We start from the raw sequence: 55473 nt of genomic DNA on the forward strand, positions 1-55473 counted from the left end.
ACTACCTGTTCGCCCAGCGTGCCCAGCGCGAACCGGAATACGTCGCCGGGCTGGTGTTCTGCTCGACGCTGCTGTCGTTCATCTATCTGCCGGTGTTGCTGGCGATCATGAGATGAGCGCCTGGGACAGCCACGGCGACCACCAGGCGACGCTCGAACCGACGACTTTCAGAGAGGATAGGCATGCATTATCTGCTGATCTACGACATCGCGGCGGACTAACTGACGCGTCGCGTCGATTTCCGCGTGGCGCATCTGGAGCTGGCCTGGCGGGCCAGCGAGCGCGGCGAACTCCTGCTCGGCGGCACCGTGGGGGAACCCGTGGAGAGCGCCGTGCTGCTGTTTCGTTGCGATTCGCCGGCGATTCCAACCGCCTTCGCCCAGGCCGACCCCTATGTCGTGAATGGATTGGTAACGAACTGGCGGGTCGAACCGTGGAACACGATCGTCGGTGACGAGGCGGCGAATCCGCTGCACCCTGACCACAACGCCCGCTGATTTTCTCAATCTCCAGTTCAGCCTTGCGTCCGACTAGAAAAAAGCAGACACGACAAAGGAGTCGCATCTTTATCCATGGCGGAATCAGCCGCCGATTCCGCCAACCAGGATGCACCCTAACACCACCAGCAATAGAAAGAACGTCTCTGCCGCCATGAGTAGAACCGGCTTCCATCCCACTACCGCGAGTTTCTGAAAGGAAGTCTTGATACCTAGCGCAGCGATAGCCGTGACCAAACACCAACGCGACAGGGTCGAGAGCCCCTCGTTCACCGTATCGGGAATCAGCCCCACGCTGTTGATCAGCACCAGCACCACGAAGCCCACCAGAAAGCCCGGCAGCATGGGTATCTTACGTGCGCCCTCGTCCTGATTTGCACTGCGCCGAGAGGCACGAAACAGCCAACCGAACATCATGACCGCCGGGACCAACATGGCTACCCGTACCAGCTTGATCAAGGTCGAGGTGTCGCCGGTCTGCTCGGAAATGATGTAGCCGGCACCGACCACTTGGGCCACATCGTGGATAGTGCCGCCAAGGAAGATACCTGCTGGCACTTTGGCGAGTTCCAGCGCCCCTGCCAGCAGGGGATAGGTCACCATGGCCAGAGTTGAGAGGGTGGTGACGCCAACCACGGTGAGGATGGTGTTGCGTTCGCTGGTCTCGGTCTTAGGCATCACTGCGGAAAGCGCCAGCGCCGCAGAGGCGCCGCATATCGCTACCGATCCGCCAGTGAGCAACCCGAAGTCCCGGCCGAGACCCATGGCTCGAGCGAGCAGCGCACCGACGATTATGGTACCGGCCACTGCCGCTACTACAAGCAGCAGAGGCCCCAAACCGAGATCCCCTACCTGCTCCAGCGTCATGCGCGCACCAAGCAGCGCCACGCCCAACCGCAGCACGGTACGAGCGGCGAATTCGATGCCTTCGCGGCAGCGCCCCTCTTCGCTGAGAAAGTGCAACGACATGCCGAACAGCAGAGCATAGAGCAGTGTCGGGCCGCCATAATGGTCGGCAATAAAGGTGGTAGCCAGTGCAATGGTAATGCATACCAACAGTCCGCGACCCACCGGACGCAGCGTGGCGAGTCGGCGTGTCGCGCCGCCTCGAAGGGTCGGTATTCGCGAAATGAAGGATTGGGATTTCATCGGATGACTCCTGGTGAACGCACAAGCCGGTCCCGCCTGGTCCCTTCAGGGAGCAGGCAAGCGATTGCATTGAAACATCGACAAGACGGCAATCGCCGTCGAATAAGGAAAGCTGGGGCGCTAGGAGGTTCCGGTAGCCGCTGTCACACCCTCGGCCAGAACGGTGACGGTATCGATCACTGGCGCGTCGGTGTGCAGCGTATCCTGAATCACCGAGAGCTCGGTGCAGGCCAGCACCAACACCTCGGCCCCCTGGGAAAGGACGTCTTCGGCGGCTCGGGTGAAGGCATCACGTGTCTCGGGATGACGCCCCTCGCCACGTTTGACAGCACGAATCACCTCTAGTACGCGGTCTTCGTCGTCAGGGTAGACCAGCGACAATCCACGCGCCTCGACGAATCCCTCGTAGAGGCCGATCTTGCGCAGGGCCGGTGAGCATAGCAGGCCCACCCGCGCCCCCGGCATGCGCTCAGCAACCACATCGAGGGTGCGCTCGACGATATGCCAGACGGGAATCTCGACCGCATCCTGGGCGTCACGCCAATAGTAGTGAGCGGTATTGCAGGGCATCACCAGAAAAGTGCACCCGGCCCGTTCCAGGCGTCGGGCCATGGCGGCGATGACGGGTCCCGGTGACTCACCGTCGCCATCGATCAGCGCTTTGATTCGCGATGGCACTTTGGGATTGTTGTCGACCAGCATATGCACGTGATCGATATCGTCCTGGGCCGGGGTCACCTCGATGACCTTCTGCATGAACGCTACGGTAGCGTCGGGCCCCATGCCCCCGAGCACTCCGACCATCGGATGGTCGGGGGCGGTGTCAATGTGTCCGGAATGCGTCATGTCGTCTACCTGTCGATGGAATGAGGCGTGGCCTAGAATCCAAGAAGGCTGGGCAGCCACAGAGTGATTTGGGGGAAGAAGGCCAGTAGCAGCGCGATGACCACCATGGAGCCCACCAGAGGCAGCGCACGCACGGCAATGCGTTCGATGGGGACGTTGGCGATGCTCGAACTGATGAACATGTTCTCGCCCAGCGGAGGTGTCGAGAAGCCGATGCCCAGGCTTACCACCAGCACGATGCCGAAGTGCACCGGGTCCACGCCGAGTGCCACCATCACCGGCAACAGCACCGGCGTCACGATCATGATGGTGGCGAGAATCTCCATAAACATGCCGACAATCAGCAAGAAGCCGATCACCAGCACCCATACCAGCCACAGGCTATCGGTAATTTCGAGGATGCCTTGGGCGATCATGTCCGGAATATGATTTTCGACCAAAATGCGTCCGAAGGCAGTGGCAGTGAACATGATGATCAATACCCGCCCAGTCAGCCAGGTCGTGTTCTCAAAGGCCTCGTTGATGCCGCGCAGTGACGACCCCTTGTGAATGAAGACACCCACGAACAGCGCGTAGAAGATCGACACCACCGCGGCTTCCGTGGGCGTGAACAGGCCCGAGTAGATACCGCCGAGGATGACTACCGGCGCCATCAATGACCAGAAGCCATCCTTGAGCACTCTGACGACCTTCTTCATGTCGTAGCGATTGCCCTCGGTCTGGTAGCCGTTGCGCTTGGCGGTGATGTAATTGGCGACCATCAGCCCCACGCCGAGCATGATGCCCGGTATCACACCGGCCATGAACAGTGCCGAGATCGACTCATTGGCGGTGACTCCGTAGATCACTAGCGGCATGCTCGGCGGGATCACCACACCCAACCCCCCGGCGGTGGCGGTGATGGCGGCCGGGTAGCTTCGACCGTAACCGCGTTCGATCATCGCCGGGATCACCAGCATGCCCACCGCCGCGGTGGTTGCCGGCCCCGACCCCGAAATGGCGCCGAAGAACATGCAAGCCATAACCGCGGCAGCGCCCAGCCCGCCGGCGGCGGGACCGGCCAACTCCTCGGCGATGTAAATCAGACGCCGGGCGATACCGGCATCGCCCATCAGGGCCCCGGCCAGGATGAAGGACGGCAGTGCCATCAGCGGGAAAGAGTTGATCGCCGAGAAAGCCAGCTCGATCAGCGAGCTGATGTCGTCGCCACTGAGCACATAGACGGCCATGGAGGCCACACCGAGTGCCACGACAATGGGTGCGCCGAAGAACAATAGCCCGGCGAACACGGAAAACAGTACGGTTGCCGCCATGGCTTAGTCCCCCGTTTTGGTCGAGGACGGCGCATCGGAAAGATGGCTCGAGCCCTCGGTGATCTTGTTGACTTCCTGCTGCTCCACATCGCCGGGCTCGATGCCTTTGACCAGTCTTAGGTATTGCACCTGCAGGACACGAAGCGCCATCAGCACAAACGCGATGGGAAACACGAAGTAGACGTAGGCCAGCGACCAGCCCAGTGCCGGCGAGTCATAGGGAAACTCCAGCAGCAACCCGATTAGATCCAGACTCTTGTAGGCCAGTACCAGGCAGAAGCCGACCCAGATCAAGTCGACCAGCAGCAGGAGGGTGTTGGCGATGGACCTTGGCATCATCTTGATATGGGTCTGCAGGCGATTGTGCGCACCCAGGTGAGCCGCATGGGCCGCACCAAGAAAGACGAACCAGACAAACGCATAGCGCGCCAATTCCTCGATCCACGCCATGCCAATGCCGAGCGTCACCCGCAGCACCACCTGGACGAAGAGCAGTACGACGAAGAGTCCGAGCAGTAAACGACAGGCGTAGTCTTCGATGTAGTTGAGCTTGGCCAACATGGGAGGCCTCCTTCCCAAGCAGAGACAGCGGAAATTATGAATGCCTGACCGGGCGCCTCAGGTTCGCCCGGTCAGGCGATCGATCAGTGGCCGAGGGCTGACTGAAATTCGTCGAAGGCCTCCTTGCCGCCGATCTCGTCATAAAATGCCGGCCACACCTCCTCCTTGGCGATACGAATCCACTCATCCTCATCTTCTAGAGTGGATACCTCTACACCTTCGGCTTCCATGCCCGCACGGGCCTTGGAGGCTTCGGTCAGCTGGAACTGCAGGGCGTAAAGCTGCGCTTCCAGACCAGCCCGATCGATGATCGCGCGTTCTTCATCGCTCAACTGCTCATAGGTTCTGACACCCATAACAATCGGCTGAAGCGAATACTGGTAGTGCACCTCGGTGAGATAGTCCTGTACTTCATGAAACTTCATCGTGTAGTTGACGATGTAGGGGTTATCCTGGCCGTCGATCACACCCTGCTGAAGCGCAGTGAAAACCTCTGGCCAGGACATGCTGATCGGGCTGGCTCCCCAAGCCTGGTAAGTGGCCAGCATTAACTCATTCTGCGGCACACGAATCTTGAGGCCCTGGAGGTCGTCGAGCGTGGTAACCGGACGCACGGAGTTGGTAAGGTATCGAAAGTTGGAATAAAGCCAGCTGACGATATGCACACCGGCATCCTCTTCGGCGATGGCGTTCCAGCGATCCGCCAATGGCCCAGTGGTAGCCTTCACCGCGTCCGCATGACTGCGAATGGCATAGGGCATGGTCAGGGCGCCAAGACGAGGCGCGTAAGGTGTCAGGTTGCCGACCCCGACCAGGGCGAAATCGAGCTTGCCGATGCGGGTATCCTGGATCATGCTCGTCTCGGAGCCGAGCTGGCCGCCGGGAAAGAGTTCCACCTGCATTTCACCGTCGGACAGCGATTCGACAAGTTCCTCGAAACGCTGGGCCAAGGCGCCCTGATCGGAATCCATGGGATCCCCCATGCCTAACTTGAACGTCTTGGCCTCGGCTTGAGCGGCGACCACGGTGGACAGCAGAATGGCGGTGGTCAGTAGAGTCTTCTTGAACATTGTTATCACTCCAGTGGGGTGTCGATAGCGTATTGGGAAGAGGGTCAGTTGGCCCCTATCGCGTCGTTGGATGTTGCCTCGTCATCATTCAACGCCTCATCCATGGCATTGCTCATCAGGGCGACGATATCGTCGCAGTCTTCCTGTTCGAAGGTCAGCGGCAGTCGCAAGTCGCAGAGGGTTGCAAGCACGCGGTCGGCGGTAGGCAGCGGCCGTGTGGCCGGCAAGTAGCCCCAACTGTCATAGCGGCTGGTGTAGTCTTCCGGCAGCGCCTTGCCATACCATTTCAGCGGGATGCCTCGAGCCTCGCAGCCGGCGATAAACCGCGCGATGGTGTCGTGACCGAGGCACGGCAACCGAAACTGGATCGAGCTGCCGATGAAATCTTCCTGGGGTGGCCGCTCGAGTCGTTCGACCTGGGGCATTCGTGCCAGTCCGTCTTCCAGGCGCCGGTAGAGAGCGTTCCAGCGCGCCCGACGTCTGGCCATCTCGGCCAACTGCGGTCGCAGGACAGCAGCACGTAGATTGTCCATGCGCCCGCTCATGTTGGGCATCACCAGACGCGTCTCGGCGAAACTCTCTGCGTCAGGGGCCGCCAGGTGACGGTCGAAGAGCATGTAGGAGCCGGACAGAATGACCGCGCGGCGCATCACTTCGGCGTCCTGGGTAGCCAGCAGCCCGCCTTCGCCGGAGTTGATGTGCTTGTAGGTCTGCGTGCTGAAGCAGCCCACCTTGCCGAAGGTGCCGCTGGGGCGGCCCTGGTAGGCCGCACCCATGGTGTGGGCACAGTCTTCGATCAGCACGATGTCGTGGGCCTCGCAGATCGCGACGATGGCCTCCATGTCACCGATATGTCCCCGCATGTGAGAGAGCACGAAGAAGCGTGCGCCGCTCTCACCTGCCGCCCGCTCGAGATCCTCGGGGTCCACGGTGGTGTCCTCGCGAATATCGACCAGCACCGCCTCGCCGCCGGCGGCGTGGATACTGCCGGGCACCGGCGACAGGGTGAAGGCATTGCACAGCACCTTGTCGCCAGGGGCCAGGCCACAGGCACGCAGCGCTAGCTGCAACGCATAACCGCCCGAGGCGCAGGCCAGGGCGAAGTCGACGCCCAAGCTCTCGGCAAACTCCGCCTCCAACAGGGCGGTCTCGCCCTGTTCACCCTCGGCCAGGTTGTAGCGATGCAAGCGCCCGCTGCGCATCACCGCCACGGCAGCCTCGATGGCATCTTCCGAGAGTGCTTCCTGCTGAGTGAAGGACTTGGCGAAACGGCGCATGACAGCCCCCTCAGTAACGGCTCTGGCGATGGACAGGGAAGTCCCAGTCCTGCTCGGGGAAATACTTGGCCAAGCGCCAGTCACAGGCACGGGCATGTCCTTCCATGCCTTCGGTGCGCGAGATGCGCGAGCCCACGGCGCTGAAGGTGCGATTGGCCTCTTGGCTCAACTGCTGGGTAGTTAGCACCTTCATGAACTTGTGCACGTTGAGCCCTCCGGAATAGCGTCCGGCGCGCTTGGTGGGCAGGATATGGTTAGTGCCGGAACACTTGTCGCCATGGGTGACAGTGCTTCCCTCGCCCAGGAACAGCGAGCCGTAATTCGACAAATGCTCTTTCCACCATCCCAGGTCCTCACACAGCACCTGCAGGTGCTCGCAGGCATAGCGGTCGCTGACCTCGACGATTTCCTCGCGGCTGTCGCCCACGATTACCTCGCCGTAATCACGCCAGGCGGTATGGACAACATCGGCGTTGGGCATATCATCGGCCACCTTTGGCAACACCTCCATGACTTCCCGAGCCAGTGCCTCACTGGTGCTGAACAGCCAGACCGGCGAGTTGGGGCCGTGCTCGGCCTGGGACACCAGGTCCACGGCGATGGTCATGGGGTCGGCGGAGCCATCGGCGATGATCGCCGACTCGGTGGGGCCGGCGAAGACGTCGATGCCCACCTCGCCGAACAGCAGGCGCTTGGCCTCCGCCACATAGGCGTTGCCCGGCCCCACCAGGATGTCGGCCTCGCGACCGCCGAACAGACCGAAGGCCATGCTGGCCATGGCGTGCACGCCGCCCATCTCAAGAATCATGTCGGCACCAGCCACATCCATGGCATAGGCCACTACCGGATTGATGCTATCGCCTCGGGGGGGCGAGCAAGCCACCACATGCTTGACGCCAGCGGCCTTGGCCGTTGCCACACTCATCAATGCCGAGGCGGCATGGGCATAACGCCCTCCGGGCACGTAGCAACCCGCGCAACCCACCGGCAGTATCCGCTGACCCAGCAACACGCCGGGTTCGGTCTCGATCTCGAACGAGGTCAAGCTGTCACGCTGGGCGTCGGCAAAACGCTTGATCTGGCGATGGGCGAAATCAATATCGTCCTTCACGTGCTGGGGCACACTATCGATCAGGCGCCGGCGCTTCTCCTCGCCCAGCACGAAGTCGCCCGTCCAGCCGTCGAATTTCTCGGCATACTCGCGCACCGCGACTTCGCCGCGCGCGCGGATGTCCTCGATCATGTCCTGCACCGCTTGGGTGACACGCTCGTGTTCCGCGGCAACCCCGGCGGCAGCCTCAGCTTGCTTGAGATATCGGATTGTCATTGTGATCTCCACGATTCTGCGATGGTGGCGCCCGGCACCAGGCCGCCGAGCGCCACTTCGTTCATCAGGTCCGGTATTCGGGGAAGCCGAAAGCGTTGGGGTAGCCGAACAGCGCCACAGCACCACCCGTGTGAAGGAACACCACATTCTCATCCTTCTCGAAGTGGCCCTTGCGAATCAAGTCGATCAGCCCGGCCATGCCCTTCCCGGAATACACCGGGTCAAGCAGAATGCCCTCGTGTCGCGCCAACAGAGTCACTGCTTCAACCATGCCCTCGGTGGGGATGCCGTAGCCCTCTCCCACGTAGTCACAGTTGGCCACGACCTGCTGGCGGTCCACCACCCCGGACAGACCTAGCTTGGCCTCGGTCTTCTGGGCCAGGGCGAAGACGTTGGCCTCCTGCTTGTCCTTGGGCGCACGTACGCCGATGCCGAGCACCGGAATGCCAGCGTTGCAGGCGGAGAGACCGGTGACCAGGCCTGCCTGGGTGCCGGCACTGCCGGTGGCATGCACCAGATGATCGACCTGCAATCCGATGTCATTGGTCTGAACGAGCAGTTCCAGTGCCGCGTTGACGTAACCCAGCGCCCCGACTTCGTTGGAACCGCCACCGGGAATGATGTAGGGCGTCTTACCCTCGCTTTTCAGGCGGTCGGCCAGGCCTTCCATCTCAGCGGCCATGTCAGCACCGCCAGGACGTTTTTCGAGGCTGGCGCCATGGAGTTGATCGAGGAAAACGTTGCCGTTGTAGTTATAATTGGGATCGTCACTGCCGGTACGGTCTTCCAGCAGGATGTGGCATTCGAGCCCCAGCTTACAGGCTGCGGCCACTGTCTGGCGGGCGTGGTTCGATTGGGTGGCACCCTGAGTGATGATGGTATCGGCACCCTTCTCGAGGGCATCGGCCATCAGAAACTCCAACTTGCGCGTCTTGTTGCCGCCGGTCGAGAGGCCAGTGCAGTCATCCCGCTTGACCCACAGGCGCGGACCACCGAGCAGCTTGCTCAGGTTGTCCATGGGCTCCAGCGGGGTCGGCAGATGTCCGAGACGAACGCGGGGGAAACGGGATAGATGCATACGGGCCTCCAGGCGAGTCATTTTTGGCATAAGCGGGCTCTCATCACGACCAACGTCGAAAGATACGGCGGCCACGAGGCGCGCCACTGAGCGGTCTTATGGAGGTTAGAACCCTCGCCCCTGCCACGACCAATGCCAAGTTGCTCGCTAGCTGTTAAATTTTTGCATAGTCAGTACCCTGATTCGGAACTCCGCCACGAGGCAGCATGAACCACCAATGAAGATCGAGTGGATAGAAGATTTTCTCGAGCTGATCGACGCCGGCACCTTTTCCCTGGCCGCCGAACGACGCCATGTCACCCAGCCGGCCTTTTCCCGGCGGATTCGTCAGTTGGAAGAGTGGCTCGACGCCGATCTGATCGACCGTCAGTCGCCACGTCTGGCCCTGACGCCGCATGCCCGTGAGTACGAACCACTGTTGCGCGACTGGTTGGCTCGACTCTATGCTCTGCGCAGCCGTATACGCGCCGAGGCGCTTCATGGTCGTCGCGCTGTACTGACCACCCAGCACACACTGACCGTCAGTTATCTGCCCCGTCTACTACGTTACTTTCGTCAGTATGCCCCCGAAGCACGGTTGCAAGTGCGCTCCTCCAACCGTGACGACTGTATCGACGACTTCCAGCATGGACAGGCCGATCTTATGGTCTGCAGCGAACTGGAAGGTGCTCCCCTGCTGACGGACCGCAGCGATATCGAGCGATTGGAACTCGGCCAAGAGCAACTGATTCCGGTTACCGCCGCCCAGGATGGCAAACCCTTGCATCTGCCCCGTGCGGGAGTGACGCTGCCTCTCATCGGTTATGATTCCGACAGTTTCCTGGGCAGCGCCTTGGCCTCTCCCTTCATGTTCGACCTTCAGCGCCACTACGATATCGAGTTGGTTTGCGAGACCGCTTTCACGATCGGTATCAAGGAGTTGGCATTATCGGGACTGGGTGTGGGCTGGCTACCCCATGGCCTGATTGAGGAAGAACTTGAATCGGGAAAGTTGCTCTCACTGTTGGACTGGATAGGTGGGCCAATGCTTGTGGTAGCCGGCTACCGTCATGCATCGCAGGATATTGGCGCTGCCGATCGGCTTTGGTCACTGATGCTCGATTTCCCACCGACACTCTAAGCCTCGCTGAGGGGGACAGGGCGCTTCATGAAATATACCGTCACCTGACCAACACCAGGCTTTGAGTCCAGATATCGGGCAACCCAACAGACAGGGTGTGACGCCGTTGTTGGTCCCGAAAAAGCTCATGATCGCCTTCGGCGTCACCGAGTGGCTCGGCCTGCCACCACTGGCGCAGAGCGTGCTGGTATTGCAGATGAGCATGCCGGTGGCGGTCTACAACTACCTGTTCGCCCAGCGTGCCCAGCGCGAACCGGAATACGTCGCCGGGCTGGTGTTCTGCTCGACGCTGCTGTCGTTCATCTATCTGCCGGTGCTGCTGGCGATCATGGGGTGAGCCGGTGATCAGGCGCACGTAACGAGGCAATCACAATCAACGTTAGATGGTTTGGAGGAGTCGTTACCCCTAGCGTGCTTACACCTTCCAGGGCAGCGGAGGCGGCATCAGGCGTTCGCCCTCGTACTGGGGAATGCTACCGAAACGCTCGCTGCCCGCCTCCCAGTCTCGCTGGGCCTCCATGATCTCCGCCTTGCTGTGGCCGACGAAGTTCCACCAGATCAGAATCTCCTCGCCCAACGGCTCGCCGCCCACCAGGATGGCCCGCCCCCCTGCCGGCAGTTCGAGCGTGACGTCACTACGGCCCCGCCCCAGATAGGCCAGCTCATTGGTGGCGAAACGCTCGCCTTCGATTTCCAGCTCGCCTTCCAGCGACAGCAAGCCATATTCGAAATCCTCACGCAGCGGCAGTTGCAGGCTGCCCGCCGACGGGCTGCGTAGATCCAGCCCCACCAGGGGCGAAAACGCCAATGTCGGTGCCCGTTGGCCGGCGAACTCGCCGGTGAGCAGGGTCAGCTCGACGCCCTGCTCGCGCCACTGCGGCAGTTCCGGGTAGTGATCGAAGCGCGGCTCGGTGTGACGGTGAGCCTCGGGCAACGCGATCCAGAGCTGCGCGGCATGCAGCTGAGTCTCGCCGGCAACGGACTCCTCGGTATGGCTGATACCGCGCCCGGCGGTCATCAGGTTGACCTGGCCGGGGCGGATCACCTGCTCGTGGCCCAGGCTGTCGCGATGCAGCACCTCGCCTTCGATCATCCAGGTGAAGGTTTGCAGCCCGGTATGCGGGTGCGGGCCCACGCGCAACCCAGTGCTGTTGCCCTTGAAGACGGAGGGGCCGGCATGATCGAGGAAACACCAGGCGCCCACCAGCCGACGATGGCGCGAAGGCAGCACCCGATTGACCGGAATACCGCCGACGTCGGCGGTGCGCGGCGCCACATGCTGAACTTGGCGCTTGCCGTCGATGATTGGGCAGTCGATAGAAGTCAAGAGGTCGGGGTCACTGACGAACGTGCTCATACTGCCTCCACTATCGGTGAATGAGGGGCAGGCCGGTGCCTGCCCCCATAAGTGCTCTAACGCTGTGAGTCTAGCGTCTCGTTGTTCTTCACCACGTCCTGCGCCTTCATGTAGCTCTCGATAAGTAGCTGGTAGGGCGGAAACACGTCGGAATACGCGCCTGCCCACTCCTGCGCATCGTCGCGATTCCAGGTTCGCTGGAGCTCGGAAAGCACGGCGCCGGTGTCGATGGGTACGACGCCAGCCTGGACGACACGAGCCAGTGTGATCTCCTGCGCCATCTTTGAATAAGTGCCGGAGGCGTCGATAACCGCGAAGACCTTGTAGCCCTCGTGGACCGCGCTGATGGAAGGGAACGCCATACAGACACTGGTGATCGTGCCAGCGATGATCAGCGTGTTCTTGCCGGTGGCCTTGACGGCTTCGACGAAGTCCGGGTTGTCCCAAGCGTTGATCTGCCCAGTGCGGGCGACGTATTGGGCATGAGGCGCATTCTCGTGAATTTCCGGGATCAGTGGACCATTCGGTCCCTGTGGTACCGACGCGGTCGTGATCACCGGGATATTGGCAAGCGACGCCACCTTGGCCAGCGCCCCCGCATTGGCGCGCAAGCGCGTCATCTCCATGTCGCCGACCGTCTGGAACAGGCCGCTCTGATGATCGATGAGCAGCATGGCGGTATCGTCAGGATCGATGGTCGGAAGTTGTCCGTTGAAGTTGGCAGGTGCGGTCATGACTTGTTCTCCTATTGAGAAATCCAGGACGGGCCGCTGCCGCGAACTCGACCGCGGCAACGGCGGAGCGATCTATCACTGTGTTGCGCGTCACGGCAGACGATGCATAGCGATTCCCCTTGGTTAAGAAAACGAATGGATTGGTGCGTGATCACGTCCGGTGGGCCGGACTAAAAAACCCGCCACGCGGCCTATCCCACCGTTTGTGCCAAAATGGAGTTCGTGACGAGAAAACCGAGTGTCATGAAGACCACCAACAGCGCCCCGACGATGCGCGGCGGCGCAGGCAGCGGGATATCGAACCAGCGACACCCGACGCCGATTGCGAAACCCAGCAACAGGCCAATCAACGAATGAAGCATGGCATCACTCCGAGGTTTTGCCGGTCGGACCGCCGCAATGCCGCTTCGTCGTCGCTTTGCGGTGGGCGGCGAAATGGTCGGTCACGGTATAGCCCACGCTCATCGCCACGACCAGCAAGGCCCCGATGAGCACCGGCGGCGCCGGCAGTGGAATGGTAGCGAGCCGGCAGGCCACACCAATGGCGAGCGCAAGCAGTAATCCAAGCGCGATCTTCATGAAGCGCCTCCTTTGGATTCCGGCTTTTGGCGAAGCCGGGTGCTATCGCGCAACGGTGCCAGGTAATGGCGGACGTCGGGGGACGTCTCGCCGCGATGGTAAGCCCGTGCGGCGCGATGGATGTCGGCGTCGTGACGGGTGACGCGTTCGTGCTGGCGCAGATGCTCGGCCCAACTCGGCACAAAGAACCATTCGACCCAGAACGCCGGTTCGGCGGCATCCTGGTACACCCCCCAGTTGGAGGCGCCGTTCCGATACCGTTCGCCCGACAGGTCATACACTGCGCGCAGGAAATCGGCCGTGTCGGATGCGTCGATTCGGTATCGAATCGTGACCAGTACCGGCCCGCGGTCCGGGCTGGCGTCGAAAGTCTCCGCGATCGTCGGTTCGCCCCAAGCCAAAGCAGGCGTCAAATCGCGCTGCTCACCCTGCCCGAGCTTGGCCCGCCAGGTCAGGGCTACGGCAACCAGCGCCCCGGCCGCGGCGATCAGCAAGGCGGTCCCAATCGAGGTGGCGGCGGCAATCTGCCCCCAGAGAATCGACCCGGCCGACATACAGCCGAAAAAGACCATGATCAGGACAGCCATCCCCCGGGCACGTATCCAGTTGGGCAGGGCCATCTGGGCCGACACGTTGAAACAGGTCAGTGAGGTGATCCAGCCCAGCCCTCCCAGCGCCGACGCCAGTAGTGCCACGGCTATATCCGGCGCAATGGCAAACAGCGCCAGGGCCACCGCCGTGAGGATGCTGCCGAACGCGGCCAGGATGTTGCTGTCGATGCGTTCGCGGATGCTCGGTAGGACCAGCGCGCCAGCGACTGCACCACCGCCAACCGCCGCCAACAGGGCGCCGTAGACCCCGGCACCGCCGTCCGGCAGCTGGCGCGCCACCAGCGGCAGCAGCGCCCAATAGGCGCTGGCGAAGGTGAAGAATCCGAGCGCACGCACCAGCGTTGCCTTGAGCGGGCCGTTGCGGCTGACGTGACGCAGGCCGGTCAGCATTGCCCCGAATACGGGCTCGGGCGGCAGGTGGCTTGAAGCGACCGCCGGTGGCTTCCAGATCCACAGCGCGCCGATGATCACCACAAAGCTGACGGCGTTGAGAACGAACGGCGAGGCAAGGCCGACCGAGACGATGAGCACACCCGCCAGTGCCGGCCCGATGGCCCGGCTGATGTTGATCCCCAGACCATTGAGCGCGATCGCCGGCGACAGCTGCGTGGTCGGTACAAGGCTCGGGACCACCGCCTGCCAGGCTGGCGCCATGAGTGCCGCACCCGTGCCGATGGCGAAGGTAAACACCAGCAGCAGCACCGGCGTCATCCAGCCGAACGCCACCAGTGCCGCCAGCAGGCCGACAACCACGCCCAGAAAGCCGTTTACGACGATCAGAAAGTGGCGTTTGTCCACCCGGTCGGCCAGTGCCCCGGCCAGCAGCGCGAAGCACAATACCGGCAAGGTGCTAGCCGTCTGTACCAACGCCACGATAGCCGGCGACGGGTTGAGCGTCGTCATCAACCAGGCGGCTCCGGCGTTGTTGACCCAGGTGCCGATATTCGACACCAGCGTTGCGGTCCACAGCAAGGCGAAGGCCCGGTGGGCGAACGGCGCCCACGGCGAAGTCGGCGCTGGCTGTTTGGAGGCGGCGGTTTCGGTCATGCTCGATTCCTTCGGCTATTGGGGGGTTACACCGCGAAACAAGAGCAACCCAGGGCGCCCCAGAACGACGACGCATCCTGCACGGGAATCGGCCGCGTCCAGGCGATGCCCGCGTTGTGCCCGTGCAACTGGCAAGGCGTGCCGCCGTGGGCATGACCAGGGTGATGCTGGGCGGCGATTTTGGCGTAATCCCCGGTGCGCATGGCCGGCGTCGGCGCGGCATGGATTGGCCCCCAGTCCGGTGATGCAGGCGGCAACGGCGGATTGTGGTCGCTGAACGGCCCGCCCGCATGCACGACACGACCGCCAAGCATGGTGAGCACGGATGTGATCCGGCGGATGTCCTCGGCTGGCACCGACAGATAATCGTCCGATAGCACGGCCAGATCCGCGTACTGCCCCGGCTTGAGTGCGCCCTTGATATCCTGATCGCCGGAGAACCAGGCCGAACCACCGGTGTAGAGGCGCAGCGCAGTCACACGATCGAGCGTATCGGTTTCGTCGTAAAGCGACAGACCGCCGACGGTCTTGCCGGTCACCAGCCAGTACAGTGCGGTCCAGGGATCGTAGGAGGACACGCGGGTGGCGTCCGTGCCTGCGCCGACTGGCAGATCCATTGCCAGCATGCGGGCAATCGGCGGCGTGCGCTTGGCTGCCCGCGGTCCGTAACGGTCGACGAAGTATTCGCCCTGGTAGGCCATGCGGTTCTGGATGGCGATGCCGCCGCCCAGGGCCTTGATCCGCTCGATGTTGCGGTCGCTGATGGTCTCGGCGTGGTCGATAATGAAGCGGGTTTCGAACGGCTGGCGGCCGTTGACCCGCTCGAACACGCTCAGGAAGCGGTCGATGCTCTCGTCGTAGGTCGCGTGAATACGAAACGGCCACTTGTTGGCGGCGAGCAATTCGACGATCGGTTCGAGTTCGCTCTCCATGGTCGGTGCCAGATCGGGACGTGGCTCCAGGAAGTTCTCGAAATCGGCGGCCGACCAAGTCAGGTTCTCGCCACCGCCGTTCATCTTCAACAGCGGCGAACCGTCGCCCGGCTGGGTCATGGTGATCCAGCGCTTGTAGTCGGCCAGTTCCTCGCCGGGCTTCTGCGCGAACAGGTTGTAGGCGATGCGAACCGTGAGTTGGCCTGACTCGTCGAGCTGCTGCACCACTTCGTAATCGTCGGGGTAGTTCTGGCCGCCACCGCCGGCATCGATGACCGAGGTGATTCCCAGCCGGTTCAGCTCGCGCATGAAGTGTCGGGTCGAGTTGACCTGGTCTTCCCGCGGCAGCTTGGGACCCTGTGCCAGCGTCGAATACAGAATCAGGGCCGAGGGTGTGGCCAGCAGCAGGCCGGTCGGATTGCCCTGACCATCACGCTCGATCGTGCCGCCAGGCGGGTCCGGGCTGTCCTTGGTCAGGCCGATGGCATGGAGCGCCGCCTTGTTCAGCAACGCCCGAGCGTACAGATGCAGCACGAACACCGGCGTATCCGGTGCGGCCGCGTTGATTTCGTCCAGTGTCGGCATGCGGCGTTCGGCGAACTGGAATTCCGACCACCCACCGACGACGCGCACCCATTGCGGCGGCGGTGTCCTGTCGGCTTGCTCCTTAAGCAGGCGCAGCGCATCGGCCACCGACGGCACGTTTTCCCAGCGCAGCTCCATGTTGAAAGTCAGCCCGCCCCGGATGAGGTGGAGGTGGCTGTCGTTGAGACCGGGGATAACGCGGCGGCCCTCGAGATCGATCACTTCAGTATTCGCGTCGGCGAGGCGCATGATCTCGTCGGTCGTACCGGTTGCTTCTATCTTACCGTCCGTGATGGCGATCGCCTGGGCTTCCGAGTTTTCGGGATCAAGCGTGGTAATTCGACCGTTATGCAAAATCGTGTCGACCATGACCAGCTCTCCTCTGTGAAAAGAGGGTGTCCGGGACACGCCAGAAGCCAGGACGGTACGTTGTTTCTGGCAAAGACATGACCCGGACATCACGCTGCTTATCGCACCATCACCCTTTCTCAGCCGAAGTACGGCTCTGAATCAGATTGGCGTAAGCGGGTAGATGACCGCCCAGAATGCCGCCGAAACCCTCGATATCGTTGCGCCAGTCGCGATGGAGTTCGCTGGCGACACCGAACCAGGACATCAGTTGGGCGCCCGCCTGCGACATACGATCCCAGGCTGCATCGCGGGTCGTCTGATTGAAGGTGCCGGAGGCATCGGTGACCACGAACACCTCGTAACCTTCTTCCAGGGCCGAGAGGGCCGGAAAGGCCACGCAGACCTCGGTGACCACACCGGCAATCAGCAGCTGCTTCTTGCCGGTATCCTTGACTGCCTTGACGAAGTCTTCGTTGTCCCAGGCATTGATCTGGCCGGGCCGCGGGATATACGCCGCATCCGGGAAGGCCTCCTTGAGTTCGGGGACCATCGGTCCGTTCGGCCCGTCCTCGAAGCTCGTAGTCAGGATCGCCGGAATATTGAAGTACTTGGCGATATCGGCGACAGCCAGCACGTTGTTCTTGAACTCATCCGGGTTGAAGTCGCGCACCAGTGACAGCAGCCCGGCCTGATGATCGACCAGCAGCAAGGCCACGTCGTCCTTATCGAGACGCTTGTAGGTGTATGACATGATGGTCCTCCTTTCTCTAGGTGTCGGAATACCCGGCAATCCCCTGCCGGGCAGGCACGACGGCGGGACGATCCCGCTAGTCGTTCAGGGCGCCGTACTTCCCGCTCTGGAAGTCGGCGAAGGCTTGCTGAATCTCCTCTGCGCTGTTCATGACGAACGGTCCATGCCCCACCACCGACTCGTCGATGGGCTCGCCACTCAGCAGCAGGAGCTTGGCGTCGTTATTGGCCTCGACAGAAAGCTCGTTACCGCTGCGCTCGAAGCACACCAGGCCGGTGTCCCGAATAAGCTCGGTACCGTTGATTCGCAGCGTGCCGCTGAGTACCACCAGCAATGTCGTGTGGCCATCCGGCACCGGCAGAGTCACGCTGCCACCCGGCTTGAGCCGTATGTCCCAGACATTGATCGGGGTAAAGGTCCGCGCCGGCCCCCGGTGATCCCGGTAGTCGCCGGCGATCACCCGCAGTCGTCCGCCATCCTCGGGCAGAGCGACATCGGGAATATCCGCGGAAAGTAGCGTCTGGTAGGCCGCCGGCGCCGACTTGCTCTGGGCCGGCAGGTTCACCCAGAGTTGCACCATCTCCAGGGTGCCACCCTGCTCCGTGAAGGCCCGGGAATGAAACTCCTCGTGGAGGATCCCGGCGCCGGCGGTCATCCATTGCACATCGCCTTCGCCGATATATCCCCCGCTACCGGTAGAGTCGCGATGCTCCAGCTCGCCCTGATAGATCAAGGTCACCGTTTCAAAACCACGGTGCGGATGCTGGCCCACGCCACGTGGCCGCTTGGCGGCGCGGAAGTCGAACGGTCCGGCATAGTCCAGCAATAGGAAGGGACTGACGTGCTGGGCGCCCATGCGGTCGTAGGTAAAAAGCGAGCGAACCGGGAAACCGTCTCCCACCCAATGACTGAGTGGTGCGCTATAGACCCCCTGGATCGTCTTCATCTTGAGGCTCCTTGTTGCTTGGGAGGGCCCTGGGCCCTGATGAAGACAGCGTAGGCAAGGAACGATAATGACAGTAGAGGCTACAATTCATACGCATCGTTCTACTAATAGGACACTGGAATGCAGGACCTTAACGATCTCTACTATTTCGTACAGGTGGTGGAGCATGGCAGTTTCGCGTCGGCAGGCCGTGCCCTCGGCATTCCGAAATCGAAGCTGAGTCGCCGCATTGCCCAGTTGGAGGAGCGCCTGGAAACGCGCCTTATCAATCGGTCGACACGGCATCTATCGGTCACCGAACTGGGACAGGCGTATTACCGCCACTGTGTAGCGATGCTGGTCGAAGCGGAAGCCGCGGATGAATTGATCAAGCGCAATCTCGCCCAGCCTCGTGGAACGGTGCGGCTAAGCTGTCCGCCGAGCCTCCTGCACTACCTCGTCTCTCCCCTGCTGGTGCGCTTCATGGCGCAGTGTCCCGATGTAGAAATCTATGCCGAGGCCACCAGCCGGCGGGTGGATGTGATCAAGGAGGGATTCGACATGGCCATCCGTGTGCGCTTCCCACCGCTCGAGGACAGCGACCTGGCGATGAAGGTGCTGTCGAGCAGCCCGCAGCGGCTGGTCGCGGCGCCAAGTCTCTTCGAGCACCGTTCGCTACCGCGTACACCGGGAGATTTGGCAGGCCTGCCAAGCCTGGATTTCGATCAGGTCGACAAGCAACATGTCTGGCATCTCGACGGCCCTGACGGTGTCACGGCCAAAGTGCCCCTTCATCCGAGACTCGTGACTGACAATGCCGAAACGCTGCACCAAGCGGCGCTGGCAGGTCTGGGGGTGGTAAAGCTGGCGCTACTGGTGGCGGGCAAGGATCTCAGCGAAGGTAAATTGATCGATGTCATACCCGGATGGGAGCCCAGAGGTGGCATCTTGCATGCCGTGTTCCCATCGAGGCGCGGGCTATTGCCCTCGGTGCGGGCGCTGCTGGACTTTCTTGACGAGAACATCAATGCAATCGACGTTATGAATCACGTTGCATGAAAAGCCCCCTTCGGCTGGATGTCCAGCTTCAGGGGCCTTTCAACTTCGGGCTTCTGTCGATCGAGTCTATTTACTCAATGAGCAGCTAGCGGCGTTACGCTTGCGCCATAACCAGGGCAGCAGCCAGGGCAATACGATCAGCATGGCAGCCGCGATCCACAGGCCGATGGAAATACCGGACTGCCAGAGGATGCCGCTGTCACCACCACTGATCGCCAGCGCGCGACGCAGGTTCTGCTCCATCAGCCCACCGAGTACGTAGCCGAGGATGATCGGGGCCAGCGAGAAACCCAGTTTGCGCAGCAGATAACCCATCACCCCGACGATCAACATCAGGAAGATGGCGTAAAGGTTGGAGTGCAGTTGGAAAACGCCGACGAAGGCGAGTATGGCGATTGCAGGCACCAGCAGCCAGCGAGGAATCGTCAGAACCCGGGCGAACAAGCCGGCCAACGGCAGGTTAAGCAACAACAGCATCAGGTTACCGAGATATAGCGAAGCGATCAGACCACCCGCCACCGCCGTGTGCTCGGTGAACATCGTCGGGCCAGGAGTGATGTTATAGAGCATCAGGGCGCCCAGCATGACCGCCGTGGTCCCGGAACCTGGAATACCCAGCGTCAGCATCGGCACGAAGGCCCCCACCGCCGCGGCATTGTTGGCCGATTCAGGAGCCGACAGTCCACGCATGTCACCCTTGCCGAAGGTGCCTTTCTGGTCGCTCAGGCGCTTCTCGGTGGTATAGGCCACGGCCCCGGCAACCGAAGCGCCGGTACCCGGCAGCACGCCGATCACGAAGCCGATCAGCCCCGAGCGCAGTATGGCCCACTTGCAGAACAACACCTCTTTCAGACGCACCATGACCCGACCTAACGGCGCCATGGCGCCACCATCATCGCTTGTATGCGAATGCTCGAGCATGAGCAGGATTTCGCTGATGGCGAACAGGCCGATGATCAGTACGATGAAGTCGATGCCGTCGTAAAGTTCCGGTATGCCAAACGTAAAGCGCAGCACGCCGGTGCCGGAATCCACACCTATCGTGGCGACGAGCACCCCAAGCACGGCGCCTATCGCTGTCTTTAACGGATCCTTGCCCATCATCGCCGACATGGAGGCGAAGGCGAACACCATCAGCGCGAAGAACTCGGCCGGGCCAAACATGACGGCGACCCTGGCCAGCAACGGGGCGAATAGCGTAATCCCCAGGATGGCCAGCGTGGCTCCGATAAACGAACTGACCGCCGAGAGCCCCAGCGCCGGGCCGGCCAGCCCTTGTTTCGCCAACGGATTGCCATCCAGCGTCGTGAATACCGCGCCGGCATCGCCGGGCACATTGAGCAGAATGCTCGACATGCGTCCGCCATACTCCGAGCCGGTGTATATCGCGGCCAGCAGAATCAGCGACGATTCGGCCGGCAACCCCATGGTATAGGCGAGCGGCATCAGGATCGCGATGCCGTTGATCGGCCCGATGCCCGGCAGGGCGCCGAACAGGGTGCCTATCAACGCACCGAGAAAGGCCAGCCCCAGGTTGAGCGGGGTCAGCGCGACCGCGAAACCCTGGGCGAGGAAATCCCACATGATCGTCTCTCCTTTATGTCAGGGCCGTCAGCCAGTCGCTAGCCGGCAAGAGGATGCCCATCGCCTGGGTAAACAGGAGATAGCTGCCCAAGGCCACCAGTACGCCACTGATCGCCGCCTTGGCCCATGGCGCGCCGAATAGGCGCGACAGCACTAGCACGACGAGCGCAGTAGCCGGCAGATAACCCAGCGACGTGAATACCAGTGCATAGACCAGCAGCGTCAACAACACGCCAAGCAGCTTGAGAACCAGCACGCCGCGCGGCCAATCGCCATTGGTGCCAGGGCGGAATAGCAAGACTAGCGAGAACACGGCCAACAGCACGGACAAGCCCAGCGGAAAGGCCTTGGGACCCAGCGGGTCATAACTGAAGGGGACGTGCAACTGCATGGCCTGGGCGGCGACGAACGCCGCCAGACCGAGCAGGACGATGCCCAGGATTCGGTCGGCGGCGATATTCATTGAGTCAGGCCTACTTCATCGGCTAGCGCCTTGAACTCACCGACTTGCTCTTTTACATAGTCGTCGAAGGAGTCACCGAAGCGCGCCATGGGGAACAATCCACGCGCTGCGCGCAGCTCGGCGAATTTTGGAGAGTCCGCCAATTTCTTCAGCTTATCGACCCAGGCCTGGTAATCGGCGTCGCTGACCTCGGGACCCACGTAATAGCCACGCCAGATCGGCCACTGCACGTCGTAGCCCTGCTCCTTGGCGGTCGGAATATCGGCGAAAGGACCACCCACGCGTTCTTCCGAGAGCGCGGCCAATACGCGCACATCGCCATCCGCCAGGCGCGGCTTCAGCTCCGCCAAGTCACCGGTGAAGACGTCGATATGATCGCCCAATAGCGCCGCCAGCGCCGCGCCACCGCCTTCGAAAGCCACATAGCGCAGGCTTTTCGGCTTGATGCCCGCCGCCTTGGCGGTCAGTGCGGCCTTCATCCAGTCCTGGCTGCCGATCGTGCCACCAGAACCGAAGACGATCTCACCGGGCTCGCTCTTCAGATCCTGCATCAGCTCATCGAGGTTCTGCCAGGGCGCATCGGCACCCACCACGATGGCGCCATAATCCGCGCCCAGCGCACCCAGCCAGCGCACGTCGTCGACGCCATACTCACCGAACTTGCCGAGTGCCAGATTGACGGCGGCACCGGTGCTCGCCGCCACGATCAGATTGGCGTCATCGGGACGCACCCCGATCACATGGTTATAGGCGACGGCGCCAATGCCCCCGGGCATGTAGCGCACCATCATCTGCTGGTCGATCAGGCCGGTTTCCTGCAACCCTTGAGCGGCCAGACGGCACGTCAGGTCATAGCCACCCCCGGGCTTGGCCGGTGCGATACACTCGGGGGTTCCGGACTGTGCCTGCGCCCCACCGGTCATGAACATACCGCCAATGACGGCCAGCGCGGACCACCGACGAAACCCCGTATTGATATTCATGGTGAACTCCTGTTCTTGTGATTAGGTGTCACCCATTCGATGACAGACCCGATGTTAGGCCCGTTACCTTTCATCAACCTGTCATCCTGTAAACAATTAGCGAGATTCGGTCGCATGCGCTTACTGGTCGTTGAAGACGATGCATTGATCGCCCGGTCGCTGCACCAGGCGTTGACGCCGCTGGGCAATACCATCGACGTATTCTCTCGCTGCGCGCAGGCACGATCGGCGCTAGCCCATGACAGCTTCGATTTGATACTGCTTGACTTGGGCCTGCCCGATGGCGATGGGCTGTCGTTACTGGCCGACCTGCGCGGACGCGGCGACACGACTCCGGTACTGATCCTGACCGCACGCGATGGCATCGAGGATCGTGTGAAGGGGCTGGATATTGGCGCCGATGACTATCTGGCGAAGCCGTTTTCGCTGGCCGAGCTGGAAGCCCGAGTCCGCGCCCTGCTACGGCGCAGCCAGCAGCGCATCGATAACAGCCTGAACCTGGGGCCCCTGCGCTTCGAGCCCTGCTCCGGCACGGTAACGCTCGACGGCGACCCGCTCCTGCTGCCACGACGCGAATTGAGCCTGCTCGAAGGGTTGTTGATGCACGCCGGGCGTATCGCCCCGCGCGAGATGCTGGAAAGCCGCCTGTTCGGCTTCGGTAGCGTTGGCCCAAATGCGCTGGAAGTCTATATCAGCCGACTGCGAAAACGCCTGCAAGGCAGTGGCCTGCGCATTCGCACCCTGCGCGGCATGGGCTACCGCCTCGAGGAAGAACGACCGTGATCCAGGTCGATGGCACCTTGAAGACGCGGCTGGCGCTGTGGCTATTGGTGACGTTCGGCGGCCTGGGTGGGTTTCTGATGATAGAGGCCTATACCAGCGCGCAGCGCGATGCCGAGCGGGCCTTCGATAGCCAGTTGCAAGCCGCCGCGCTGACCATCGCCGAAGCCATCCAATGGCAAGGCGGCGAACCGCTTGTCGAGATACCCGCCGCCGCCTTGCAGATTCTCGCTACCCGCCATCAGGAGCGGGTGTTCTACGCCATCCTCAATGCCAATGGCACGTCGATTACCCGTAACATGCCGACGATCATCGACCCTCAATGGCGCCACAAGGCATCGCAACGACCGATATGGCGAGATGCCCGTATCGGTGACACGCCCATCAGGCTCTACGGTTACGAACTCGACACTGCGGGCTGGGAGGCCCAGGACCCTGTGCAGATTTGGGTCGGCCACACCCTCGCCGGGCGTCATGCGCTTGCCAGCGAGCTGTTCGAACGCGCCATGACGCGTTTCGCAGTCATGGTATTGCTGGCTGGGCTGTTGATGACGCTGGCAATGCGTGGTGTATTGAAACCCCTGCGCAAGCTGCGCCAATTATTGCGTCAGCGGGAAAACGACGACACTCAGCCATTGCATGCCCGGGTTCCGAAAGAGCTGCTGGAACTCACCGAGACCCTCAACTCGCTCTTCGCCAGACAGCGCGAAGGGCGTGAAAACCTGCTGCGCTTTACCGCCGATGCCAGCCACCAGATCAAGACCCCGCTGACCGGTCTGCGCAGTACCTGCGAACTGGCGTTGCAGAGTCGACGACCAGAGGAATGGCGCCAGGCGCTGGAAACCGTCAACGACAACGCGACGCGCACCAGCCGCCTGGCCGAGCAGTTGCTCAGCCTGGCCCGGCTACGCCATGCCAGCAGTGAACACGAGCGGGGCTCGTTCGATCTGGTCGCGCTGTTGCGCGACTGTGTCATGGAGTGGGCAGAGCGCGCCACATCGAGGAATCACGATCTGGGCCTCGCGCCGCTGCCCGATAAAGCGATGATGGTCAGGGGCGAGCCCTGGTCCCTGCATGAGCTGGTCGGCAATCTCGTCGATAACGCGCTGCGCTACACCCCACCCGGCACGATCATCACCCTGGGCCTGCAACCCGGGGTCGATACCGTCACGTTGATCATCGAGGATGACGGCCCCGGCGTGCCCGAGGGGTTACTGAGTCGGCTGCATCAGCCTTTCGAGCGCGCCGGCAGGCATGACGCCGAAGGCTCGGGCCTGGGCATGGCGATCGTCGACTCCATCGCCCGTCAGCATGGCGCCATCTTGTCGTTGGGGGCTCGTTCCCCGACGGGATTGTGTGTCGCCGTCCGCTTCCCTCTCGAGAACGCAACATGAACGCTTCCTATCGGTTTTGGCTACGACTCGCCTGCCTATGCCTTGGCGGCTTGCCGCTCAGTTGGACAACTGCGTCATGGGCCGACCGGGCTCAGGCACAAACGCCGTTGGTCGTCGCCGCGGCGCTCGATCACCAGGTCGTCGCCCCGCTGCTGCAAGCCTTCGAACGTGCGTACCCCGAGATCGCACTGGACTACCGGGATCTATCCACCCTGGAAGTCGATCGTTACGCCAGGCAGGCCGACCCAGCACCGGATGTGGTGATCAGTTCGGCTATGCCCTGGCAAATGGCGCGAGTCAACGAGGGTCTCGCTCAGCCGCTGAATAGTCCCGAGGCCCGGGAATGGCCCGAATGGGCGAAGTGGCGCGACGAGGTGTTCGGCTTCACCTTCGAGCCCATCGTCATGGCCTATCGATTGGATCTGGCCAAACACATGATGCCGCCCTACACCCACGCCGACCTGCATGAGTTGCTGATCACCCAGCCAGAACTCAAGGGTCGCGTGACCACCTACTCACCGCTGCGCAGCGGCGTGGGCTACACCTTGTTTCAACAGGATGCACGCTACTCACCGCGTTTCTGGGATCTAGTGGCAGCCATGGGCGCCGCCGACGTCGATTTGCAAGAGACCACGCGCGATATGCTCGAAGGGCTTAGCGAAGGGCGCTACTGGCTGGGCTACAACCTGCTGGGCTCCTATGCCATGGTCTGGGCCCAGACGCATCCGGAAGTCATGGTGCAGGTGCCCAAGGATTACGCGCTGGTGCTGATGCGCATGGCGTTCATTCACCGCGACGCCCCACATCCGCTGGCCGCCAGGCAGTTCCTCAATTTTCTGCTCGGCCGTGAAGGGCAACGAATCCTCGCGGGCAAGACACCGCTATTCAGCGTATTGCCCGAGATTACCGGCCCCTACACCGCGCAGCGGCTGCGCGATCAGGTCGGCGACCATCTCTACCCGATCCCCATCAACGCCACGCTGCTGGCATTCGTCGACCCACAGCGCCGCGATGCCTTCATGGACCGCTGGATGCGCGAGATTCAGATTCTCGATGCTGCCAAATGATCCACATGGACCAGGCCAAAGCATCACGATCTTTACCGCTCAATCTTGGAGTTTCCAGCTTGCAACCCGCCTTTTCTCCAACAACCGCCGCATCGCCGGCGTGGGTTCTTCGATCTTGTGATGGCGGCGGCTGGCGGCGTAGCTGTCGTTGAAGGCGTCGAAGTAGTCATCGAGCGTCGCGGCGGCGGTCTTATCGCCGCTCTGGCGCAGCAGTTCGGCGGCGACTTCGGCGGTACATAGGTGCGCCGCCGATGCCGGCTTACGCAGGTGGTAGCGGGTCAGCCGCGCGCTACGCAGTGGCAACACGGGCAGGCGTTCCAGGTAAGGGCTCTTGCGGAACATGCGCCGTGCCTGGCGCCAGGTGCCGTCGAGGATGATGAATACCGGTATAAACCCATCGCCCTTCGCCGCATGCACGGCATCGACCTCTACCACGCGTTCGGCGTAATCCGGCTGGTCGTCGGGAAAGACGATAAAGGGCGCATAGCGGGCATCCTCGAGCAACGCCAGCAGCCGCTCGTCCGGCGCGGTGCGATACCAGGTGAATAGCTCGGTGGTGGCGAGAATATCGCCGATCAAGCGCCCGGTATTGGTCGGCTTGTTGTGTTCCAGCGGATGGGTCAGCAGCCAGAAGTGCGCCTGGCTCTCGGCAGTGGCCTTGTACGGGCACAGGCAATTGAGCGTCGGCAGGCGACACCCCTCGCAACGCACCACGAAGCTGCCACGTGCCTTGAATGGCCGGCGCGGCGGGCGTGGCCGCCCGCTTGCCGGATCGCGTTCCCAGCCATCGGGAGCGATAACGCCAGCATCGGCGGGCATCGTCAGATCGTAGTCACTCATGGAAGCGTGCATCGTCGATAAACAGGGCCGGGCATTCTAGCATGCCCGGCCTTGCCGAATGGCCCGTCGTGGCCCCGGCTCAATGCGTCGCGGCATCGACCTGGGCATTGCCATCAGCGTCGTTCACCGGACGGCGTTTCCAGTAACCGGCGAGCAGCGAGCCGGAAACGTTGTGCCATACCGAGAATAGCGCACCAGGCAGCGCCGCCGTGGCGGTGAAGAACTGGTTGGCCAGGGCCACGGCAAGCCCGGAGTTCTGCATGCCGACCTCAATGGCGATGGTCCGGGCGATGCGCTTGTCGAAGCCCAGCAAACGACCGATGCCATAACCGCCGGCCAGGCCGATGGCGTTGTGCAGCATCACCGCCAATGCCACCAGCGGCCCGAGCGTGGCCAGGCGACCGGCATTGAGGCCCACCACGATGGCGATGATCACAACAATGGCGAACATCGCCAGTGACGCCAGGGCCGGCTCCACGCGGCGAATGTGCGCGCCGAGGAAATGGTGAATCACCACGCCCAGCGCGATCGGCGCGATGACCAGTTGGGCGATGCTCAGGAACATGCCCCACACCGGCACGTCGACGCTCTGCCCGACCAACAGCCAGGTCAGCAGTGGTGTAGCGGCCACCGAAACGAGCGTCGAGACCAGCGTCATCGATACCGACAGCGCGACATGGCCACCGGCCAGCCAGGTCATGACGTTGGAGGCGGTGCCGCCGGCCGTAGCGCCGACCAGCACCATGCCGGTGGTCAGCTCGGGTGAGAGCCCCAGCATCCAGGACACGCACAGCGCCGCCAGCGGCATGACCGAGAATTGCAGGATCAGGCCGACGGCGACCGGCAGCGGCGCGCGAATCACGCCAAGAAAGTCATGGCGCGATAGTGTCAGGCCCATGGCGAACATGATGATCGCCAGCAACAGTTGGATCTGGGAAGCCAGGCCTGTGAACCACTCGGGCTGCCAGGCGGCGCATAGTGCAAAGAGTATCGCCCAGACGGGAAACAGGCGGTTGAGGCGTTCGAAGATCGACATGGCATATCCTGGCGCGTTGCTTATATAGTTAGCCGACTATCTTGCCTCAATATTGATGAGCGGTGAAGTAAGTATTAAGGTCAGCGTCGGTTGCCCACTGGTCCGGCGTGGCGGATCGAGATGGCAAAACCTGTCCTCGTGCACTAGCCTGTCTGCGCCAATTGTAGAGGGTTGCCGACGAGATGCCTTCCTGCTCGGCCAGTTCCAGAATAGCCAGGCTCATGGGCGGCGCCATCTTCTTGAAAATGGCCTCCTTACTCTCTTAATTTATTTTCATGGGGCCTCTAATGCCAAGCAACGAAGTATTCAACCCTTCTGACAATAGCAGCATAGTCACTAACTCCGAATTTTTTTATTCCTGTGAATTTCGTGGCTGTGATTTTTCAGGCACCTCTTTTATCGACTGCTCTTTCGAAAATTGTACTTTTTTGAATTGCAACTTATCCAACATAAGGCTTCATGAAACGAAGTTTTTCGACACCACGTTTTTAGAATGCAAACTCATTGGCATAACCTGGCCCTACTCAAAGATCCCATCCACATTTTCAGCTAGCAAATGCATCTTTGATTTTAATATTTTCTCCAAGTGCAGCCTGGATTCTTTTTCACTAACGGAGTGCTCTTTTAAAGAAGCATTTTTTCAAGACAGCAGTGCTCGAAAATGTGACTTTAGTCGTTCGGAATTTTCTGATGCACGCTTTGAGAACTGCAACCTCGAGAAGACGATTTTTTACAACACCTCCAACTTATTTCTAGACCCCGATGAAAACATCGTGGCCGGCGCAAAGGTCCCCATTGACACAGCCCTTCTAATGCTAAAGAAGTATCAAATTGAGATCGCCGAATAACATGCCCGGTTGCCGTATGCGCTTAGCCAGCGTTTGCGAACGGCTTGAATGTCTTTTTCCGATGTGGCTTGAGCCCGGAGGTTCGCCAAATCCCAGGGGCATTTTATGCCGGTAACAGAGTCGATCATATCGATGCGAAGCTCTTATGACTCAGAAAACTAGTAGGTCAACGCCGGTTGCCCACTGTCGGCGAAACGCTGCTTGTTGCGATAGGGGTAGACATCGATCACCCGCCCGTCGCGAATCGCCCGTTGCAGCCCTTGCCAGTATTCGGCGTCGAACAGCTCGGGGTGCAGATCGAGGAACAGCCGGCGCAGCTTGATATCGGCGAACAAGAAGGGGCCGAATTCCTCGGGAAAAATATCGTTGGGGCCCACCGAATACCAGGGCTCGTCCATCATCTCCTGCTCGGGGTACAACGGCTCGGGGATCTTGCGGAAGTTGCATTCGCTGAGATAGCAGATCTCGTCGTAATCGTAGAACACCACTCGCCCGTGACGGGTCACGCCGAAGTTCTTGAGCAGCATGTCGCCGGGAAAGATGTTGGCGGCGGCGAGCTGCTTGATGGCGTTGCCGTAATCCTTGAGTACCGCGCGGGTCTCGTCCGCGTCGCTGTGTTCGAGGTACAGGTTCAACGGCATCATCATGCGTTCGGTGTAGCAGTGCTTGATGAGCACCTTGTCGCCCTTGAGTTGCACCGTGGAGGGCGCGACCTCGAGCAGCTCGGCCAGGCAATCGGGATCGAAGTGATCCTTGCGCGCGATGAAATTGGAAAACTCCTGGGTGTCGGCCATGCGTCCCACCCGGTCATGCCGCTTGACCAGCCGGTATTTCTCGCGCACGTTCTCGCGGCTCATGTCCTTGGTCGGGTCGAAACGGTCCTTGATGATCTTGAACACGGTGCGATACGACGGCAGCACGAACACCGTCATGACCATGCCGCGCACCCCGGGGGCGATGATGAAACGATCCTGACGCCGGGCGACGTGGTGATTGAGCGCGCGGAAGAACTCGGTCTTGCCGTGCTTGAAGAAACCGATCGACGCGTAGAGCTCGCCCTCGGGTTTATCGGGCATCAGTTGCTGCAGGTAATCGACGAACTCACGCGGCACTGCCACGTCGACCTGAAAGTAGACCCGCGTGAACGAGAAGATGATCGAGACCTCGTCGGGTTCGATGATCAGGGTATCCAGGCGCAATCGGGCGGTGGCGTCGTTCAACTCCTCGTCCGGCGCATCATGCAGGATGGGCAACACCAGCGGCACCTGCTCGCCACCGCCCGATATGCGCCCGACCAGATAGGCGCCCTTGTTGCGATAGAACACGCTCTCGATCAATTCGATCTCGGCGTCGGCGGCCTCGAGCAGGGCCGCGGGCAGGTTATCGACGAGAAAGCCGCTGCCCAGCCGGGCATCGCGCGCGGCGTCATCGAATGGCGTGTCGAGCGGTGCCTCTTCGAGCGCCCAGGTAAGCGCGCCTGGCCAGTCGCCTGCGATTCGCCACCGCCGGGTCAATTCGATATCCGAGCGGTGCGCGGCGTGCTCGCGCGAACTGTAGACGAACATCCAGTCGTTGCGGATGTGGCGATGGTGGAAGATCGAGCAGAACAGCGAGTTGAAATAGGTCTCGGCCAACTCGTAGTCGAGCCGCTGGGCGATCAACTCGGCATAGTGCGCTCGTGCCTCGCGCCAGTTTTCGCAGTCAATCAACTCCTCGACGGTGAACGAGCGCTCGAGACGCGCGAGGGTTTCGCCGACCTTCTTGTCGTAGAGGTTGATACGCGTCGCCGCGGCCTGCTGGGCTTCGAGCCAGGCCGCCTCGGCGAAACGCCGCCGCGCGTCGCGGGTAATCTGCTTGAAGCGCGAACGATATTCGTCGAAACCATGCAAAATGGTGGCGGCGAGACGATAAGCGGCGGACAGTTTCATGGCTGGCTCCGGCGAAGGCACCCCTGTAGCTTCGACGATTCCCCGCGCCAGGGCGAGACGACGATAGTGTAGCGCCCTGTAGTCGAGCGACAGGCGTCACGCCGGATGACATCGGCGACGCAGGCGGCGACAATGGCCACCCACTCTCGTTGCAGCCTGGCCACCATGTTTGATGCCCTGCCGATCGTCTACCAGGACGACACGCTCGTCGCCGTGCGCAAGCCCTCCGGCCTGCTCGTGCATCGTACGGCGCTGGCGCGTGGCGAAACGCGCTTCGCCCTGCAATGCCTGCGCGACCAGCTCGGCCGGCACGTTTATCCCGTGCATCGCCTGGATCGCCCGACTTCGGGATTATTGCTGTTCGCGCTCGACCCCGGCACGGCACGCACACTGGGCGAGGAGTTCACCGCCCAGCGAGTCCGCAAGCGCTATCTCGCGGTGGTGCGCGGTATCGGTCCCGAACACGAATGGCTCGACGCGCCGCTACGCGAGGAAGACGCCAAGCGCCCCAAGGCCGAGATGCCGGCGCAACCGGCGCGCACCGAGGTACGCCGACTCGATAGCGTCGAGCTGCCGGTCCAGGTCGACCGCTACCCACAAACCCGCTATTCATTGATCGAGGCGCGACCGCTGACCGGGCGGCGCCACCAGATTCGCCGTCATCTGTCGGGTCGCGGCTATCCGATCATCGGCGACGCCAAGCACGGCAAGGGCCTGCACAATCGCTTCTTTCGCGAGCGACTGGATTGCCCGCGCCTGCTGCTGGCCGCGGTGGGGATGAGTTTCCGGCATCCCGAGCACCGGGCCACGCTGTATATCGACGCGGCATTGGAAACCGATATGCGTCAGCTATTCGAGCGCTTCGGCTGGAGCGGACATCTGCCGGTCGATGCCGTCCGTTGGCAAAGCGCCGCGCCCAGCGAAACGCTTGAAACCCGTCATGCAGAGCCGAGTTGCCATGAGTGCCTTTGATTCGAACGTCGTGCACGAGGATTACGAGCTGCGCTTCGGTGGTATCCGCCGCCTCTATGGTGCCCGCGCCGTGGCACGCTTTCGTCACGCCCACGTGGTGGTGGTCGGGGTCGGCGGTGTCGGCAGTTGGGCGGTGGAGGCGCTGGCCCGCGCCGGGATCGGCAAGCTGACGCTGATCGATCTCGACGACGTCTGCGTGTCCAACGTCAATCGCCAACTGCATGCGCTGGACGGCACCATCGGTCGGCCCAAGGTCGAGGTGCTCGCCGAGCGCTGCCGGACGATTCATCCCGACATCGAGGTGGTGGCGGATAGCGCCTTCGTCACCCCGACCAACCTGGCCAGCCGCATCCCCGACGACGCCGATCATGTCATCGACGCCATCGACAGCGTGGTCGCCAAGGCCGCGTTGATCGCCTGGTGCAAGCGTCGCAAGCTGGCGTTGACCGTCACCGGCGCCGCCGGCGGCCAGACCGATCCCACGCGCATCCGCGTCGCCGACCTGACACGCACCGAGCACGACCCGCTGCTGGCCAAGGTGCGCGCCCGGCTGCGTCGCGATTTCGGCTTCTCGCGCAATCCCAAACGCCGCTTCGGCGTGGAATGCGTCTATTCTGACGAACAGCTCGTCTATCCCGGCAACGATGGCGAGGTTTGCCTGCAGAAACCCCAGCACGGCCAAGCCACGCGCCTGGATTGCGCCAGCGGCTTCGGCGCTGCGACCTTCGTCACCGGCACGTTCGGCTTCGTCGCCGCCTCACGCGTGCTGGCACGCCTGGCACAAGAGCCGGCACGCCAGGCCACCGCCGCCGACACCCTCGAGGAGTCTTCCGATGCACCATGATCACCATCGCCCGGTACCGGGCATCTATCGCCATTACAAGGGCCAGAGCTACGAGGTGATCGGCCTCGCCCACCACAGCGAAACCGAGGAGCCACTGGTGATCTACCGTGCCCTTTACGGCGACTATGGCCTGTGGGCGCGGCCGCTGGACATGTTCAACGAAGGCGTCGAGGTGCAGGGCGAGCCGGTGCCTCGCTTCGAACTGGAAGCCGCGTTCAAGTGACGATCGATCTTGGCGGGTATCGCCACTGAAGCGGACATGCCGGACAGGCGCGTGAATGCTATACTCCCGCGCTTGTTATTTTGAGCCTGGCTTATTTTGGGGCCTAGCGAATCGAGCGGAGGAAGCATGAGCGCACGGGTAGGCGTCATCATGGGGTCGACATCGGACTGGGCGACCATGTGTCACACGGCCGAGACCCTGGAGCGATTGGGTATCGAGCACGAGGTCAAGGTGGTGTCGGCCCATCGCACCCCGGACCTGCTGTTCGACTATGCCGCGAGCGCCGCCGAGCGCGGCCTCGAGGTGATCGTCGCCGGTGCCGGTGGCGCCGCGCACCTGCCCGGCATGGCCGCCGCCAAGACCTGCCTGCCGGTGCTCGGCGTGCCGGTGCAGTCGAGCATGCTCAGTGGCGTCGATTCATTGTTGTCGATCGTGCAGATGCCCGCCGGCATTCCCACCGGCACCCTAGCCATCGGCCGCGCCGGGGCGATCAATGCCGCATTGCTGGCCGCCGCGATCCTCGGCAACAAGTACCCCGAAATTCGCAGCGCGCTGGAAGATTACCGCGCCGAGCAGACCCGCAAGGTGCTCGACCATCCCGATCCCAGCCAATCCGATTCCCAAGAGGCCTGAGCGATGCGCATAGGAGTCGTTGGCGGCGGCCAGCTTGGCCGCATGCTGGCCGAGGCCGGCGCCGGGTTCGATGCCCGCTTCACCTTTCTCGACCCATCCGAGTCGGCCTGCGCCGGGCTCCACGGGCGTCATCTTAAGGCCGACTGGAGCGACGCGGCGGCTCTCGAAGCGCTGATCGCCGATAGCGATGTGGTGACCTTCGAATTCGAGAATGTCTCCCCCGATGTAGTCGCCACGCTCGCCGAACGACGCCCGGCCTTTCCCCCCGCCGAGGCGCTGGCCACCGCCCGCGACCGCTGGGCCGAGAAATCGCTGTTCCGCTCGCTGGATATCCCGCTGCCGGCGGTGGCAAAAATCGATAGCCAGGCCGACCTCGATGCCGCAGTTGCCGAGATCGGCCTGCCGGCGGTGCTCAAGACCCGCACCCTGGGTTACGACGGCAAGGGCCAGAAGGTGCTGCGCGAAACAGCCGACGTGGCCGGCGCCTTCGCCGAACTCGGCGCGGTGCCGCTGGTGCTCGAAGGCTTCGTCGATTTCGACCACGAGGTCTCGCTGGTCGCGGTGCGCGGCCGGGATGGCGACACCCGCGCCTGGCCGCTGACGCGCAACGAGCATCGCCAGGGCATCCTGCATCGTTCCACGCCGCAGCCCGGCCACGCCTTGCAGCCGCGCGCCGAAGACTATGCGCAGCGCGTGCTCGACGCGCTCGATTATGTCGGCGTGATGGCCTTCGAATTCTTCGTCAGCGGTGACGAACTACTGGCCAACGAGATCGCACCACGCGTTCACAACTCCGGCCACTGGAGCATCGAGGGCGCCGCGACCAGCCAGTTCGAGAACCACCTGCGCGCCATCGCCGGCCTGCCGCTGGGCTCGACCGAACGCCTCGCGCCCTGCGCCATGCTCAACGTGGTCGGCGCCTTCCCCGAGCGCGACGCGGTGTTAACGGTGCCCGGCACGCGCTGGCACGACTACGGCAAAGCCCCGCGCCCTGGCCGCAAGATCGGTCATATCACCGTGCTCGCTCCCTGTGAAGAGCAGTTGCAGGAGCGGCTCGACGCCGTGGAGAAGCTGCTGGTCAACGACCTCGGCTGAGCGACTCCCCGCCAAACAAGAAGGGCACCTGGATGGCGCCCTTCTTCGTTGCGTAACCGACTTTCGGCTTATTCGGCTGCGTGCATCTGCTTTTGCAGATAATTCTCCAGCCCTACCTTGTCGATCAGGCCGAGTTCGGTTTCCAGCGCATCGATATGCTCTTCTTCGTCATCGAGGATCTGGCGGAACAGGTCGCGGCTGACGTAATCGTGCACCTTCTCGCAGTAGGTGATGGCCTTTATCAGGTCGTCACGCCCGGCATGCTCGGCGGCCAGATCGCTCTCGAGCATTTCGCGGGTGTTCTCGCCGATATGCAGCTTGCCGAGATCCTGCAGGTTGGGCAGACCCTCGAGAAACAGGATGCGCTCGATCAACTTGTCGGCGTGGTTCATTTCCTCGATGGATTCGTCGTATTCCCACTTGGCCAACGCCTTGAGACCCCAGTCCTTGTACATCTTGGCGTGCAGGAAATACTGGTTGATCGCCACCAGCTCGTTGCCGAGCACGGTGTTGAGATGCTGGATGACCTTGGCGTCGCCTTTCATGGGAAAAGACCTCCTCGCTGAATGATTGTCACAGGCGCGGGGAATCACGCCCGGCCACGTTCGATGCGGGAAAGTATCGTCCAAAAAAGGGAAAAAGTCGAATTATGCCAATAAGTTGCGGCAGTTTTGTCGCGATTTTATCGCAACTGCGAAGGGCTGGCGGATGCTAATGATGATGACAATTAAGGCAATAGGAATTACACTGCGTAGGCGAAATCCGCGTCGGGCACGATCTGGCGAGCCACGGCATCGTTGGTGATCGACTTGCCCATGCAGGCGCACTTGCCGCATTGCGTGCCGCAACCCGTGCGCTCACGCACTTCGCGCCAGCTGCGGGCGCCCTCTTCTACGGCCTGGCGGATCGTCCGATCGGAAACGCTCTTGCAAAGACACACGTACATTCACATCACCTCGCTTGGCATCGCGATGACAAATGTAAATGATTCGCATAGCGTCTTGCAACACCCAATCACTTGGCGGCGTGATTATTTTGCTTGGTGAATTGCTGAATAAATTGTCGAGCGGAATGAAACGCAAGGCGCCCGGAGCACAGAAGACGAGGCATAACATAAAGTTAGGCGAGTCTTCGAGCACCGCGTAACAAAGCGATTCGTCCGTGCAGGCATTTATGCAGCCGTTCACTTGCGCTTGGGCAGCACCACGACATGCGAGTTCGAAGCGATATCCGACCAGCTACGCTTTTCGCCGTCGAACAGAATCCACCAGTAACCCGAGCCAGCGGCGGCCAGCGAGAGCGCCGCAATGATGAAGCGCACCAGGCACTGCATGAGCGACAACGGCCGACCGTCGGTGTTCTGCACCCGCAGTCGCCAGGCCTGCATGCCCAATGTCATGCCGCCACGCATCCAGAAGAAGGCGAAAAAGGCGAAGGTCACCACGAACAGAATGCTACGAAATAGCGGACTCTCGTTGGCTTCACCACCGTTGACGGCCACGCCGATGAAACCGACCAGCATCCACAGCGCCACCAGCACCAGCGAGTCGTAGAGCATCGCCGCCAGGCGCCGCGCCAGACCGGCCGGCCAGGTATCGTCGAGATCGCTGAAATAGCGCATGGAACGCCTTTGCCTCTTTAATGGAAGTGCTAGCCGCTGCGGCGCAGCAGATAGGCGCCCAGCAGGATGCAGCCCAGGGTCGGCGTCAGCACCGACCATACCGGCGAAAAGCCGAACAGCGTCGAGGCCGGCGCCAACAAATCCTGGATGTATTTGAACGACAGCCCGACGATGACGCCATAGAAAACCCGGGTGCCCGCCGCCACGCTGCGCAGCGGGCCGAACACGAAGGAGGCCGCCACCAGCACCAGCGAGGCCAGGGTCAGCGGCATCAGTATCTTCTGCCAGAAATACAGCAGCGGTTGGGTTGCGCTGAGACCCTGCTCATGCAGGTAATTGGCGTAGGCCCACAACTCGCTGGGCGCCTGGGTCTCGGCATCGCGCAGCAACCGATTGAGCTGCGTCGGGGTCAGCTCGGTTTCCCACGCCATGCGGGGATGCTGCTCGGCCTCGGTGCCCCGTTCGACGAAGCGGGTCACCTCGGCTTCTTCGAGTACCCAACGACCGTCTTCCCATACCGCGCGCTGGGCATGAATGGCCTTTTCCAGACGCTGGCCATCGAAATGATAGCCGGTCAGGTCGATCACGGTATCGTCGGCGCGGATCGCACCGAAGCGATAGAAGGTATCGCCCTCGCGCTGCCAGCCGCCACTTTGCGAGAGCACCGCGCCGGAGCCTTCCATCTGCTCGAGCCGCCAGGCCTCGGCGAACTGCTCGGTACGTGGGCTGACGAACTCGGCGATCAGCAACACCACGATGATCACCACGCTGATGGGTTTCATCACCCCCCACAGGATACGCGCCAGCGAGCGACCGGCGGCACGCATCACCGTCAGCTCGTTGCTTGAGGCCATGCTGCCCAGGCCGATCAATGCGCCAATCAGTACCGCCACCGGCGCGTATTGATAGAAACGCCAGGGCAGGCGCATGCCCAGATAGAGCAGCACATCGAAGGCGCTGTAGCCGCCCTCGACATCCTTCAGGTCGTTGATGAAGGCGATCACCAGGTCGAGACCCAGCAATACCAATTGCACCACCACAATGGCCGCCAGCACATTGCGGGCGATATAACGATCGAGACGGTCGGCAATCATCAGCGCATCCCTCCCAACTGGGACCGCCGGGTCAACCAGACCCCGAGCAGCAGGTAGCCGAGATGGATCGGCCACATGCCGATAGTCGGCGACAGCGCGCCCCGGCTGATGGCATCCAGTGCCGCCAGCAGCAGGCTCAGATAACTGATGTGCAAGAAGATCGCCGGCAATAGCTTGGCGAAGCGCCCCTGGCGCGGGTTGACCTTGGAAAGCGGCAGCGCCAGCAGGGTCAGAATTGGCACCATCAAGGGCAGGCTAAGACGCCATTGTAACTGCGCCTGCGCGTCCGGCGTGCCGCTGGCGAGCAGCGCCATGGTCGAGGCGTATTCCGGCTCATCGAGCTCGCTCATTCGCGTGGCGCGCGACAGGCGCACCGCATAGGTATCGAACTCGAGACGCTCGGCCACCGCGCGGCCCGGGTCGACGCTATATCTCTCGCCATCGGTCAGAACCAGAAAGCGGCTGCCGGTTTCCGGGTCGACGGTCTGATAGCCGCCGGTCGCACGCGTGATCGCGGTTTGCGGCGTGCCATCGCTGCGCTCCTGGCGCTCGCTGATGAACACACCCTGCATGCGCGATTGATCGTCGCTCAGCGCCGACGTATAGGCTGTTCGGCCATCGCCGAATTCCTGAAAACGCCCCGGCACCAGCGCCGTGAAATCCAGCCGGCTGCGCTGCTCTTCGAGCATCACTTCATTGTGTCGGGCACCGGCCGGAGTCAGCCACAAACTGCACATCGCCACCAGCAACGACACCAGCACGGCCGGCAGCATGGTCACCCGCAGCAGGCGGTTGGGGCTGGTGCCGCAAGCCACCAGCACGGTGATTTCACTGTTCAGATAAAGCTGCCCGTAGGCCAGCAATATGCCGAGAAAAAAAGCCAGCGGCAGAATCAGTTCGAGAAAGCCCGGCATGTGATAGAGCATCAGCGTGCCGAGAATGCTGGCCGGGAAGTCGCCCTCGGCCGCGCTCGAAAAATAGCGGATAAAACGGCTGCCCATGATCACCAGCAAAAGCACGCCGGCGACGGCAGCCATGGTGACCAGAATCTCGCGGGTCAGATAACGAAAGATGATCAAAACGGTCTCCCGGTGTGGCTCCCTGAAGCTGATAACGATCCATGCAATGGCGCAATGCTTTGCGTACACTGGGGGAGTTCGGTCGGCATCAAGCCGTGCCGGCATTATCCAGAATCCCCGGACTCTTGTCTCGTCATGAGACGTTTGTCTCGTGGAGAAGCCCCTTGTCCTGTGGAGACGCCATGGAATTCCCTGTTCTCACCGTCAATCCGGCCAAGGTCGAGACGGCCTGCCTCGTGGTCCCGGTGTTCAAGGATGGTGACCTGCTTCCAGCCGCGGCCAAGCTCGACGACGCCAGCGAGCGCCTGATCCGTCAGTTGATCGAACGCGGTGACTTCGACGCCGGGCTCGGCAACGTGCAACTGATCCCCTTCGCCCCCGGCCTCGCCGCCGAGCGGCTGATGCTGGTAGGTCTCGGCGAGCGCGCCAAGAGCAATGAAGGCAACTTCCGCAAGGCGCTGGACGCGACATTCCCGGCGCTGGCCAAACTGCCGATCGATGAAGCCGTGGTAGCCTTCAGCGACGTGCCGGTACCCGAGCGCGAAAGCGATTGGAAGACCCGCGCGACCGCCGAAGCCGCGCTGCGCGCGATCTACCGCTTCGATACCTTCAAGTCGGAACCGGCCCCGGCGCCACGCCTGGAACGCGTCGGCCTGCTGATCAGCGAAGCCGCCGATAGCGCCGCCAGCGCTGCCAGTGAATTAGGCGCGCGTGTCGGCAACGCCATCGGCGGTGGCGTCAATTACGCCCGCACGCTGGGCAACTTGCCGGGCAATGTCTGCACGCCACGCTATCTGGCCGAACAGGCCGAACGGTTGGGCAAGGAATCGAACAGCGCGCTCAGCGTCGAGATACTCGACGAGGAAGCCCTCGAAGCGCTGGGCGCCAACACCCTGCTTTCGGTCGGCCAGGGCAGCGCCGAGCCGTCGCGGCTGATCGTGATGCGCTATCAGGGCGCCGAGAACGATGCGGAAGCACCACATGTGCTGGTCGGCAAGGGCATCACCTTCGACACCGGCGGCATCTCGCTCAAGCCCGGTGCCGACATGGACGAAATGAAATATGACATGTGCGGCGCGGCCAGCGTGTTCGGCACCATGCAGACGCTGCTCGCCCTCAAGCCGAAGATCAACGTGGTCGGCGTGGTCGCCGCCGCCGAGAACATGCCCGATGGGCGCGCCACCAAGCCCGGCGATATCATCAAGACGCTCAATGGGCTATCGGTCGAAGTGCTCAACACCGACGCCGAAGGCCGCCTGGTACTGTGCGACGCGCTAGCCTATAGCGAACGCTTCGAACCGGCCAGCGTGGTCGATATCGCGACCCTCACCGGGGCCTGCGTGATCGCCCTTGGGGCACATGCCACCGGGCTGTTCTCCAACGACGACGACCTGGCGCTGGACCTGCTCGACGCCGGTGAAACGGCCTGGGACCGCGCCTGGCACATGCCGCTGTGGGACGACTACCAGAGCCAGTTGGATTCCAACTTCGCCGACCTGGCCAACATCGGCGGACGCCCGGCGGGCGCCATTACCGCGGCCTGTTACCTGTCGCGTTTCACGACGAAATACCCTTGGGCGCATCTCGACATCGCCGGCACCGCCTGGAACTCCGGCAAGCAGAAAGGCGCCACCGGCCGCCCCGTCGGCCTGCTGACGCAGTACCTGCTGGATCGTGAAAGCGACGCCGAGGTCAGCGACGAAACTTAACGCAATAAATAAATGGCCAGGCGCTGTCCGAAAAGTTGGCGAGCGATGGCCAGACCAGGCAAAAAGCAGCGAGAAAGCGGACTGGGCTCGCACGCGAGTTTACTATTGTAAATGAGCACTTCTCGCTGCTTTTTAACGCCGTATGGCCAAGCGCAGCCAGTTTTCGGATAGTGCCTCATGACGCAAATCGACTTCTACATCCTCCCCGACACCACCATCGAGGCACGGCTCGATTTCGCCTGCCGACTGGTCGAGACCATCTACCGCAAGGGCCATGGCTTGCATGTGCACGCCGAGAACGAGCAACAGGCGCGCGAGTTCGATGAGCGGCTATGGACCTTCCGCCCCGACAGCTACGTGCCGCATGCACTGATCGATGCCAGCGAGACGCCGACGCCGGTGACTATCGGCTGGGACGAGCCGCCCACACCGCAGGCCCCCGGCTCGCAGGCCATGCTCAACCTGCATCCCGAGATTCCCGAATGGTTCTCGCGCTTCGAGCGTGTCGCCGAGATCATCAACCAGCATCAAGACGTGCTCGCCAGCAAGCGCGATTGCTGGCAGACCTACAAGCGCCGCGGCTATCCAGTCAGGGCGCACCATCTGGGTTAGACGACGCCCCAGGCTGTGACGGCGGCGGCCCCAAACGGTATAATCCCAGGCATTTTTCGCCACCCTTCCACGCTGGCCGCCGCGGCTAACCGCCCGCGACCGGCGTCGCCACTCTTGCAGGCAATGCGTAATGGACAAGACCTACCAACCCGAACAGATCGAAACGCGCTGGTACCAGCGCTGGGAAGCCGACAACCGTTTCGCCCCGTCCGGTGAGGGTCAGCCCTACGCGATCATGATTCCGCCACCCAATGTCACCGGCAGCCTGCATATGGGTCATGCGTTCCAGGACACCATCATGGACACGCTGATCCGCTGGCGACGCATGCAGGGCCACAATACCCTGTGGCAGGTCGGCACCGATCACGCCGGCATCGCCACGCAGATGCTGGTCGAGCGCAAGCTGGCCGCCGAGACCGGCCAGACGCGCCACGATCTGGGCCGCGAGGCGTTCATCGACAAGGTCTGGGAATGGAAGACCGAGTCCGGCGGGCATATCACCCGCCAGCTACGCCGCATGGGCGCCAGCGCCGATTGGAGCCGCGAGCGCTTCACCATGGACGACGGCTTCTACAAGGCGGTGCAGGAGGTCTTCGTGCGCCTGCATGACGAAGGGCTGATCTATCGCGGCAAGCGATTGGTCAACTGGGACCCGACCCTGCACACCGCGATTTCCGACCTGGAAGTCGAAAACCGTGAGCAGCAGGGCCAGTTCTGGCACTTCCGCTATCCGCTGGCCGACGGCGCACTGACCGACGACGGCAAGGATTACCTGATCGTCGCCACCACCCGCCCCGAGACCTTGCTCGGCGATACCGGCGTGGCGGTCAACCCCGATGACCCGCGTTACGCCTCGCTGATCGGCAAGTTCGTCGAGCTGCCGCTGGTCGGGCGGCGCATTCCCATCGTCGCCGACGAGCACGCCGACATGGAAAAAGGCTCGGGCTGCGTGAAGATCACCCCGGCCCACGACTTCAACGACTACGAGGTCGGCAAGCGCCAGGACCACGTGCTGATCAACGTCTTCTCGCAGAACGCCGAAGTGCTCGAACGCGCCGAGATATTCGATCTCCAGGGCCGGCCGCTGCCCGACGAAGACGCCTCGCTGCCCGCCGCCTACGCCGGCCTGGATCGCTTCGCGGCGCGCGACAAGATCGTCGCCGACATGCAGGCATTGGGGCTGCTGGAGCAGGTCGAGACGGTGAACAACACCCTGCCCTATGGCGACCGCTCCGGCGACGTCATCGAGCCGCTGCTCACCGATCAATGGTTCGTCGCCGTGGAGCAACTCGCCAAGCCGGCCATCGCCGCGGTCGAGAACGGCGACATCCAGTTCGTGCCCAAGAACTACGAGAACATGTACTTTGCCTGGATGCGCGACTTGCAGGACTGGTGCATCTCGCGCCAGTTGTGGTGGGGGCATCGCATCCCGGCCTGGTACGATCCCGAAGGCAACGTCTATGTTGCACGCAGCGAAGCCGAGGCCCGCGAGAAATATGGCCTGGAGCCGGATGTGCTGCTGATCCAGGACGACGACGTGCTGGATACCTGGTTCAGCTCGGGGTTGTGGACCTTCGGCACCCTGGGCTGGCCGGAAGAAACGCCCGAGCTCGCGACGTTCCATCCATCGAGCGTGCTGGTCACCGGCTTCGACATCATCTTCTTCTGGGTCGCGCGGATGATCATGCTGACCGGCAAGTTCACCGGCCAGGTGCCGTTCAAGACCGTCTACGTCCATGGCCTGGTGCGCGACGCCCAGGGCCAGAAGATGTCCAAGTCCAAGGGTAACGTGCTCGACCCCATCGACCTGATCGACGGCATCGACCTGGAAACGCTGGTCGCCAAGCGCACCGGCAACATGATGCAGCCGCAGCAGGCGAAGAAGATCGAAAAGGCCACCCGCGCCGAATTCCCCGAGGGCATCGAACCCCACGGCACCGATGCGCTGCGCTATACCTTCCTGTCGCTGGCAACCACCGGGCGCGACGTCAAGTTCGACATGGGCCGCCTCGACGGCTTCCGCAACTTCTGCAACAAGCTGTGGAATGCCTCGCGCTACGTGCTGATGAATACCGAAGGTGAGGACATCGGCCGCGACGGTAAGGATGATGTCGAACTGTCGCTGGCCGATCGCTGGATCGTCTCGCGCCTGCAGCAGACCGAAGCGCAGGTCACCCGGGCGCTGGAGGAGTTCCGCTTCGATCACGCCTCCCAGGCGCTTTATGAGTTCGTCTGGAACGAGTACTGCGACTGGTACCTGGAGCTGTCCAAGCCGGTGCTGTGGGATGAGAATGCCAGCAGCGAGGCCAAGCGTGGCACCCGGCGCACGCTGGTGCGTGTGCTCGAAACCATCCTGCGCCTGGCGCATCCGATGATGCCCTACATCAGCGAGGAAATCTGGCAGCGCGTGGCCCCACTCGCCGGCAAGGCAAGCGCTGATGGCTCTGAGTCGATCATGAATCAGCCGTGGCCCGAGGCCGAAACGAACAAGATCGACGAGCAGGCCGAGCGCGACATCGAATGGCTCAAGGGCGTGATCGTCGCCGTGCGCAACGTGCGCGCCGAGATGAACATCGCCCCCGGCAAGCCGCTCGATGTGCTACTGACCAAGGGCAATGACGCCGATCGTCAGCGCCTCGCCGACAACCGCCCGTTTCTCGCCAAGCTGGCAAAGCTACAAAGCGTCGCCTGGCTCGATGAGCCGAGCGAGGCACCGCTGTCGGCGACCCAACTGGTCGGCGACATGGAAGTGCTGGTGCCGATGGCCGAACTGATCGACAAGGACGCCGAACTGACGCGTCTGGCCAAGGAAATCGACAAGCAGGACGCGTTTATCGGCGGTATCGAAAGGAAACTCGGCAACGACAGCTTCGTCGCCAAGGCACCCGCCGCGGTGGTGGAGAAAGAGCGCGCCAAGCTCGCCGACGCCCAGGCCAGCCGCGCGGTACTCGTCGAACAGCGCGACAAGATCGCCGCGCTGTAGGCGACTTTACTAGCGTTGGAAGGCGCCCAATACCAAGCTATCCGGCCCAAACAGGACCAAGCGGTCGTGATCGATCAGATAACGATACGCCTGGGATAGCAAGGCGTTGACCTGGGCCGCCTGGGGGATCCCCGGGCAGGCCATGCGCGTACTCGCCAGGTTGCCGAAATCGATGCGCTGCCCTTCGCCCAAGGTGACGGTTCCTGTCAGCCGATTGCAGCCATTGCTACCGATAAACCGAAGCCGGCCGTTATCGGGCGACAGGCTGAAATAGGCCGGCTGCCGGCCCTGCCAATACTCATCGGTGCCAATCAGTATCAACTCCCAGCGCTGGCCAACTAGCGGCGACGAATGCATCGCCGTGTCGGCCGGCGACTGCGAGGCCGGACGCGACGTCGCGCAACCGGCCAAGGCGACTACCATCAGAATTACCCAGCAACGCATCGATGCTTCTCCCGGCTCCATGAAAACGGCCCCTAGCCTGCCCCAGCCACCCGACCAAGGCAATCCCATCAAGGATCATTCACGCTTTGAGTAATAATATTTGCTGAAAAACGCTCTACTCTTATCCACCGAGAAATGGAATAGTAGGCGCCACTTTGACCCAGACAAGGAGATTTATATGCTCAACGCACTGCACAACGACGCGCTCGGCAAACTCATTTTGCGCCTCAGCGTTGGCGGGCTGATTCTGCTGCACGGCATCGCCAAGTTGCTCAATCCCGACAGCCTGAACTGGATCGGCGATCAGGTCGCGAGCCAGGGGCTGCCGGCGTTTCTGGCCTATGGCGTGCTGATCGGCGAGGTCATTGCCCCGGTCATGGCGATTCTCGGCTGGCAGGCGCGCGTGGCGGGGTTATTGATGGTCGGCAATATGCTGGTGGCGATTGCCCTGGTGCACATGGGCGAATTGTTCACGCTGGGCGATAGCGGCGGCTGGGCACTCGAATTGCAAGGGATGTACCTGTTCGGCGCCCTGGCCATCGTGTTCCTGGGTAGCGGGCGGATGGCGGTACGCCCCGACTGACAACGACGTGACCAGTCAGCCTAGCCGGCTGGCTACATCGAGCGCCTTCAGGCGAGCTTCCAACAGAGCGGGGAAGCGCTTGAACCAGGTCTGATTGAGCGGCGAGGGATGCGGCAACGGCGCGAGGCTCAGGGTCGCCTCGCGCTTGTCATCCAGCACCAGCGTCGTGGTGTGGCTGGCCTCGAAGCGATCCCCCCGCGACCAGAACGCCTCCAGCGCCTGGCGCGCCTCACGCGGCTGGTTGATGCCGAACCAGGCAAAGGCCTCGCGCCCCAGGGTGATCAACTCACGGCCCTGCCAGTGCTCGACCAGCAGCTCGGCCATCAGCGGTTGAAAGCGCTTCTTGACCGCCATCGACCAGGCCTTGTTGCCGGTCGGCTTGTACGGCACGGTATTGACCCAGAACACGCGGCGCCCCACCTCGCGCGAGGCATCGAAATCGGGCAGCGGCTCACCGTAGAGATGCTGGTAGAGCCCCTTGCGCACTTTCTGGCCGCCGCTACCGATGAACGGCTCGCCCCACTTGACCTCCTGGCGCCCCGGATCGCGACCGAAGAAGCCGATCGGCGCGTCGCGCGGTCCCAGGCCGATGATCGGCTCGCACGGGTCCTTGTCGAACTGCCGGTACGCCTCGAGATCGATGCCTTCCAGCCTTCGCGCTTCGTCGCGAAAGGCCTTTTTCAGCGTGTCGGTCAGTTACATGTCACTCGCTCCCTGAGTCGCTTGCCAGCGGTTCGCTGGCTACCAGGTTCCGGTATTGTCCATGGACACCCAAGGCTCGCGGGGTTCGAGTGGGTCGCCCTGTTGCAGCAGTTCGATGGAAATACCATCCGGCGAGCGCACGAAGGCCATATGGCCGTCACGTGGCGGGCGGTTGATGGTCACGCCACCGGCCTGGAGCCGCTCGCACAACGCATGGATATCCTCGACACGATAAGCCAGATGTCCGAAGTTGCGCCCACTCTGGTGTTCTTCGGGATCCCAGTTGTGAGTCAGCTCGATCATCGGCGCACGGTCATCGAGGGCGCGCCGTCTATCTTGCGGCGCGGCGAGAAAGACCAGCGTGAAGCGCCCTTTCTCGCTATCCTTGCGGCTGATTTCCTCGAGCCCCAGCAAATCGCAGTAGAAATGCAGCGAGGCATCGAGATCGTTGACACGCACCATGGTATGCAGATATTGCATGTTGACTTCCTTCGTCGTGAGCGGGCATGAAGCACGAACGCGCCGCTTGCCTTCGTTAGCCCGGATGGATCGTCTCTTCACGCAGCATACGTCACCCAACCACAGGAGATCAGCACATGGCCGGCTATTGCGACCTGGCTCCCGACCATCCGTTTCACGGCCCGTACCACGATCGCGAATACGGCTTTCCCATCGATGGCGATAACGCCCTGTTCGAGCGCCTGATTCTCGAGATCAATCAGGCCGGGCTTTCGTGGTTGACCGTACTCAAGAAGCGCGACGCCTTCAAAGTCGCCTTCGACGATTTCTCCATCGCCCGGGTCGCCGCCTACGGCGATAGCGAACGCCAGCGGCTGCTCAATGATGCCGGCATCATTCGCAACCGTCTCAAGATCGATGCCACCATTCATAACGCTAAGGTTATTCAGACTCTGCAAAATGAGCATGGCAGCTTCAAGGCCTGGCTGGATAATAATCATCCCCTGACGTTGGATGGCTGGGTGCGTCTGTTCAAGCGTACCTTTCGCTTTACCGGGCCGGAGATCGTCAACGAATTCCTGATGAGCACCGGCTATCTGCCCGGCGCGCATAGCGACGATTGCCCGATACAGACACATGTACTGGCGACATGCCCACCCTGGGCCACCATACGCGGCAACACTTGAGAATGCCCTAGCGATGGACTCATTGACCCAAGCCTGCCTCGGCGGCGCACTAGGCGGCAGCCTGCTCGGTCGACGGCTGGGCCGTAAGGCGGTGTTGATCGGCGCGGCGCTGGGCACCCTGCCCGATCTCGACGTGGTGATCGACTACGGCGACGCGGTAGCCGACTACACCTACCATCGCGGTTTCAGCCATTCATTGGCGGTGCTCGGCACACTCGCCACGCTGCTCGCGCTGATCACGGCGAGGTTCGCGCCACGCGACATCCCGCTCTCCCGCTGGTGGCTGTTCTACGCTGCCTGCCTGCTGACCCACCCGCTGCTCGACGCCTTTACCGCCTACGGCACGCAATTATGGTGGCCGCTGACCACGCCACCGGTCAGTTGGTCGACGATCTTCATCATCGACCCGCTGTACACCCTGCCGTTATTGAGCGTGGTGATTTTCACCCTGATTCGCGGTTATTCGCCGCGCGCCCTGCATTGGGGGCTGGCGCTGTCCAGTGCCTATCTGGCGTTCTCGCTCGGCGCCAAGACGCTGATCGATGCGCGCATCGAGCCACTGCTCGCCGAACGCGGCCTCGCCGATGCACCTCGGCTGGTCCAACCGACGCCTTTCAATACATTGCTATGGCGAGTCACGGTAATCGACGGCGACGACTATCATGAGATGCTGGTCGGCCTGTTCGACGATCATTTCCCTCAGCTTGAGCGCTTCCCGCGTGGTGCACGGCTCGAAACCGCGGCCCTCGACACGACGAGTGGCCAGCGCCTCGAGTGGTTCGCCGGCCCTTTCCTGCGCTATCGCGCACACGAGACCGACGGCGTCCGATGGCTGGTTGCCACCGATCTGCGCCTTGGCTTTCCCGGCTTTTATCCGTTCAACTTCCGCCTGGCCAGAAGCGATGGCTCGGGCAACTGGCGAGCCATGCCCGCGCAGTTGGTCGCCGGGCGCGAGCCGGACGGCGAAGCGCTGAAGCGCTTGCTCGAACGCGCGCTATTCTCCGAGAGCGCCATGCCGCTGGGTAACGAGCAACGCCCGGCCGAATCGGCCGGGCGTTGAGCGGTACAGCGAATGAGACGGTACTTAGCGAGTATCGATCACAGCCTTGCGGTCAGCGAAGCGATCCCCTGGCGCGCTTCCTTCAACGCCGCCTCGCGACGCCCCTCGCCCATGGCCAGCCCTTCGGCATACACGAAGTCGACCTCGCCGATGCCCATCAAACCGAGCATATGCGTGAGGTGCGGGGTCTGCGAATCCAGCGCGGTACCCACGTATTCGCCGCCGCGCGCCGCCAGGATCACCGCTCGCTTGCCTTCCAACAGTCCCTGGGGACCGTTTTCGGTATAGCGGAAGGTTCGCCCGGCACGTAGAACGCGATCGAACCAGGCCTTGAGCTGCGAGGGAATGCCGAGGTTGTAAAGCGGCACCGCGAAGACCACCACATCGTGGGCGAACAGCTCATCGAGCAGTGCTTCGGAGCGCGCGGCCAGCGCATGCTGGGCGTCGCTGCGCTCGCCTTCCGGCACCATCCAACTGGCCAACTCTTCGCCCTGCAGGTGCGGCAGCGCCTGCGCGACCAGGTCGCGTTCGGTGACGCTGATATCGTCACGCTCAGCGGCCTGGGTCTTGAAGTGTTCGGCCAGGGCGCGGGACTGACCGCCATCGCCGAGAATCGAGCTGTTGAGTAGCAGAACCTTGGTGGAAGTCGTCATCTCGTGTCCTCCGGTAAGAGATGACGCTCATTTTATGTGCTTTTTTTAAAATGAAAATCGCAAAAAATCCCACTTTTCATTCGATAAAAACGAATACCCAGTTACAGCGCCTCGATACCCTGACCACAGCCACGCAGGCGCTGGTCGCCCAACTGCACGGTGACGCGCACGGGATAAGGCTGGCCACTCATGTCGTCGAAACAGGCCCGCGCCTCGAGCAGGATCTTCAGCGGCTGTGCGGCCTGCGTGCTGGATAGCGTCATGCTCGCCTGCTCGCCGTTACTCAGCCCGGTTACCCGATAAGGCAGGGCTTGCAGCGTGCGTTCGCCGTAATCGGTCACCAGGGTCAGTTGCCGCGCCTGGCGATCCAGCGACAACGTCCAGCCCGGCTCATTGCCCTGGGCATGAAAGATCGCATCGGGATAGTCATCGCGGGTCAGGCTCTCGCGACGCACGTCCTGCTCGCATTCCAGGCGGCCGTTGTCGCTCTCGACAAACGCCTCGTCGCCCTTGTTCCAGAACGACAGATCGCCCTTGACGTAGCGTGCCCCGGAGGCCACCACGGCGCGCTGGAGTTCATAGTGCCCCTGGGCGGACCACAGACGCAGCCGATTCTCGGGAGATGCCGAGATCAAATCCTGGGCCGGCGTACAGCGCCAAGCGATGAACGCTTCGCCACCGTCGGCGAAGAATGCCGAGGGCAGCAGCGGCGACTGCGGCTCCTTGTCCTGTTGCGATTCGTGTGTCGGCTGCTCGTTCGACGACGCGGCTGCCGGCGACAGATCGCTCACCTCGGGCGGCGGAGCCGGGGTGGGCGCCGATGTGGCACAGCCGGCCAGCACCAGACCGGCGGATAACGATGAGAGGATGAGGCGCATGCTAAGGCTCCTGGCTGACGATGACGATCCATTAGCATTCTAGAATACCAGTCACCGGCAGCGAGCGCTTACGCTCACCGCCGGTAAGGCATGAATATCCTCGTCCGTTAACGATAGCGGCGACGCAACTCCTGGGCCGCCTCGACCATATTCACCAGCGCCGGCTCGACCTCCGCCCAGCCGCGCGTCTTGAGGCCGCAGTCGGGATTGACCCACAAGCGCTCGGCAGGAATCTTCTCGGCGGCCTTTTCCAGCAACTGCACCATCCAGTCCACCTCGGGGATGTTCGGCGAGTGGATGTCGTAGACGCCCGGGCCGATCTCGTTGGGATAGGCGAAGTCCTGAAAGGCGTCGAGCAGCTCCATGTCCGAGCGCGAGGTCTCGATGGTGATCACGTCGGCATCCAGCGCGGCGATGGAGTCGATGATGTCGTTGAACTCCGAGTAGCACATGTGGGTGTGAATCTGGGTCGCGTCCCGTGCGACCGCCGCGGATAGCTTGAAACACTCAACCGCCCAGTCGAGATAGCCCTGCCACTCGGCCTGGCGTAGTGGTAGCCCCTCACGCAGCGCCGGCTCGTCGATCTGGATGATGCCGATACCCGCGCTCTCGAGATCGGCGACCTCGTCGCGCAGCGACAGGGCGATCTGCCGGCAGGTCGTCTCGCGCGGCTGGTCGTCGCGCACGAACGACCATTGCAGGATGGTCACCGGGCCGGTCAGCATGCCCTTCATCGGCTTGTCGGTGAGTGTCTGGGCGTATTCGCTCCAGCGCACGGTCATTGCCTGCGGGCGGCTGACATCGCCGAAGATCAGCGGCGGCTTGACGCAACGCGAGCCGTAGCTCTGTACCCAACCGTTAGCGGTGAAGGCGAAGCCATCGAGTTGCTCGCCGAAGTACTCGACCATGTCGTTGCGCTCCGCCTCGCCATGCACCGGCACATCGAGACCCAACGCCTGCTGGCGCTCGACGGCGAAGGCGATTTCCTCGCGCATGCTGGCTTCGTAAGCGTCTCGGTCCAGCTCGCCAGCCTTGAAGGCGCGACGTGCCGCGCGAATATCGCCGGTCTGTGGAAAGGAGCCGATGGTGGTGGTCGGAAATAGCGGCAAGTCGAACCGGGCGCGCTGGGCGCGAGCGCGGTCCGGGTAGTCGCTGGCTCGCCGGGTGGCGTCGGCATCGACGGCGCGCAAGCGCTCGGCGACCGCCGCCTTGTGAATGCGCGTGGAGTCGCGGCGCTCGGTGAGCGCCGCGCCGGCTTCGGCGAGGCGTCTCTCGTCGCTCGCGTCAGCGCGGCCATCGAGCAAACGGGCCAGGGTGGCGACCTCGTCGAGCTTCTGGCGGGCGAAGGCCAGCCAACCCTTGAGCTCGCCATCGAGCGTGGTCTCGGCGTCGAGATCCACCGGCACGTGCAGCAACGAGCAGCTCGGCGCCAGCCATAGCCGTTCGCCCAAGCGGGCCTTGGCATCGCCCAGCGTCTCGCGCAGCGCAGCCAGATCGGCGCGCCAGATGTTGCGACCGTCGATCGCTCCCACCGAAAGGCTCTTGTAGGCCGGCAAACGGTCGAGCACGCGCTCGAGCTGCGCCGGTGCACGCACCGCATCGATGTGCAGGGCGTCCACGGGCAGGCCGGTGGCCAAGGAGAGGTTATCGCCGAGATCGCCGAAGTAGGTCGCCAACAACAGCTTGACCGGCGCCGATTGCAGCTTGTTGTAAGCCAGCTCGAAGGCCTGCTGCCACGCGCGGGGCAGGTCCTGGACCAATGCCGGTTCGTCGAGTTGCACCCACTCGACGCCCTGCGCGGCCAGGCGAGCGAGAATCTCGCCGTAGACCGGCAGCAACGCATCGAGCAGGTCGAGACGCTCGAAGCCGCTATCGGCCGGCTCGCCCTTGACCTTGCCCAGCCACAACCAGGTCAGCGGCCCGGTCAGCGCGACCTTGACCGCATGCCCGGCGGCCCGGGCCTCGGCGACTTCGTCGAACAGTCGCTGGCTGGCGATAGCGAAGGTCTGGCCACGATGCAACTCGGGGACCAGATAATGATAGTTGGTATCGAAATACTTGGTCATCTCGCAGGCGGCTGCCGGCGTGCCGCTCGGCGCCCGGCCCCGCGCCATGCGGAAGGTGGTGTCGAGATCGACCGGTTGGCCGGCGTCGAAACGCCCGAAACGCGCAGGCACCGCGCCGACCAGCGCCGAGACGTTGAGCACCTGGTCGTAGAAGGCGAAGTCGCCGACGGTGACCAGATCGAGACCCGCGTCACGCTGGGCCTGCCAATGGCGGGCGCGCAGCTCGGCGCCGGTGGCTTCCAGCGACGTCTGGTCGATATCGCCCTTCCAGTAGGCTTCGACGGCCTTCTTGAGTTCGCGGCGCGCACCGATGCGCGGATAACCGAGTGTATGTGCCAGCGTCATCGTCGTTATTCCTTTGCGTCATTAAGCGATAGAATTGGCGAGGTATTTCGCCATATGCATTGAGCGCAGTTTCGCTGGCGTCAAAACGTGAATCAAACTAAATTATCTAATTATCAACGTGAGCGGTTTTCATAGCATGCTCGAGCTTCGTCATCTCCGCACCCTGATTGCCCTGCGTGACGCCGGCTCGCTGGTCGAGGCCGCCGAGCGAGTTCATCTGACCCAGTCGGCGCTGTCCCATCAGATAAAGGATCTGGAGGAGCGCCTGGACGGTCCGCTGTTCGTGCGCAAGTCGAGACCCGTGGAATTTACCCGTGTCGGCGAGCGGCTATTGGCGCTGGCCGAGCACATCCTGCCGCAGGTGCGCATGGCCGAGCGCGATCTGGCGCGCCTGACCGGCGACGAGCAGGGCCGGCTGCACATGGCCATCGAGTGCCATAGCTGTTTCCAGTGGCTGATGCCGACCATCGATCATTTTCGCGATCACTGGCAGGAGGTCGAGGTCGACATTCCCAGCGGTCACAATTTCGATCCGTTGCCGGCGCTCGCTCGCGAACAACTCGATCTGGTGATTACCGCCGACCCCCAGCCACTGGCCGGTATTCATTATGAGCCGCTGTTTCGCTACGAGGGATTGCTGGCCGTGGCCAAGCAGCACCAACTGGCCGGCAACGCTTTCGTCACGCCGCGCGAACTGGCCGACGAAACGCTGATCGCCTATCCGGTGGAACATACGCGGCTCGACGTTTTCACCCAGTTCCTCGACCCGGCGGGCGTCGCTCCGCGCGAAATACGCACCGCCGAATTAACGATCATGATGATGCAGCTCGTGGCCAGCGGTCGCGGCGTCTGCGCCCTGCCCAACTGGGCGCTGACCGAATATCTCGAGCGCGACTACGTGCGCGCGCTGCCGCTCGGCGAGGATGGGGTATGGAGCACGCTGTTCGCCGCGATCCGCGAGGAACAGCGCGAGTTGCCGTGGATGGAGGATTTTTTGCGCACCGCGCGCGAGACGTCGTTCGCGGTGTTGGATGGTATCAAGCCGGCTTGATACGCTTGGTCGTGGCGATCAACGCCGCCATTCGAGCACCGTCGTATAGCCCCCTTCGGGCAGTTGCGGGCTGGGTTCGTCGGTCGACAGCCGCAGACGGCCATTCTCGAGGGTGACCGCGCGGCTTAGCCGCGCGCCTTGCCAGAACGCCAGGCTGGCGATATCGACATCGTGATGTACCGTCGCATTCTCCAACGACCAGCGCCCGCCATAGGCGAAACCACTGCGAAAGTGCGCCACCAGGCTGGCTTCGTCGCTCGGGTCCAGCGGCGGCCGCTCGGCGGCAACTACCTGAACTGCCATGCGGCCCGGTTGGTCGTCGCTGGCGGTCAGATAAATCAATTGCCCGCGCGCCGCACCAAGGGGGGCGAGTTCACGGCCGTCCGGCCAGCGATAGACGAAACGGGCCAGCGTCCAGTGGCCGCTCAACGCCTCGGCAGTAATTGCCTGGGTAGCGTTTGTTGTTGTCATTGTGTGGGTTTCCTCTGAAACGGGGTTTGTTGCGGCCCCTCCTGAGCGCTCTTGGCGGAATTCGCAATCGGCAGCAGTAGACTGAAACGCGCCCCGCCCAGTGCCTGACTCTCTTCCACGACCACGCTGCCACCGTGCCACAGCATGATTTTCTGCACGATCGACAAGCCCAGCCCGTAACCGCCCGAGCGTCGGGTGCGGCTATTGTCGAGCCGGGCAAACGGCTTGAAGACTTCCTGACGATCGCCTTCGGGTACGCCGGGGCCGTCGTCCTCGACATCCAGACGCACCGCGCGGGCATCGCGCGTCAGGCGGATCATCACCCTGGACTCGGCGTGCCGGCAGGCATTCGCCACCAGGTTCTGCAGCGCGCGCTGCAGATAGCGCGGCTCGGCAATCGCTTCGATCTCCTCGCCCGGGGCAATGTCGAGAGCCACCTGAGGGTGCAACGAGGTCAGGCTTTCCACGACGCGCGAGGCGATGGCGCGACACTCGACGCTTTCGGTTTCCAGGCTCACGCCACTGGCGTTGTCGCTACCCAGCTTGGCATAGGTGAGAATCTCGTCGATCAATTGGTCGAGCTCCTCGATATCGCCGTCGATACCCTTCAACTGGCGGCGCACGGCCTCCTGCTCGGTCATGTCATCGACCATTTGCACGGCGAAGCGGATACGCGCCACCGGGGTGCGCAATTCGTGGGAGACCGCGCGAATCATCTCCTGCTGAGCGCGCAGCAGCGACTGAACCTGGGCCGCCATGCCATTGAAGGCCATCCCCAGGCGCCCCATGAAGTCGCTGCTTTCGACCTTGACACGGGTATCCAGATAGCCGCCGGTGATACGCGTGGCGGCCTTCTCGAGACGCGCCATACGCGCTTCGACGCCGCGCACGATCAAGTAGATGGCACCGGCCAGCATGCTCAGCGTAGCCAGTATCAAGCCCAGGATCAGCGTCAGCGGCATGACCTGAAAAGCCGTGACCGGGCCGACTTGAATCCAGTGTGGCGTGCCACCCGCCAGCGCCGCCGAGCGGGCATACGCCGACACGCTGCGCGCCTCGGGTAGCAGATGCACGACCACCTCGCCGCGCTCCAGCCGCTCGAGCTGCTGGTCGTCGAGTGGCGGCGGCGCCGCGAACAGCGTCACCGGCAATGCTTGCCTGTCGATCAGCCGCTGCAACGGTTGCTCCGGTTCCGCCAGCCCCCCGATCCAGGTACGCAGGGTATCGACCAAGCCACGCAGTTGCTGCTCGGTCAGCCGCGCCAGCGTGGCCTCGAGCAGCAGCGGCTCATGGGGAAGGCGTTGCCATAGATGCCAGTCTCCGTCGCTGTCGATATCGACCAACGGGCGACCCTCGGCGAGTCTCGCGCGTCTGAAGTAGTTGAAGTCCTGCTGCTCGACCGTGTGCAGGCTAAGCTGCATGTCCAGGTGTTGGCTTTGTTGGCGCAACCAGGCATGGCGTTCGCCGGCGGGAACCTCACCGAGTAGTGTCGTCAGCAGCGCCATCGGGGCGCTCGCCAGGCGCTCGCGATAATGCTCGCGACGCACCTGGTCGACCGTCAGGTAGCCCAGCATGGCCAGGCTGAAGGTAAGCACCAACGCCAGCAGCAGCCAGGCGTAAACTCGCAGAAAGGTACTGTCGGCCAGCGTACGGCGCATGCGATCAGGCGTCCTTGACGAACAGATAGCCTTTGCTGCGCACGGTCTTGATGCGGTGCGGCTGATTGGGATCGTCGCCGATCTTGGGACGAATGCGCGATACTCGCACGTCGATGGAGCGATCCTGACCGTCGTAGCGGATACCGCGCAGCGACGAGAAAATCTCCTCGCGGGTCAGCACCCGCCCGGCGTTGTCCGCAAGCAGCCACAGCAGATCGAACTCGGCGCTGGTCAGGTCGACCCGCTCCTCGTCGAGCCAGGCCTCGCGGGTCGCGCTATCGATCACCAGGCCGCCGAACGTCAACTTCGCCGCGCCGCTATTGCTATCGGCGGGATCGCTACGCCGCATCAGCGCACGCATGCGCGCCAGCAGCACGCGTGGCTGCACCGGCTTGGGCACATAATCGTCGGCGCCCATTTCCAGCCCGAGCACCTGATCCATGTCGTCGGCACGCGCGGTCAGCATCAAGATCGGCCCGGCGTATTGCGGCCTCGCGCGGCGGCAGATCGACAAGCCATCCTCGCCGGGAAGCATCAGATCGAGAATGACGATATCCGGCTCCAGGGCGACGATGCGTTCCACGCCCAGCGCGCCGTCACCTTCGATGGTCACGCGAAAGCCATTGGCTTCGAGGTAGTCACTGGTCAGTTCCGCGAGGCGCTCGTCATCCTCGATGATCAGCACGTGATCCTGTTGTTTACTGTCCAAGCTGGCATCCATCCTATTGGCTAGGTGGCGTCACGGCGCCACTGACGATCCAAGCAATGCTACACCCCGCTACAGGTCGTTACGAGATTGTCACTCTCAACCATAGCGGATGGTCGGGGATGATACCTGAAATCATTCCCGACACGCCCCTCTCAACCCAAAAGCTTATTTAGCGCTAGCTACGAGAAGCGCTGTCATGCGCCCTACAGCGCGGGCGTTGAAGGCCCTCAGAAAAGTCACAACTTATCCACAGGATATCCGCTTGCTCAATGCCTTCAGGCACACTATCTTGTGGTCTTGAGAAGCACAGACACAAGATAGTGTGCCTAACTAACAAGCAGACCCGATACCTGTCAACACCGCTAAGTGGCCGTGTTGGCGAGATTAAACGCTCCGGCAAACGCGCCGGGCGATGCAGTGAAGACGATTTCCCACACCAACGTAAGCTAGGGATACACGGCGCCATGGAAACCACTTTTTCCCCTGACAAGACGGCTGTGAGCGTAACTGCCCCCAAGCAGCTGCGTGTCATCAAACGCGGCGGCGATGTCGTCGTCTTCGACGCCAGCAAGATTTCGGTGGCCATGACCAAGGCCTTCATTGCCGTCGAGGGCGACAACGCCGGTTCTTCGTCGCGCATTCGTGATTTCGTCGCTCAGTCCACCGCGCAAATCTTCGAAGCCTTCCAGCGTCGCATGCCCGATGGCGGCACGCTGCACATCGAGGACATCCAGGACCAGGTCGAACTGGC

The 55473-nt window shown here is 62.5% G+C and carries 57 protein-coding genes and 2 pseudogenes (1 of these 59 cut by a window edge); 22 read left to right on the forward strand and 37 right to left on the reverse strand.

Annotated features, from left to right (window positions below; genetic code table 11):
• A pseudogene (locus BLR92_RS19900) lies at positions 1-116 on the forward strand (AEC family transporter); the annotation flags it as partial.
• A gap of 105 nt (positions 117-221) precedes the next feature.
• Entirely contained in the window at positions 222-497 is a 276-nt protein-coding gene (locus tag BLR92_RS05870) for a YciI-like protein (RefSeq protein WP_281242898.1), read from the forward strand.
• 84 nt (positions 498-581) lie between these two features.
• Here BLR92_RS05870 and BLR92_RS05875 read toward each other — a convergent pair whose 3' ends face one another.
• The 8 genes from BLR92_RS05875 to BLR92_RS05910 form a co-directional block, all read right to left on the reverse strand.
• Positions 582-1646, reverse strand: coding sequence for a YeiH family protein (locus BLR92_RS05875; RefSeq protein WP_089726464.1), 1065 nt, complete (start codon positions 1644-1646; stop codon positions 582-584).
• Positions 1647-1766: 120 nt separating this feature from the next.
• On the reverse strand, positions 1767-2492 hold the full coding sequence (locus tag BLR92_RS05880) for a cysteate racemase (protein ID WP_217636541.1): 726 nt from the start codon (positions 2490-2492) through the stop codon (positions 1767-1769).
• A 32-nt stretch (positions 2493-2524) separates the two neighbouring features.
• Positions 2525-3805 (reverse strand): TRAP transporter large permease, encoded by a 1281-nt coding sequence (locus tag BLR92_RS05885; protein ID WP_089726466.1) that lies wholly within the window; start codon positions 3803-3805, stop codon positions 2525-2527.
• A gap of 3 nt (positions 3806-3808) precedes the next feature.
• Positions 3809-4366: a TRAP transporter small permease gene (locus tag BLR92_RS05890; protein ID WP_089726468.1), complete on the reverse strand. Its 558-nt coding sequence runs from the start codon at positions 4364-4366 to the stop codon at positions 3809-3811.
• Between the two features lie 83 nt (positions 4367-4449).
• The gene (locus BLR92_RS05895) at positions 4450-5436 is read right to left on the reverse strand and encodes a TRAP transporter substrate-binding protein (RefSeq protein ID WP_089726470.1); all 987 of its coding nucleotides are present in this window, start codon (positions 5434-5436) and stop codon (positions 4450-4452) included.
• Between the two features lie 44 nt (positions 5437-5480).
• A complete protein-coding gene (locus tag BLR92_RS05900; RefSeq protein ID WP_089726472.1) occupies positions 5481-6713 on the reverse strand; it encodes a DegT/DnrJ/EryC1/StrS family aminotransferase in 1233 nt (410 codons plus the stop codon).
• Between the two features lie 10 nt (positions 6714-6723).
• Positions 6724-8040 carry a histidinol dehydrogenase gene (gene hisD / locus BLR92_RS05905; protein ID WP_175488734.1) on the reverse strand — a complete coding sequence of 439 codons (1317 nt, stop codon included), beginning with the start codon at positions 8038-8040 and terminating at the stop codon, positions 6724-6726.
• A 64-nt stretch (positions 8041-8104) separates the two neighbouring features.
• The gene (locus BLR92_RS05910) at positions 8105-9118 is read right to left on the reverse strand and encodes a D-cysteate sulfo-lyase (RefSeq protein WP_089726474.1); all 1014 of its coding nucleotides are present in this window, start codon (positions 9116-9118) and stop codon (positions 8105-8107) included.
• 217 nt (positions 9119-9335) lie between these two features.
• On the opposite strand from BLR92_RS05910, the gene BLR92_RS05915 reads away from it, so the two are divergent.
• Both BLR92_RS05915 and BLR92_RS05920 read left to right on the forward strand, forming a co-directional pair.
• Complete coding sequence (locus tag BLR92_RS05915) at positions 9336-10238, forward strand: LysR family transcriptional regulator (RefSeq protein ID WP_089726476.1); 903 nt, start codon at positions 9336-9338, stop codon at positions 10236-10238.
• A gap of 148 nt (positions 10239-10386) precedes the next feature.
• A pseudogene (locus BLR92_RS05920) lies at positions 10387-10575 on the forward strand (AEC family transporter); the annotation flags it as partial.
• A 78-nt stretch (positions 10576-10653) separates the two neighbouring features.
• On the opposite strand, the gene BLR92_RS05925 reads toward BLR92_RS05920, so the two are convergent.
• From BLR92_RS05925 to BLR92_RS05960, 8 genes are all read right to left on the reverse strand, one after another.
• On the reverse strand, positions 10654-11595 hold the full coding sequence (locus tag BLR92_RS05925; protein WP_089726478.1) for a pirin family protein: 942 nt from the start codon (positions 11593-11595) through the stop codon (positions 10654-10656).
• A 56-nt stretch (positions 11596-11651) separates the two neighbouring features.
• Entirely contained in the window at positions 11652-12329 is a 678-nt protein-coding gene (locus tag BLR92_RS05930; protein WP_089726480.1) for a hydrolase, read from the reverse strand.
• A 191-nt stretch (positions 12330-12520) separates the two neighbouring features.
• Positions 12521-12691 (reverse strand): DUF1427 family protein, encoded by a 171-nt coding sequence (locus tag BLR92_RS05935; protein ID WP_089726482.1) that lies wholly within the window; start codon positions 12689-12691, stop codon positions 12521-12523.
• Positions 12692-12695: 4 nt separating this feature from the next.
• On the reverse strand, positions 12696-12908 hold the full coding sequence (locus BLR92_RS05940) for a DUF1427 family protein (protein ID WP_089726484.1): 213 nt from the start codon (positions 12906-12908) through the stop codon (positions 12696-12698).
• The gene (locus BLR92_RS05945; protein WP_089726486.1) at positions 12905-14566 is read right to left on the reverse strand and encodes an MFS transporter; all 1662 of its coding nucleotides are present in this window, start codon (positions 14564-14566) and stop codon (positions 12905-12907) included. Before BLR92_RS05945 ends, BLR92_RS05940 begins: the two co-directional genes overlap by 4 nt.
• 26 nt (positions 14567-14592) lie before the next feature.
• On the reverse strand, positions 14593-16452 hold the full coding sequence (locus BLR92_RS05950) for an amidohydrolase (RefSeq protein ID WP_217636542.1): 1860 nt from the start codon (positions 16450-16452) through the stop codon (positions 14593-14595).
• Positions 16453-16561: 109 nt separating this feature from the next.
• Positions 16562-17185: an isochorismate family cysteine hydrolase YcaC gene (gene ycaC, locus BLR92_RS05955; RefSeq protein ID WP_089726488.1), complete on the reverse strand. Its 624-nt coding sequence runs from the start codon at positions 17183-17185 to the stop codon at positions 16562-16564.
• Positions 17186-17261: 76 nt separating this feature from the next.
• Positions 17262-18131 (reverse strand): pirin family protein, encoded by an 870-nt coding sequence (locus tag BLR92_RS05960; RefSeq protein ID WP_089726489.1) that lies wholly within the window; start codon positions 18129-18131, stop codon positions 17262-17264.
• A gap of 120 nt (positions 18132-18251) precedes the next feature.
• On the opposite strand from BLR92_RS05960, the gene BLR92_RS05965 reads away from it, so the two are divergent.
• Entirely contained in the window at positions 18252-19169 is a 918-nt protein-coding gene (locus BLR92_RS05965) for a LysR substrate-binding domain-containing protein (protein ID WP_089726491.1), read from the forward strand.
• 66 nt (positions 19170-19235) lie between these two features.
• On the opposite strand, the gene BLR92_RS05970 is transcribed toward BLR92_RS05965, so the two are convergent.
• Genes BLR92_RS05970 through BLR92_RS05980 form a run of 3 tightly spaced genes read right to left on the reverse strand, consistent with a single transcriptional unit; the run spans position 19236 to position 22199 of the window.
• Positions 19236-20753 (reverse strand): tripartite tricarboxylate transporter permease, encoded by a 1518-nt coding sequence (locus tag BLR92_RS05970; protein ID WP_089726493.1) that lies wholly within the window; start codon positions 20751-20753, stop codon positions 19236-19238.
• A gap of 13 nt (positions 20754-20766) precedes the next feature.
• The gene (locus BLR92_RS05975) at positions 20767-21216 is read right to left on the reverse strand and encodes a tripartite tricarboxylate transporter TctB family protein (protein ID WP_089726495.1); all 450 of its coding nucleotides are present in this window, start codon (positions 21214-21216) and stop codon (positions 20767-20769) included.
• Positions 21213-22199, reverse strand: a complete 987-nt coding sequence (locus BLR92_RS05980; RefSeq protein ID WP_089726497.1) for a Bug family tripartite tricarboxylate transporter substrate binding protein — start codon at positions 22197-22199, stop codon at positions 21213-21215. Before BLR92_RS05980 ends, BLR92_RS05975 begins: the two co-directional genes overlap by 4 nt.
• Before the next feature lie 114 nt (positions 22200-22313).
• Here BLR92_RS05980 and BLR92_RS05985 point away from each other — a divergent pair, with 114 nt between their 5' ends.
• From BLR92_RS05985 to BLR92_RS05995, 3 genes are read left to right on the forward strand one after another with little or no spacing between them, the layout of a single operon-like run.
• On the forward strand, positions 22314-22982 hold the full coding sequence (locus BLR92_RS05985) for a response regulator (RefSeq protein ID WP_089726500.1): 669 nt from the start codon (positions 22314-22316) through the stop codon (positions 22980-22982).
• Positions 22979-24373, forward strand: a complete 1395-nt coding sequence (locus tag BLR92_RS05990) for a sensor histidine kinase (RefSeq protein ID WP_089726502.1) — start codon at positions 22979-22981, stop codon at positions 24371-24373. The genes BLR92_RS05985 and BLR92_RS05990 overlap by 4 nt, the downstream gene beginning before the upstream one ends.
• Positions 24370-25440 carry an ABC transporter substrate-binding protein gene (locus tag BLR92_RS05995; RefSeq protein WP_089726504.1) on the forward strand — a complete coding sequence of 357 codons (1071 nt, stop codon included), beginning with the start codon at positions 24370-24372 and terminating at the stop codon, positions 25438-25440. Before BLR92_RS05990 ends, BLR92_RS05995 begins: the two co-directional genes overlap by 4 nt.
• A gap of 39 nt (positions 25441-25479) precedes the next feature.
• Here the strand turns inward: BLR92_RS05995 and BLR92_RS06000 are convergent, their stop codons facing one another.
• From BLR92_RS06000 to BLR92_RS06010, 3 genes are all read right to left on the reverse strand, one after another.
• Complete coding sequence (locus BLR92_RS06000) at positions 25480-26280, reverse strand: tRNA-uridine aminocarboxypropyltransferase (RefSeq protein WP_370659220.1); 801 nt, start codon at positions 26278-26280, stop codon at positions 25480-25482.
• 79 nt (positions 26281-26359) lie between these two features.
• The gene (locus BLR92_RS06005; RefSeq protein ID WP_089726506.1) at positions 26360-27316 is read right to left on the reverse strand and encodes a bile acid:sodium symporter family protein; all 957 of its coding nucleotides are present in this window, start codon (positions 27314-27316) and stop codon (positions 26360-26362) included.
• Positions 27317-27362: 46 nt separating this feature from the next.
• A complete protein-coding gene (locus BLR92_RS06010; protein WP_175488735.1) occupies positions 27363-27539 on the reverse strand; it encodes a transposase in 177 nt (58 codons plus the stop codon).
• Between the two features lie 64 nt (positions 27540-27603).
• Here BLR92_RS06010 and BLR92_RS20155 point away from each other — a divergent pair, with 64 nt between their 5' ends.
• Entirely contained in the window at positions 27604-28164 is a 561-nt protein-coding gene (locus BLR92_RS20155) for a pentapeptide repeat-containing protein (protein ID WP_175488736.1), read from the forward strand.
• 158 nt (positions 28165-28322) lie between these two features.
• Here BLR92_RS20155 and aceK read toward each other — a convergent pair whose 3' ends face one another.
• Positions 28323-30092 (reverse strand): bifunctional isocitrate dehydrogenase kinase/phosphatase, encoded by a 1770-nt coding sequence (gene aceK / locus BLR92_RS06020; RefSeq protein WP_089726512.1) that lies wholly within the window; start codon positions 30090-30092, stop codon positions 28323-28325.
• Positions 30093-30257: 165 nt separating this feature from the next.
• Here aceK and BLR92_RS06025 point away from each other — a divergent pair, with 165 nt between their 5' ends.
• The 5 genes from BLR92_RS06025 (at position 30258) to BLR92_RS06045 (ending at position 33859) form a co-directional block, all read left to right on the forward strand.
• Positions 30258-31064: a pseudouridine synthase gene (locus tag BLR92_RS06025; RefSeq protein ID WP_089726961.1), complete on the forward strand. Its 807-nt coding sequence runs from the start codon at positions 30258-30260 to the stop codon at positions 31062-31064.
• Positions 31051-31908: a tRNA cyclic N6-threonylcarbamoyladenosine(37) synthase TcdA gene (gene tcdA / locus BLR92_RS06030; RefSeq protein ID WP_089726515.1), complete on the forward strand. Its 858-nt coding sequence runs from the start codon at positions 31051-31053 to the stop codon at positions 31906-31908. The genes BLR92_RS06025 and tcdA overlap by 14 nt, the downstream gene beginning before the upstream one ends.
• Positions 31898-32131, forward strand: coding sequence for a DUF1653 domain-containing protein (locus BLR92_RS06035; protein ID WP_089726517.1), 234 nt, complete (start codon positions 31898-31900; stop codon positions 32129-32131). The genes tcdA and BLR92_RS06035 overlap by 11 nt, the downstream gene beginning before the upstream one ends.
• A 126-nt stretch (positions 32132-32257) precedes the next feature.
• Positions 32258-32764 carry a 5-(carboxyamino)imidazole ribonucleotide mutase gene (purE, locus tag BLR92_RS06040; RefSeq protein ID WP_089726519.1) on the forward strand — a complete coding sequence of 169 codons (507 nt, stop codon included), beginning with the start codon at positions 32258-32260 and terminating at the stop codon, positions 32762-32764.
• Positions 32765-32767: 3 nt separating this feature from the next.
• The gene (locus BLR92_RS06045; protein WP_089726521.1) at positions 32768-33859 is read left to right on the forward strand and encodes a 5-(carboxyamino)imidazole ribonucleotide synthase; all 1092 of its coding nucleotides are present in this window, start codon (positions 32768-32770) and stop codon (positions 33857-33859) included.
• A gap of 68 nt (positions 33860-33927) precedes the next feature.
• On the opposite strand, the gene bfr is transcribed toward BLR92_RS06045, so the two are convergent.
• From bfr to lptF, 5 genes are all read right to left on the reverse strand, one after another.
• On the reverse strand, positions 33928-34404 hold the full coding sequence (bfr, locus tag BLR92_RS06050; RefSeq protein ID WP_089726523.1) for a bacterioferritin: 477 nt from the start codon (positions 34402-34404) through the stop codon (positions 33928-33930).
• A gap of 197 nt (positions 34405-34601) precedes the next feature.
• On the reverse strand, positions 34602-34805 hold the full coding sequence (locus BLR92_RS06055) for a (2Fe-2S)-binding protein (RefSeq protein WP_089726525.1): 204 nt from the start codon (positions 34803-34805) through the stop codon (positions 34602-34604).
• A 237-nt stretch (positions 34806-35042) separates the two neighbouring features.
• Complete coding sequence (locus BLR92_RS06060) at positions 35043-35480, reverse strand: RDD family protein (protein ID WP_089726527.1); 438 nt, start codon at positions 35478-35480, stop codon at positions 35043-35045.
• 29 nt (positions 35481-35509) lie between these two features.
• The gene (gene lptG, locus BLR92_RS06065; RefSeq protein ID WP_089726529.1) at positions 35510-36574 is read right to left on the reverse strand and encodes an LPS export ABC transporter permease LptG; all 1065 of its coding nucleotides are present in this window, start codon (positions 36572-36574) and stop codon (positions 35510-35512) included.
• Positions 36574-37653 carry an LPS export ABC transporter permease LptF gene (gene lptF / locus BLR92_RS06070; protein ID WP_175488737.1) on the reverse strand — a complete coding sequence of 360 codons (1080 nt, stop codon included), beginning with the start codon at positions 37651-37653 and terminating at the stop codon, positions 36574-36576. The genes lptG and lptF overlap by 1 nt, the downstream gene beginning before the upstream one ends.
• Before the next feature lie 182 nt (positions 37654-37835).
• Between lptF and BLR92_RS06075 the strand changes: the two genes are divergently transcribed.
• From BLR92_RS06075 to BLR92_RS06085, 3 genes are all read left to right on the forward strand, one after another.
• Positions 37836-39362: a leucyl aminopeptidase gene (locus tag BLR92_RS06075; RefSeq protein ID WP_089726533.1), complete on the forward strand. Its 1527-nt coding sequence runs from the start codon at positions 37836-37838 to the stop codon at positions 39360-39362.
• Between the two features lie 177 nt (positions 39363-39539).
• Positions 39540-39974, forward strand: a complete 435-nt coding sequence (locus BLR92_RS06080; RefSeq protein ID WP_089726535.1) for a DNA polymerase III subunit chi — start codon at positions 39540-39542, stop codon at positions 39972-39974.
• A gap of 130 nt (positions 39975-40104) precedes the next feature.
• Positions 40105-42957 carry a valine--tRNA ligase gene (locus BLR92_RS06085; RefSeq protein WP_089726537.1) on the forward strand — a complete coding sequence of 951 codons (2853 nt, stop codon included), beginning with the start codon at positions 40105-40107 and terminating at the stop codon, positions 42955-42957.
• A gap of 9 nt (positions 42958-42966) precedes the next feature.
• Here the strand turns inward: BLR92_RS06085 and BLR92_RS06090 are convergent, their stop codons facing one another.
• Positions 42967-43401 carry an META domain-containing protein gene (locus BLR92_RS06090; RefSeq protein WP_089726539.1) on the reverse strand — a complete coding sequence of 145 codons (435 nt, stop codon included), beginning with the start codon at positions 43399-43401 and terminating at the stop codon, positions 42967-42969.
• A gap of 178 nt (positions 43402-43579) precedes the next feature.
• Here BLR92_RS06090 and BLR92_RS06095 point away from each other — a divergent pair, with 178 nt between their 5' ends.
• The gene (locus tag BLR92_RS06095; RefSeq protein WP_089726541.1) at positions 43580-43984 is read left to right on the forward strand and encodes a DoxX family protein; all 405 of its coding nucleotides are present in this window, start codon (positions 43580-43582) and stop codon (positions 43982-43984) included.
• 15 nt (positions 43985-43999) lie between these two features.
• Here BLR92_RS06095 and BLR92_RS06100 read toward each other — a convergent pair whose 3' ends face one another.
• Both BLR92_RS06100 and BLR92_RS06105 read right to left on the reverse strand, forming a co-directional pair.
• Entirely contained in the window at positions 44000-44680 is a 681-nt protein-coding gene (locus BLR92_RS06100) for a uracil-DNA glycosylase family protein (RefSeq protein WP_089726542.1), read from the reverse strand.
• A gap of 45 nt (positions 44681-44725) precedes the next feature.
• Complete coding sequence (locus BLR92_RS06105) at positions 44726-45166, reverse strand: VOC family protein (RefSeq protein WP_089726544.1); 441 nt, start codon at positions 45164-45166, stop codon at positions 44726-44728.
• A 116-nt stretch (positions 45167-45282) separates the two neighbouring features.
• On the opposite strand from BLR92_RS06105, the gene BLR92_RS06110 reads away from it, so the two are divergent.
• Complete coding sequence (locus BLR92_RS06110; RefSeq protein ID WP_089726546.1) at positions 45283-45831, forward strand: DNA-3-methyladenine glycosylase I; 549 nt, start codon at positions 45283-45285, stop codon at positions 45829-45831.
• Between the two features lie 13 nt (positions 45832-45844).
• Positions 45845-46891, forward strand: a complete 1047-nt coding sequence (locus BLR92_RS06115) for a metal-dependent hydrolase (protein WP_089726548.1) — start codon at positions 45845-45847, stop codon at positions 46889-46891.
• 38 nt (positions 46892-46929) lie between these two features.
• Here the strand turns inward: BLR92_RS06115 and BLR92_RS06120 are convergent, their stop codons facing one another.
• From BLR92_RS06120 to metE, 3 genes are all read right to left on the reverse strand, one after another.
• Positions 46930-47544: an FMN-dependent NADH-azoreductase gene (locus BLR92_RS06120; protein ID WP_089726549.1), complete on the reverse strand. Its 615-nt coding sequence runs from the start codon at positions 47542-47544 to the stop codon at positions 46930-46932.
• Between the two features lie 101 nt (positions 47545-47645).
• A complete protein-coding gene (locus BLR92_RS06125; RefSeq protein ID WP_089726551.1) occupies positions 47646-48422 on the reverse strand; it encodes an MliC family protein in 777 nt (258 codons plus the stop codon).
• Positions 48423-48529: 107 nt separating this feature from the next.
• On the reverse strand, positions 48530-50833 hold the full coding sequence (gene metE / locus BLR92_RS06130) for a 5-methyltetrahydropteroyltriglutamate--homocysteine S-methyltransferase (RefSeq protein WP_089726554.1): 2304 nt from the start codon (positions 50831-50833) through the stop codon (positions 48530-48532).
• Positions 50834-50969: 136 nt separating this feature from the next.
• Here metE and BLR92_RS06135 point away from each other — a divergent pair, with 136 nt between their 5' ends.
• Positions 50970-51884, forward strand: a complete 915-nt coding sequence (locus tag BLR92_RS06135; protein WP_089726557.1) for a LysR family transcriptional regulator — start codon at positions 50970-50972, stop codon at positions 51882-51884.
• 18 nt (positions 51885-51902) lie between these two features.
• On the opposite strand, the gene BLR92_RS06140 is transcribed toward BLR92_RS06135, so the two are convergent.
• Genes BLR92_RS06140 through BLR92_RS06150 form a run of 3 tightly spaced genes read right to left on the reverse strand, consistent with a single transcriptional unit; the run spans position 51903 to position 54734 of the window.
• Positions 51903-52355 (reverse strand): lipocalin-like domain-containing protein, encoded by a 453-nt coding sequence (locus tag BLR92_RS06140; protein ID WP_089726559.1) that lies wholly within the window; start codon positions 52353-52355, stop codon positions 51903-51905.
• Entirely contained in the window at positions 52352-54013 is a 1662-nt protein-coding gene (locus tag BLR92_RS06145) for an ATP-binding protein (protein WP_089726561.1), read from the reverse strand. Before BLR92_RS06145 ends, BLR92_RS06140 begins: the two co-directional genes overlap by 4 nt.
• A gap of 4 nt (positions 54014-54017) precedes the next feature.
• Positions 54018-54734: a winged helix-turn-helix domain-containing protein gene (locus tag BLR92_RS06150; protein WP_089726562.1), complete on the reverse strand. Its 717-nt coding sequence runs from the start codon at positions 54732-54734 to the stop codon at positions 54018-54020.
• Between the two features lie 452 nt (positions 54735-55186).
• Between BLR92_RS06150 and BLR92_RS06155 the strand changes: the two genes are divergently transcribed.
• A protein-coding gene (locus BLR92_RS06155; protein ID WP_089726564.1) for a ribonucleoside-diphosphate reductase subunit alpha crosses the window boundary here: on the forward strand, positions 55187-55473 show its start. It continues 2674 nt past the right edge of the window; 287 of the gene's 2961 nt are visible here — the first part of the coding sequence; its start codon is at positions 55187-55189; its stop codon lies off the right edge, out of view.

Origin of the sequence: Modicisalibacter muralis (assembly GCF_900102945.1) — a bacterium.
In the GTDB taxonomy this organism is placed as follows: Bacteria; Pseudomonadota; Gammaproteobacteria; order Pseudomonadales; family Halomonadaceae; genus Modicisalibacter; species Modicisalibacter muralis.

Excerpts from the sequence above, each read along its gene's own strand:
- BLR92_RS05960 (WP_089726489.1), bottom strand. The coding sequence starts at position 18,131 with ATGAAGACGATCCAGGGGGTCTATAGCGCACCACTCAGTCATTGGGTG.
- BLR92_RS05915 (WP_089726476.1), top strand. The coding sequence starts at position 9,336 with ATGAAGATCGAGTGGATAGAAGATTTTCTCGAGCTGATCGACGCCGGC.
- BLR92_RS05900 (WP_089726472.1), bottom strand. The coding sequence starts at position 6,713 with ATGCGCCGTTTCGCCAAGTCCTTCACTCAGCAGGAAGCACTCTCGGAA.
- BLR92_RS06125 (WP_089726551.1), bottom strand. The coding sequence starts at position 48,422 with ATGCGCCTCATCCTCTCATCGTTATCCGCCGGTCTGGTGCTGGCCGGC.
- BLR92_RS05945 (WP_089726486.1), bottom strand. The coding sequence starts at position 14,566 with ATGACCGAAACCGCCGCCTCCAAACAGCCAGCGCCGACTTCGCCGTGG.
- BLR92_RS05985 (WP_089726500.1), top strand. The coding sequence starts at position 22,314 with ATGCGCTTACTGGTCGTTGAAGACGATGCATTGATCGCCCGGTCGCTG.
- BLR92_RS06095 (WP_089726541.1), top strand. The coding sequence starts at position 43,580 with ATGCTCAACGCACTGCACAACGACGCGCTCGGCAAACTCATTTTGCGC.
- BLR92_RS05930 (WP_089726480.1), bottom strand. The coding sequence starts at position 12,329 with ATGACCGCACCTGCCAACTTCAACGGACAACTTCCGACCATCGATCCT.
- BLR92_RS05975 (WP_089726495.1), bottom strand. The coding sequence starts at position 21,216 with ATGAATATCGCCGCCGACCGAATCCTGGGCATCGTCCTGCTCGGTCTG.
- BLR92_RS06085 (WP_089726537.1), top strand. The coding sequence starts at position 40,105 with ATGGACAAGACCTACCAACCCGAACAGATCGAAACGCGCTGGTACCAG.
- ycaC (WP_089726488.1), bottom strand. The coding sequence starts at position 17,185 with ATGTCATACACCTACAAGCGTCTCGATAAGGACGACGTGGCCTTGCTG.
- BLR92_RS05965 (WP_089726491.1), top strand. The coding sequence starts at position 18,252 with ATGCAGGACCTTAACGATCTCTACTATTTCGTACAGGTGGTGGAGCAT.
- BLR92_RS06120 (WP_089726549.1), bottom strand. The coding sequence starts at position 47,544 with ATGACGACTTCCACCAAGGTTCTGCTACTCAACAGCTCGATTCTCGGC.
- BLR92_RS06135 (WP_089726557.1), top strand. The coding sequence starts at position 50,970 with ATGCTCGAGCTTCGTCATCTCCGCACCCTGATTGCCCTGCGTGACGCC.
- BLR92_RS06150 (WP_089726562.1), bottom strand. The coding sequence starts at position 54,734 with ATGGATGCCAGCTTGGACAGTAAACAACAGGATCACGTGCTGATCATC.
- BLR92_RS06075 (WP_089726533.1), top strand. The coding sequence starts at position 37,836 with ATGGAATTCCCTGTTCTCACCGTCAATCCGGCCAAGGTCGAGACGGCC.
- BLR92_RS06000 (WP_370659220.1), bottom strand. The coding sequence starts at position 26,280 with ATGAGTGACTACGATCTGACGATGCCCGCCGATGCTGGCGTTATCGCT.
- BLR92_RS05910 (WP_089726474.1), bottom strand. The coding sequence starts at position 9,118 with ATGCATCTATCCCGTTTCCCCCGCGTTCGTCTCGGACATCTGCCGACC.
- hisD (WP_175488734.1), bottom strand. The coding sequence starts at position 8,040 with ATGACAATCCGATATCTCAAGCAAGCTGAGGCTGCCGCCGGGGTTGCC.
- purE (WP_089726519.1), top strand. The coding sequence starts at position 32,258 with ATGAGCGCACGGGTAGGCGTCATCATGGGGTCGACATCGGACTGGGCG.
- BLR92_RS05885 (WP_089726466.1), bottom strand. The coding sequence starts at position 3,805 with ATGGCGGCAACCGTACTGTTTTCCGTGTTCGCCGGGCTATTGTTCTTC.
- BLR92_RS06025 (WP_089726961.1), top strand. The coding sequence starts at position 30,258 with ATGTTTGATGCCCTGCCGATCGTCTACCAGGACGACACGCTCGTCGCC.
- BLR92_RS05935 (WP_089726482.1), bottom strand. The coding sequence starts at position 12,691 with ATGCTTCATTCGTTGATTGGCCTGTTGCTGGGTTTCGCAATCGGCGTC.
- BLR92_RS20155 (WP_175488736.1), top strand. The coding sequence starts at position 27,604 with ATGCCAAGCAACGAAGTATTCAACCCTTCTGACAATAGCAGCATAGTC.
- BLR92_RS05890 (WP_089726468.1), bottom strand. The coding sequence starts at position 4,366 with ATGTTGGCCAAGCTCAACTACATCGAAGACTACGCCTGTCGTTTACTG.
- lptG (WP_089726529.1), bottom strand. The coding sequence starts at position 36,574 with ATGATTGCCGACCGTCTCGATCGTTATATCGCCCGCAATGTGCTGGCG.
- BLR92_RS05880 (WP_217636541.1), bottom strand. The coding sequence starts at position 2,492 with ATGACGCATTCCGGACACATTGACACCGCCCCCGACCATCCGATGGTC.
- BLR92_RS06080 (WP_089726535.1), top strand. The coding sequence starts at position 39,540 with ATGACGCAAATCGACTTCTACATCCTCCCCGACACCACCATCGAGGCA.
- BLR92_RS06090 (WP_089726539.1), bottom strand. The coding sequence starts at position 43,401 with ATGCGTTGCTGGGTAATTCTGATGGTAGTCGCCTTGGCCGGTTGCGCG.
- BLR92_RS05875 (WP_089726464.1), bottom strand. The coding sequence starts at position 1,646 with ATGAAATCCCAATCCTTCATTTCGCGAATACCGACCCTTCGAGGCGGC.
- BLR92_RS05925 (WP_089726478.1), bottom strand. The coding sequence starts at position 11,595 with ATGAGCACGTTCGTCAGTGACCCCGACCTCTTGACTTCTATCGACTGC.
- BLR92_RS05895 (WP_089726470.1), bottom strand. The coding sequence starts at position 5,436 with ATGTTCAAGAAGACTCTACTGACCACCGCCATTCTGCTGTCCACCGTG.
- BLR92_RS05950 (WP_217636542.1), bottom strand. The coding sequence starts at position 16,452 with ATGGTCGACACGATTTTGCATAACGGTCGAATTACCACGCTTGATCCC.
- aceK (WP_089726512.1), bottom strand. The coding sequence starts at position 30,092 with ATGAAACTGTCCGCCGCTTATCGTCTCGCCGCCACCATTTTGCATGGT.
- BLR92_RS06115 (WP_089726548.1), top strand. The coding sequence starts at position 45,845 with ATGGACTCATTGACCCAAGCCTGCCTCGGCGGCGCACTAGGCGGCAGC.
- BLR92_RS06045 (WP_089726521.1), top strand. The coding sequence starts at position 32,768 with ATGCGCATAGGAGTCGTTGGCGGCGGCCAGCTTGGCCGCATGCTGGCC.
- BLR92_RS06010 (WP_175488735.1), bottom strand. The coding sequence starts at position 27,539 with ATGAGCCTGGCTATTCTGGAACTGGCCGAGCAGGAAGGCATCTCGTCG.
- BLR92_RS05970 (WP_089726493.1), bottom strand. The coding sequence starts at position 20,753 with ATGTGGGATTTCCTCGCCCAGGGTTTCGCGGTCGCGCTGACCCCGCTC.
- BLR92_RS05980 (WP_089726497.1), bottom strand. The coding sequence starts at position 22,199 with ATGAATATCAATACGGGGTTTCGTCGGTGGTCCGCGCTGGCCGTCATT.
- BLR92_RS06140 (WP_089726559.1), bottom strand. The coding sequence starts at position 52,355 with ATGACAACAACAAACGCTACCCAGGCAATTACTGCCGAGGCGTTGAGC.
- BLR92_RS06035 (WP_089726517.1), top strand. The coding sequence starts at position 31,898 with ATGCACCATGATCACCATCGCCCGGTACCGGGCATCTATCGCCATTAC.
- tcdA (WP_089726515.1), top strand. The coding sequence starts at position 31,051 with ATGAGTGCCTTTGATTCGAACGTCGTGCACGAGGATTACGAGCTGCGC.
- BLR92_RS06060 (WP_089726527.1), bottom strand. The coding sequence starts at position 35,480 with ATGCGCTATTTCAGCGATCTCGACGATACCTGGCCGGCCGGTCTGGCG.
- BLR92_RS05940 (WP_089726484.1), bottom strand. The coding sequence starts at position 12,908 with ATGAAGATCGCGCTTGGATTACTGCTTGCGCTCGCCATTGGTGTGGCC.
- BLR92_RS06005 (WP_089726506.1), bottom strand. The coding sequence starts at position 27,316 with ATGTCGATCTTCGAACGCCTCAACCGCCTGTTTCCCGTCTGGGCGATA.
- BLR92_RS06145 (WP_089726561.1), bottom strand. The coding sequence starts at position 54,013 with ATGCGCCGTACGCTGGCCGACAGTACCTTTCTGCGAGTTTACGCCTGG.
- BLR92_RS05995 (WP_089726504.1), top strand. The coding sequence starts at position 24,370 with ATGAACGCTTCCTATCGGTTTTGGCTACGACTCGCCTGCCTATGCCTT.
- metE (WP_089726554.1), bottom strand. The coding sequence starts at position 50,833 with ATGACGCTGGCACATACACTCGGTTATCCGCGCATCGGTGCGCGCCGC.
- BLR92_RS06055 (WP_089726525.1), bottom strand. The coding sequence starts at position 34,805 with ATGTACGTGTGTCTTTGCAAGAGCGTTTCCGATCGGACGATCCGCCAG.
- BLR92_RS06105 (WP_089726544.1), bottom strand. The coding sequence starts at position 45,166 with ATGCAATATCTGCATACCATGGTGCGTGTCAACGATCTCGATGCCTCG.
- BLR92_RS06110 (WP_089726546.1), top strand. The coding sequence starts at position 45,283 with ATGGCCGGCTATTGCGACCTGGCTCCCGACCATCCGTTTCACGGCCCG.
- bfr (WP_089726523.1), bottom strand. The coding sequence starts at position 34,404 with ATGAAAGGCGACGCCAAGGTCATCCAGCATCTCAACACCGTGCTCGGC.